Source organism: Candidatus Syntrophosphaera thermopropionivorans (assembly GCF_004353895.1).
GTDB lineage: Bacteria > Cloacimonadota > Cloacimonadia > Cloacimonadales > Cloacimonadaceae > Syntrophosphaera > Syntrophosphaera thermopropionivorans.
Genome location: NZ_SMOG01000008.1, coordinates 1 through 56,354, shown reverse-complemented (window position 1 = coordinate 56,354; position 56,354 = coordinate 1). Strand labels below are relative to the sequence as shown.

The 56,354-nt window shown below is 37.0% G+C and carries 57 protein-coding genes; 16 read left to right on the top strand and 41 right to left on the bottom strand.

What is annotated here, in order from left to right; all coding sequences use genetic code 11:
• Positions 1–134: 134 nt before the first annotated feature.
• From waaF to E0946_RS03935, 5 genes are read left to right on the top strand one after another with little or no spacing between them, the layout of a single operon-like run.
• The gene (waaF, locus tag E0946_RS03955) at positions 135–1,169 is read left to right on the top strand and encodes a lipopolysaccharide heptosyltransferase II (RefSeq protein ID WP_133201177.1); all 1,035 of its coding nucleotides are present in this window, start codon (positions 135–137) and stop codon (positions 1,167–1,169) included.
• Positions 1,166–2,206 carry an ATP-grasp domain-containing protein gene (locus E0946_RS03950; protein WP_133201176.1) on the top strand — a complete coding sequence of 347 codons (1,041 nt, stop codon included), beginning with the start codon at positions 1,166–1,168 and terminating at the stop codon, positions 2,204–2,206. Before waaF ends, E0946_RS03950 begins: the two co-directional genes overlap by 4 nt.
• 3 nt (positions 2,207–2,209) lie before the next feature.
• Positions 2,210–3,223, top strand: coding sequence for a CDP-glycerol glycerophosphotransferase family protein (locus E0946_RS03945; protein WP_133201175.1), 1,014 nt, complete (start codon positions 2,210–2,212; stop codon positions 3,221–3,223).
• Complete coding sequence (locus tag E0946_RS03940; RefSeq protein WP_133201174.1) at positions 3,220–3,954, top strand: TatD family hydrolase; 735 nt, start codon at positions 3,220–3,222, stop codon at positions 3,952–3,954. Before E0946_RS03945 ends, E0946_RS03940 begins: the two co-directional genes overlap by 4 nt.
• Positions 3,951–4,682, top strand: coding sequence for a tRNA threonylcarbamoyladenosine dehydratase (locus E0946_RS03935; protein ID WP_133201173.1), 732 nt, complete (start codon positions 3,951–3,953; stop codon positions 4,680–4,682). The genes E0946_RS03940 and E0946_RS03935 overlap by 4 nt, the downstream gene beginning before the upstream one ends.
• A gap of 349 nt (positions 4,683–5,031) precedes the next feature.
• Here the strand turns inward: E0946_RS03935 and ffh are convergent, their stop codons facing one another.
• From ffh to E0946_RS07235, 22 genes are all read right to left on the bottom strand, one after another.
• Complete coding sequence (gene ffh, locus E0946_RS03930) at positions 5,032–6,363, bottom strand: signal recognition particle protein (RefSeq protein WP_133201172.1); 1,332 nt, start codon at positions 6,361–6,363, stop codon at positions 5,032–5,034.
• Between the two features lie 87 nt (positions 6,364–6,450).
• Complete coding sequence (rpe, locus tag E0946_RS03925; protein WP_133201171.1) at positions 6,451–7,098, bottom strand: ribulose-phosphate 3-epimerase; 648 nt, start codon at positions 7,096–7,098, stop codon at positions 6,451–6,453.
• 4 nt (positions 7,099–7,102) lie between these two features.
• Positions 7,103–7,390 carry a DciA family protein gene (locus E0946_RS03920; RefSeq protein ID WP_133201170.1) on the bottom strand — a complete coding sequence of 96 codons (288 nt, stop codon included), beginning with the start codon at positions 7,388–7,390 and terminating at the stop codon, positions 7,103–7,105.
• 38 nt (positions 7,391–7,428) lie between these two features.
• Positions 7,429–8,181, bottom strand: coding sequence for a hypothetical protein (locus tag E0946_RS03915; protein ID WP_133201169.1), 753 nt, complete (start codon positions 8,179–8,181; stop codon positions 7,429–7,431).
• A gap of 19 nt (positions 8,182–8,200) precedes the next feature.
• Entirely contained in the window at positions 8,201–8,731 is a 531-nt protein-coding gene (gene rplI / locus E0946_RS03910; RefSeq protein ID WP_133201168.1) for a 50S ribosomal protein L9, read from the bottom strand.
• Entirely contained in the window at positions 8,728–9,564 is an 837-nt protein-coding gene (locus E0946_RS03905; RefSeq protein ID WP_133201167.1) for a YybS family protein, read from the bottom strand. The genes rplI and E0946_RS03905 overlap by 4 nt, the downstream gene beginning before the upstream one ends.
• Positions 9,564–9,800: a 30S ribosomal protein S18 gene (gene rpsR, locus E0946_RS03900; protein ID WP_133201166.1), complete on the bottom strand. Its 237-nt coding sequence runs from the start codon at positions 9,798–9,800 to the stop codon at positions 9,564–9,566. The genes E0946_RS03905 and rpsR overlap by 1 nt, the downstream gene beginning before the upstream one ends.
• Before the next feature lie 15 nt (positions 9,801–9,815).
• Entirely contained in the window at positions 9,816–10,262 is a 447-nt protein-coding gene (locus tag E0946_RS03895) for a single-stranded DNA-binding protein (RefSeq protein ID WP_133201165.1), read from the bottom strand.
• Positions 10,263–10,270: 8 nt separating this feature from the next.
• The gene (gene rpsF / locus E0946_RS03890) at positions 10,271–10,561 is read right to left on the bottom strand and encodes a 30S ribosomal protein S6 (RefSeq protein ID WP_133201164.1); all 291 of its coding nucleotides are present in this window, start codon (positions 10,559–10,561) and stop codon (positions 10,271–10,273) included.
• A complete protein-coding gene (gene pth / locus E0946_RS03885) occupies positions 10,562–11,152 on the bottom strand; it encodes an aminoacyl-tRNA hydrolase (protein WP_133201163.1) in 591 nt (196 codons plus the stop codon). It abuts the gene before it with no gap.
• Positions 11,152–11,760, bottom strand: a complete 609-nt coding sequence (locus E0946_RS03880; protein ID WP_133201162.1) for a 50S ribosomal protein L25 — start codon at positions 11,758–11,760, stop codon at positions 11,152–11,154. Before E0946_RS03880 ends, pth begins: the two co-directional genes overlap by 1 nt.
• Before the next feature lie 23 nt (positions 11,761–11,783).
• A complete protein-coding gene (locus tag E0946_RS03875) occupies positions 11,784–12,728 on the bottom strand; it encodes a ribose-phosphate diphosphokinase (RefSeq protein ID WP_133201161.1) in 945 nt (314 codons plus the stop codon).
• Positions 12,712–13,590: a 4-(cytidine 5'-diphospho)-2-C-methyl-D-erythritol kinase gene (gene ispE / locus E0946_RS03870; RefSeq protein WP_207930821.1), complete on the bottom strand. Its 879-nt coding sequence runs from the start codon at positions 13,588–13,590 to the stop codon at positions 12,712–12,714. The genes E0946_RS03875 and ispE overlap by 17 nt, the downstream gene beginning before the upstream one ends.
• The gene (locus E0946_RS03865) at positions 13,517–15,811 is read right to left on the bottom strand and encodes a GumC family protein (protein WP_133201159.1); all 2,295 of its coding nucleotides are present in this window, start codon (positions 15,809–15,811) and stop codon (positions 13,517–13,519) included. The genes ispE and E0946_RS03865 overlap by 74 nt, the downstream gene beginning before the upstream one ends.
• Before the next feature lie 8 nt (positions 15,812–15,819).
• Complete coding sequence (locus E0946_RS03860; RefSeq protein WP_133201158.1) at positions 15,820–16,395, bottom strand: SLBB domain-containing protein; 576 nt, start codon at positions 16,393–16,395, stop codon at positions 15,820–15,822.
• Positions 16,396–16,521: 126 nt separating this feature from the next.
• Entirely contained in the window at positions 16,522–17,298 is a 777-nt protein-coding gene (locus tag E0946_RS03855) for a hypothetical protein (RefSeq protein WP_133201157.1), read from the bottom strand.
• A 10-nt stretch (positions 17,299–17,308) separates the two neighbouring features.
• Positions 17,309–18,325, bottom strand: coding sequence for a PorV/PorQ family protein (locus tag E0946_RS03850; RefSeq protein ID WP_133201156.1), 1,017 nt, complete (start codon positions 18,323–18,325; stop codon positions 17,309–17,311).
• Between the two features lie 8 nt (positions 18,326–18,333).
• Positions 18,334–23,352 carry a C25 family cysteine peptidase gene (locus tag E0946_RS03845; protein ID WP_133201155.1) on the bottom strand — a complete coding sequence of 1,673 codons (5,019 nt, stop codon included), beginning with the start codon at positions 23,350–23,352 and terminating at the stop codon, positions 18,334–18,336.
• A gap of 15 nt (positions 23,353–23,367) precedes the next feature.
• The gene (gene purD / locus E0946_RS03840) at positions 23,368–24,594 is read right to left on the bottom strand and encodes a phosphoribosylamine--glycine ligase (protein ID WP_133201154.1); all 1,227 of its coding nucleotides are present in this window, start codon (positions 24,592–24,594) and stop codon (positions 23,368–23,370) included.
• Positions 24,591–25,820 (bottom strand): competence/damage-inducible protein A, encoded by a 1,230-nt coding sequence (locus tag E0946_RS03835; RefSeq protein ID WP_133201153.1) that lies wholly within the window; start codon positions 25,818–25,820, stop codon positions 24,591–24,593. The genes purD and E0946_RS03835 overlap by 4 nt, the downstream gene beginning before the upstream one ends.
• A 1-nt stretch (position 25,821) precedes the next feature.
• Positions 25,822–27,345 carry a proline--tRNA ligase gene (gene proS, locus E0946_RS03830; RefSeq protein WP_133201152.1) on the bottom strand — a complete coding sequence of 508 codons (1,524 nt, stop codon included), beginning with the start codon at positions 27,343–27,345 and terminating at the stop codon, positions 25,822–25,824.
• A 377-nt stretch (positions 27,346–27,722) separates the two neighbouring features.
• The gene (locus E0946_RS07235; protein WP_165942077.1) at positions 27,723–27,866 is read right to left on the bottom strand and encodes a hypothetical protein; all 144 of its coding nucleotides are present in this window, start codon (positions 27,864–27,866) and stop codon (positions 27,723–27,725) included.
• A gap of 249 nt (positions 27,867–28,115) precedes the next feature.
• Between E0946_RS07235 and E0946_RS03825 the strand changes: the two genes are divergently transcribed.
• Together E0946_RS03825 and E0946_RS03820 are read left to right on the top strand one after the other, a co-directional pair.
• Positions 28,116–29,120 carry an ABC transporter substrate-binding protein gene (locus tag E0946_RS03825; protein WP_133201151.1) on the top strand — a complete coding sequence of 335 codons (1,005 nt, stop codon included), beginning with the start codon at positions 28,116–28,118 and terminating at the stop codon, positions 29,118–29,120.
• Positions 29,098–29,844 carry an ABC transporter ATP-binding protein gene (locus E0946_RS03820; protein WP_133201150.1) on the top strand — a complete coding sequence of 249 codons (747 nt, stop codon included), beginning with the start codon at positions 29,098–29,100 and terminating at the stop codon, positions 29,842–29,844. Before E0946_RS03825 ends, E0946_RS03820 begins: the two co-directional genes overlap by 23 nt.
• 3 nt (positions 29,845–29,847) lie before the next feature.
• Here E0946_RS03820 and E0946_RS03815 read toward each other — a convergent pair whose 3' ends face one another.
• The 5 genes from E0946_RS03815 to E0946_RS03795 are packed head-to-tail and all read right to left on the bottom strand — an operon-like array spanning position 29,848 to position 35,164.
• Positions 29,848–30,450 carry a peptidylprolyl isomerase gene (locus tag E0946_RS03815; protein WP_133201149.1) on the bottom strand — a complete coding sequence of 201 codons (603 nt, stop codon included), beginning with the start codon at positions 30,448–30,450 and terminating at the stop codon, positions 29,848–29,850.
• A 23-nt stretch (positions 30,451–30,473) separates the two neighbouring features.
• Positions 30,474–30,674, bottom strand: a complete 201-nt coding sequence (locus E0946_RS03810) for a SurA N-terminal domain-containing protein (protein WP_133201148.1) — start codon at positions 30,672–30,674, stop codon at positions 30,474–30,476.
• A gap of 10 nt (positions 30,675–30,684) precedes the next feature.
• Entirely contained in the window at positions 30,685–31,605 is a 921-nt protein-coding gene (gene miaA / locus E0946_RS03805) for a tRNA (adenosine(37)-N6)-dimethylallyltransferase MiaA (RefSeq protein ID WP_133201147.1), read from the bottom strand.
• The gene (gene mutL / locus E0946_RS03800) at positions 31,602–33,500 is read right to left on the bottom strand and encodes a DNA mismatch repair endonuclease MutL (RefSeq protein WP_133201146.1); all 1,899 of its coding nucleotides are present in this window, start codon (positions 33,498–33,500) and stop codon (positions 31,602–31,604) included. The genes miaA and mutL overlap by 4 nt, the downstream gene beginning before the upstream one ends.
• A 2-nt stretch (positions 33,501–33,502) precedes the next feature.
• Positions 33,503–35,164, bottom strand: a complete 1,662-nt coding sequence (locus E0946_RS03795) for a nucleoside kinase (protein ID WP_133201145.1) — start codon at positions 35,162–35,164, stop codon at positions 33,503–33,505.
• Between the two features lie 125 nt (positions 35,165–35,289).
• On the opposite strand from E0946_RS03795, the gene E0946_RS03790 reads away from it, so the two are divergent.
• From E0946_RS03790 to E0946_RS03780, 3 genes are all read left to right on the top strand, one after another.
• Positions 35,290–36,240, top strand: a complete 951-nt coding sequence (locus E0946_RS03790; RefSeq protein WP_133201144.1) for a YitT family protein — start codon at positions 35,290–35,292, stop codon at positions 36,238–36,240.
• 521 nt (positions 36,241–36,761) lie between these two features.
• On the top strand, positions 36,762–37,604 hold the full coding sequence (locus E0946_RS03785; RefSeq protein WP_133201143.1) for a hypothetical protein: 843 nt from the start codon (positions 36,762–36,764) through the stop codon (positions 37,602–37,604).
• Between the two features lie 33 nt (positions 37,605–37,637).
• The gene (locus E0946_RS03780) at positions 37,638–38,381 is read left to right on the top strand and encodes a hypothetical protein (RefSeq protein ID WP_207930820.1); all 744 of its coding nucleotides are present in this window, start codon (positions 37,638–37,640) and stop codon (positions 38,379–38,381) included.
• A 49-nt stretch (positions 38,382–38,430) separates the two neighbouring features.
• Here the strand turns inward: E0946_RS03780 and E0946_RS03775 are convergent, their stop codons facing one another.
• The 3 genes from E0946_RS03775 to E0946_RS03765 are packed head-to-tail and all read right to left on the bottom strand — an operon-like array spanning position 38,431 to position 40,761.
• Positions 38,431–39,042: a lysophospholipid acyltransferase family protein gene (locus E0946_RS03775; protein WP_133201141.1), complete on the bottom strand. Its 612-nt coding sequence runs from the start codon at positions 39,040–39,042 to the stop codon at positions 38,431–38,433.
• Positions 39,035–40,192 carry a lipid-A-disaccharide synthase gene (lpxB, locus tag E0946_RS03770; RefSeq protein ID WP_133201140.1) on the bottom strand — a complete coding sequence of 386 codons (1,158 nt, stop codon included), beginning with the start codon at positions 40,190–40,192 and terminating at the stop codon, positions 39,035–39,037. Before lpxB ends, E0946_RS03775 begins: the two co-directional genes overlap by 8 nt.
• A 2-nt stretch (positions 40,193–40,194) precedes the next feature.
• Positions 40,195–40,761: a COG2426 family protein gene (locus E0946_RS03765; RefSeq protein WP_133201139.1), complete on the bottom strand. Its 567-nt coding sequence runs from the start codon at positions 40,759–40,761 to the stop codon at positions 40,195–40,197.
• A gap of 488 nt (positions 40,762–41,249) precedes the next feature.
• Here E0946_RS03765 and fusA point away from each other — a divergent pair, with 488 nt between their 5' ends.
• From fusA to E0946_RS03735, 6 genes are all read left to right on the top strand, one after another.
• Complete coding sequence (fusA, locus tag E0946_RS03760) at positions 41,250–43,304, top strand: elongation factor G (RefSeq protein ID WP_133201138.1); 2,055 nt, start codon at positions 41,250–41,252, stop codon at positions 43,302–43,304.
• A gap of 147 nt (positions 43,305–43,451) precedes the next feature.
• Positions 43,452–44,204 carry a YebC/PmpR family DNA-binding transcriptional regulator gene (locus E0946_RS03755; protein WP_133201137.1) on the top strand — a complete coding sequence of 251 codons (753 nt, stop codon included), beginning with the start codon at positions 43,452–43,454 and terminating at the stop codon, positions 44,202–44,204.
• On the top strand, positions 44,201–44,677 hold the full coding sequence (ruvC, locus tag E0946_RS03750; RefSeq protein WP_133201136.1) for a crossover junction endodeoxyribonuclease RuvC: 477 nt from the start codon (positions 44,201–44,203) through the stop codon (positions 44,675–44,677). Before E0946_RS03755 ends, ruvC begins: the two co-directional genes overlap by 4 nt.
• Positions 44,677–45,282 carry a Holliday junction branch migration protein RuvA gene (gene ruvA, locus E0946_RS03745; protein WP_133201135.1) on the top strand — a complete coding sequence of 202 codons (606 nt, stop codon included), beginning with the start codon at positions 44,677–44,679 and terminating at the stop codon, positions 45,280–45,282. The genes ruvC and ruvA overlap by 1 nt, the downstream gene beginning before the upstream one ends.
• Complete coding sequence (gene rsmB / locus E0946_RS03740) at positions 45,283–46,596, top strand: 16S rRNA (cytosine(967)-C(5))-methyltransferase RsmB (RefSeq protein ID WP_133201134.1); 1,314 nt, start codon at positions 45,283–45,285, stop codon at positions 46,594–46,596.
• Positions 46,597–46,602: 6 nt separating this feature from the next.
• The gene (locus E0946_RS03735; RefSeq protein ID WP_133201133.1) at positions 46,603–47,175 is read left to right on the top strand and encodes a PASTA domain-containing protein; all 573 of its coding nucleotides are present in this window, start codon (positions 46,603–46,605) and stop codon (positions 47,173–47,175) included.
• Positions 47,176–47,186: 11 nt separating this feature from the next.
• On the opposite strand, the gene E0946_RS03730 is transcribed toward E0946_RS03735, so the two are convergent.
• From E0946_RS03730 to E0946_RS03680, 11 genes are all read right to left on the bottom strand, one after another.
• Positions 47,187–47,957: a prepilin peptidase gene (locus E0946_RS03730; RefSeq protein ID WP_243713743.1), complete on the bottom strand. Its 771-nt coding sequence runs from the start codon at positions 47,955–47,957 to the stop codon at positions 47,187–47,189.
• A gap of 6 nt (positions 47,958–47,963) precedes the next feature.
• Positions 47,964–48,401 carry a hypothetical protein gene (locus E0946_RS03725; protein WP_133201132.1) on the bottom strand — a complete coding sequence of 146 codons (438 nt, stop codon included), beginning with the start codon at positions 48,399–48,401 and terminating at the stop codon, positions 47,964–47,966.
• Between the two features lie 88 nt (positions 48,402–48,489).
• Positions 48,490–49,158 (bottom strand): phosphate signaling complex protein PhoU, encoded by a 669-nt coding sequence (gene phoU, locus E0946_RS03720; RefSeq protein WP_133201131.1) that lies wholly within the window; start codon positions 49,156–49,158, stop codon positions 48,490–48,492.
• Between the two features lie 9 nt (positions 49,159–49,167).
• Positions 49,168–49,926 (bottom strand): phosphate ABC transporter ATP-binding protein PstB, encoded by a 759-nt coding sequence (pstB, locus tag E0946_RS03715; protein WP_133201130.1) that lies wholly within the window; start codon positions 49,924–49,926, stop codon positions 49,168–49,170.
• On the bottom strand, positions 49,920–50,774 hold the full coding sequence (pstA, locus tag E0946_RS03710; protein WP_133201129.1) for a phosphate ABC transporter permease PstA: 855 nt from the start codon (positions 50,772–50,774) through the stop codon (positions 49,920–49,922). Before pstA ends, pstB begins: the two co-directional genes overlap by 7 nt.
• Positions 50,771–51,640 carry a phosphate ABC transporter permease subunit PstC gene (pstC, locus tag E0946_RS03705; protein WP_133201128.1) on the bottom strand — a complete coding sequence of 290 codons (870 nt, stop codon included), beginning with the start codon at positions 51,638–51,640 and terminating at the stop codon, positions 50,771–50,773. Before pstC ends, pstA begins: the two co-directional genes overlap by 4 nt.
• A gap of 69 nt (positions 51,641–51,709) precedes the next feature.
• The gene (locus tag E0946_RS03700; RefSeq protein WP_133201127.1) at positions 51,710–52,519 is read right to left on the bottom strand and encodes a PstS family phosphate ABC transporter substrate-binding protein; all 810 of its coding nucleotides are present in this window, start codon (positions 52,517–52,519) and stop codon (positions 51,710–51,712) included.
• 10 nt (positions 52,520–52,529) lie between these two features.
• Complete coding sequence (locus E0946_RS03695) at positions 52,530–53,642, bottom strand: hypothetical protein (protein ID WP_133201126.1); 1,113 nt, start codon at positions 53,640–53,642, stop codon at positions 52,530–52,532.
• An 88-nt stretch (positions 53,643–53,730) separates the two neighbouring features.
• Positions 53,731–54,279, bottom strand: coding sequence for a sigma-70 family RNA polymerase sigma factor (locus E0946_RS03690; protein ID WP_133201125.1), 549 nt, complete (start codon positions 54,277–54,279; stop codon positions 53,731–53,733).
• Entirely contained in the window at positions 54,269–55,603 is a 1,335-nt protein-coding gene (locus E0946_RS03685) for a sensor histidine kinase (RefSeq protein ID WP_133201124.1), read from the bottom strand. The genes E0946_RS03690 and E0946_RS03685 overlap by 11 nt, the downstream gene beginning before the upstream one ends.
• Positions 55,600–56,301: a response regulator gene (locus tag E0946_RS03680; RefSeq protein WP_133201123.1), complete on the bottom strand. Its 702-nt coding sequence runs from the start codon at positions 56,299–56,301 to the stop codon at positions 55,600–55,602. Before E0946_RS03680 ends, E0946_RS03685 begins: the two co-directional genes overlap by 4 nt.
• Between the last annotated feature and the right edge of the window lie 53 nt (positions 56,302–56,354).

Below are 56,354 nucleotides of genomic sequence, written 5' to 3'. Positions count from 1 at the left end.
TTAAAAGATGCTATCTTAAAACTTGCCAATTCACCAGAATTGAGGTTCCGAATGGCAGAAAGAGGTAAATCTGAAGCACAGAAATTTGATAAAGAGATTATGATTTCTAAATATATTGAGCTTATACAGGAATTATGAAAGAGATTAAGAGGATTTTCTTTATTCAGACAGCCTTTTTTGGCGATGTGATTATGAGCACTCCCATTCCGAGAGCTTTGAAACAATTATATCCTGAAGCAAAAGTGGATATCATTCTAATTCCGGAGACCCGAATTATCTATCAGGATAATCCGTATGTGGACAATATCTACCTCTTTGATAAACGAAATCTATTAAAGAGGATTCCTTCTTTTATAAAATTGGTGCATACTTTAAGAAAGAATAATTATGATTTAGCTATATCCGTGCATATATCTTTTTCTTCTTCGTTGCTTATGCTTTTTAGTGGAGCAAAGATTCGTCTTGGTTATCCCAGACAGAAATTTAAAAACTTAACCATTGATCTACCTAAAGGTGTGCCCGTAGTCAAAAGAGGATTGTTATTACTAAAAGCTTTAAGCGATCAGGAATTTGATTATCAAACAGAACTCTTTATCCGTCCTGAAATTCAAAAAAAGGTGCAGGAGTATATCCATAGTAATAAACTCACACCAGAAAAGATGATAGCTATAGCACCAGGTTCGGTTTGGCCAACAAAACGCTGGTTGCCTGATTATTATGCAGAAATTGTGAAAGCCTTAACTGTAGAAGGATATCAATGCGTGATGATAGGAAGTGGTGAGGAAAGTCAGCTTTGCCAGGAAATCATAGAAAAAGCAGGAGTGCAGGCATTTAATAGTGCAGGCAATTTTAATATCCTCGGTTCTGCTGAACTTATAAGCAATTGTCGTTTGATTATAACTAATGATAGTGCTCCTATGCATCTGGCAAACGCAGTTAAAACTCCTGTTCTGGCTATTTTTGGTCCTACAGTTCAAAGATTTGGTTGCTTTCCTTATAGAGAGGGCGATAGAGTAGTGCAGGTAGATTTAAAATGTCGCCCCTGTGGTAAACACGGACATAAAAGATGTCCTGAAGGTCATTTCCGCTGTATGAAGGACATTACTCCGGAAATGGTGTTACAATATGCGAAAGAAATGTTACAAAGCGAGGTTAAAGAAATACAATGAAAGAGATAAATTTACTCGTTGGATATGACGGTTTCTTTGGACAAACCAGAAAACCCTGGGTTAGCATTGATACCCTGTCTTTAGTTAGAGAACTGGAGAGGTTAGGGTATGCCGTGCAAATGAATGAATTTCACGAAGTAGTGAATGATAAAGTAAAGATTGAGAATAAAATCGTTTTCTACACTTTTAGTCATCGCCTTAATTTGCAACAATACATAAGAGATTGTCTTTTATATCTCTTAGCTTGTGGTGACACTCTCATTCCTTCGTATGAACTTTTTTGTTGTCACGAGAATAAGGGCTGGCAGGTTCTCCTGAGACGAGAGCTGAATATTGAAGGGTTATGGAATGCCTATTTCAGCTCTAAAAGAGAGCTAAAAAATTACGAAATAAAATATCCCGTCGTCTTGAAAACTCTCACTGGCTCCAATGCCAAAGGTGTATTTCTCGCTAAAGATGAGGAGGATTTGTTAAAAAAGATTAAAAGCCTGGAGAAGCAACCGAGTATAGCGCAGAAACTTGATTTTTTCCGCCGAAAATATTTTCGGAAATATAAAAAACTACCAGGTTATCCAGATTATGATTTATTCAAAGATGCCCTACTTTATCAAGATTATATGACACCAGAGATACCTTTTGTGTTGCAGGAATTTGTTCCAGATTTAACTTATGACTATAGAGTTGTTGCCATTGGAGAGAAATACTTTGTTAGTAAAAGATTGACCCGGAAGAACGATTTTCGTGCCAGTGGAGCAAAGAAATTTTCCTTTGATTTTCCCCTTCCGGTGAAACTTCTTGATTTCGCCAGCGAATTGCATCATAAGATTCATTCTCCTTATCTTTCTATTGATGTGGGGGAAGATAAGGAAGGGAAGCTATATCTGTTTGAGTTCCAAGCGGAACATTTTGGGATATATACCATAATAATGGGAAAAGGGTATTATGTTCAGGAAGCGGGGACCTGGAAATTTGTGGAAGAAAAGAAGTCCTTTGAAGAATACTTAGCTTATGGTTTAGACCTTTTTCTAAGTAGCTAAAAAATGGTATTATCAGGCATTTTACTTAAACCTTTTTATTCTTTTACCTGGTCTTTATTAAATATCTTCAAGCCCAGAGAGAATACAGTTTTTTATTGTCATACACCAGTGGATATGGAGATGTGGTTACCCGTGCAAAAGTATCTCCAGGAGCTGACTATAGTTACGGATAAAGCTAAAACAGCTAAAGCGCTAAAGAAGCAGGGATTTAACTGTAAAAGGATGCCAGTCTTTCCTAAAGCAGTGATAATGTGCCGGGTGGCAGCGCATAAATTTCCCTCTGATAAGGTTATAAAGATTGGAATGAATCACGGTGCTTACCATTTTAAAAAGATGACCTCTCCCTCTAATTATAGACCCTTCACTCTTTTCTTTTTTTCCAGTAAATCCGATTTAGCCAATGCAGAAGCAGCAGGAGTAACCTGTGGCAAAGCCGTTGGTTACCCTAAGCTGGATCCCTATATAAATAAATCAGTTAAGTCGTTACATAATAAACCTATCATAGTTTTCACTGCTACCTATGATAAAAGCAAAATGAGTGCCATTCATCTCTGGGCAGATAAGCTGGGACTTTTATCCACGAAATATGATATTTATGTCACATTGCATCCGTGGATGTCCAGAAAATATGTTAAAATTATTAAGAACACGGAAGGAGTGAAGCTCATAGAAGAAGAGAGTCCCTTAAAATATATTGCAGAAAGCGATGTCTGTATCGGTGATACTTCCTCTATTCTGGCAGAGTGTTGTGCCTTAGATAAACCCATTATAACCTGGAAAGTACCTGCATGCGAGAGAACTGTACCCGAGATAGAAGAGATATTAGCTAAATGTACCTGGCAAATCTCTACCTTTGAAGAACTGGAACCCGCCATAGAACGCTGTTTAGCTCATCCAGAAGAATTGAGAGAAGAAAGAAGAAAAGCGAGTTCCATTTTCTTTGATGAACTGGATGGACAGGCAGGATTACGGGTAGCAAATGAAATTTTAAAGATACTTCCGGAGCTGAAAAAATGAGATTAGTTGATGCACATTGTCATCTGGCAAGCTTGAATCAGATAATACCAGTAGAAGTTTTGCTGAAAGAGGCAAAGGAAGCAGGAATTACTCATTTCCTTTCTTCTGCCTTATCTAAAGAGGAGATTGCCTTTCATCGTCAGCATTCTTTGCCAGGAGTGCTTTTTAGTGCTGGAATTCATCCTCATTATGCTGGATGTGATTTAGAGTTAGAAGATATAGAAGGGGTCTGTGCAGAACATTGTGTCTGGGCAGTAGGAGAGATAGGTCTGGATCGCTATGGCAAGGATATAGAAAAGCAAATAAAACTTTTCTCTCAGCAATTGGAGCTGGCAAAACATTATCAGCTTCCTGTGGTGCTGCATATAGTTGGTTATCAGCAACAAGCTTATGAATTGCTGAAGCATTACCCTTTGAAATATCTGGTGCATGGGTATGCTGGAAGCCTGGAAGGCTATCGTTTACTTTCTCGTCTTAATAGCTATTTTACTATCGGTGAAAGAATTTTGCGACCAGATAAGCATAACCTCTTGCAGGAAATGATAAATGATAAAAGATATCTTTTGGAGACCGATATAACCAGAGATTATGTCCTGCCAGGAGAACATAACCCACTATTAAGATTAGTGGATGTATTTGAGCAGGTGCAAAAGCAATGCAGAGTAGACGCTGAAGAAATACTTACTACTCAGTATGAAAACTTTATAGAGTTGACGCAGGGAAAATTATGAGTGAAGTAAGATTCAGTAGAACTGCACTTTTAGTCGGGTCAGAAGCAATGGCAAGGTTAAATAATTCCCGAGTGGCAGTAATAGGTTTAGGTGGGGTGGGTTCCTATGCTGTGGAAGCATTAGCTCGTGCAGGAATCGGTCATTTCACTTTGGTAGATTTTGATGTAGTAGGAGAGAGCAATTTTAATAGGCAATTGCATGCTTTGAATCATACTTTAGGAGAACCCAAGACTGAGGTAATGAAAAAGCATATAGAGGACATCAATCCCGCAGCAGAAGTCATCACCTATCCTGTTTTTCTGGATTCTACCAATAGGGAAGAGATTCTTAAGGAGCAGGATTTTTATCTTGATGCCATTGATAGTTTAGGTCCTAAATGTGGTCTGCTGGAATATGCTGTCAAAAATAATTTTAAAATTATCTCTGTAATGGGCTCAGGAAACAGACTTAATCCGGAACAGATTCACCTTGCACCTTTAAATGAGACCGTTAATTGTCCTCTGGCAAGAAGAGTGAGAAAGTATTTAAAAAGGTGGGGAGTGGATTGTAATTTTCCTTGTGTCTATTCTTCTGAAATTCCCAAAAAGATTTTTAAGGATATTTCAAGTCCAGATGAAGACCTTATTCATAGAGGCAGAGAGCGTGGTAAAGTGGGAACGATAAGCTATATGCCAGCTATAATGGGGATGATGGCAGCAAGCTGGATTATTAGACAGATAGTAGAGTAGGAATAATCATCAATTATATCATCAGCTATATGAAAACCCACATATAATTATTATAAATATCCTAATATATTAACATTTTCACTGCTCTTTCTTATCACATTCTTACCTCTTTCTTGTTTCCCGCCTTAGTTTGGAGAAAAGAGGTAGCCAAGGAAGAGCTAAGGGAGAATATAGAAAACTTTAACAAATAATAATTAAAATAAATAATATTTGATATGAGTTCAGTGGTATTCTATAATAAAGATAATAAGTATTGAGTATCTAAGGGTTAACTTATTGGTGGATAATATATTGTCTAAGCTTGAGCGATATTTATTTAATAAAGAAAATAGAGTGGTAAGACTAATCCTTATCCTGACCTTTTCATCATATTTTCTAAGTCTCTTTTTCCCTGTGGGGATGAAAAGCGTTTCATCATTTTCTTCATTTCATCAAATTGGCGAAGTAAGCGATTAACCTCTGTAACTGATTGACCACTTCCTTTAGCAATACGGAGCCGGCGACTGCCATTAATGATTTCGGGATGTTCTCTTTCTTTTTCGGTCATAGATTGGATGATAGCTTCAATATGTTTAAATGCTTTATCATCAATCTTTAAATCGGCAGGGAGTTTGTGTCCCATTCCCGGAATCATACGGATAATAGATTCCAGAGACCCCATCTTTTTGATGTTTTGCAACTGTTTCAGGAAATCATTTAAAGTGAACTGGTTTTTCAACATCTTTTTGGCAAGTTTTTCACTTTCCTTTTCGTCAATAGCCTGTTCCGCTTTCTCAATTAGAGTGAGAACATCACCCATACCGAGAATTCGTGATGCCATTCTATCTGGATAGAATACTTCCAGGTCACTAATTTTTTCACCTATTCCCACAAAGGCAATAGGTCTATCCGTCACTGCTTTAATAGATAAAGCTGCGCCACCGCGTGCATCTCCATCCAGTTTGGTAAGGATAACGGCATCAAAAGTGAGCTTATCGTAAAATTCTTTAGCGACATTCACTGCTTCCTGTCCTGTAGTTGCATCTGCGACAAAAAGGATATAATCAGGTTTAATCTGGGCTTTCAGGCGAACCAGTTCATCCATCATAGGTTCATCAATCTGTAAACGACCTGCAGTATCAAAAATAAGAAGATTAATCAATTGTTGTGAAGCGAGATTTAAAGCTTTTTCGGCGATTTTATATACATCTTTGGTATCTTCCGAAACGACAGGAATATCAATCTGTTTACCGAGAATTTTGAGTTGTTCAATAGCGGCAGGACGATAAACATCACAAGCCACCATCATAGGTTTAATTCCCTTTTTCCGATAATAAAGGGCTAATTTAGCACAAGCAGTAGTTTTACCTGATCCCTGCAAACCTACCAGCATCACTTTAGTAAGTTTATTGTTGTAGACTTTAAGTTCAAATCCCTCCGTGTCCATTAAAGCTACCAGCTGGTCATAAACTATCTTTACAACTTGCTGTCCGGGAGTAAGAGATTTCATCACTTCTTCTCCGATAGCTCTTTTTTCCACTTCAGAGATGAAGTTTTTGACAATGCGATAGTTTACATCAGCTTCCAGAAGGGCAATACGAATTTCCCGCAAAGCATCTTTTATGTTTTGTTCGGTGAGATATCCTTTGCCTCTTAGGTTACGGAAAACTTTATCTAATCTATCAGTTAATGAATCAAACATAATTTACCTTTATAATAATCTTTCCCTCCGGGTTAATATCTGAACCAGCTATTATGGATGGGGAAAAAATTTAAAAAATTAGATTAATTAACTACCTCTCAAGGAACGAATAGCGGCAGAATAATCAGTGCTGCCAAATATATAGGAAGCAGAAACCAGGATATCTGCTCCTGCGGCAATCACTAAGGAGGCATTAGTTTCATTGATTCCGCCATCCACCTCTATTAAGGTGTTCAAAGAATTCTTGGTTATAATATCTTTTAGTTGAATGATTTTTTCCAGAACAGAAGGAATAAATTCCTGTCCGGAAAAACCTGGATTTACACTCATCAAAAGAACAAAATCTAAATCGGGCAAAATACAATCCAAAGTAGAAAGAGGTGTGGCAGGATTGAGTGCTATTCCAGCTTTCATTCCCAGACTTTTAATTTGTTGCACTACCCTATGAGAGTGATATACACATTCTTGATGGAAACTGAACCAGTTAACTCCTATACTGGCAAAAGGTGCAACATAATTTTCGGGATTAGTAACCATCAGATGAGCGTCCAATGGAATTTTGGTTAATTGACGGATTTTTAATACAATAGGTTGTCCAAAAGTTAGATTAGGAACATAATGTCCATCCATTATATCCAGATGAAACATATTAGCATCACTGGCACGAGACAGTTCCTTATCCAAATGAGCAAAATCACAGGATAGCACAGAAGCAGCAATTTGAATAGGTTTCATAGTCTTAAGTCTTGATTAAAAATATAATATCTTTAATCTCTTCTCCGGTTTTATCATTAAGTTGTTTTAAAATATCCATTTTACGTAGGACAAGTTCCTGTAGCCAGGAGTTATTTTCTACAGCTACATATAAGATAGAATCCTTTAAATGAAAAGGATGAGACCTGGCAGCTAAGAGAGGTCCCACAATATCTTTCCAGTGCTGATACAGGTTAACAAAGGATTTATATTTTTCTCCTGCTATTCTATCAATTACCTCTTTCTTGATATTAGAAAGAGAGGTAAAAGCCATAATATTCCTTCTCGGGTCTAAACAAAGTTCCCTTAGAGCTATTTATTTGTGACCAGCTGATTAAAGGCAAAATAAGCCAGCAGCGCTGTAATAATGGCAATAATATAAATTACGGCACAAGCCGTAGTAGTGGCAGAAGTAAATAGTAAAATTATACCAGGTAATAATGCTGCCAGAATTATAGACAGATAACCGAGAATAAGATTGGAGGTCTTATTTCCAATAATATTTATTAAATATAATCCCAGACAAATCAGAACCACAAATGCCAGAGTGCCGATGAGAGAAAGAACGATAGATAAGGCGAGAGCTGCTTTAGCTATAGGGACAATGTTAGTAAAAGAAATGACTATAACAGGCAAGAGAATAGATATAATAGCAAGAATTATGCCTGTAACTTTTGTGTTCTTAGGAGTGGAAGTGATAATTTCAAAATGGCGTTGATGCTGACGAACACTAAGATAGATAAGGGAAAAGATGCCACCAATAACTAAGAACCATCCGATAAAACCAAGTATTCCGTGCCTTAATAAACCTAAAATGGAGATGAGAGCAACGAAAAGGACTACGGTTAATAATTGAGTGATAGGTTTGGTTCCTGTTCCAGCTTTTCCTAAGCGTTGGTTTTCCTCTGAACGCTTGGTTAAATAATAAACTAAGGCAAAAATAGCAGCAAAGAGCAGGATGAAAAAGGGTATATTTTTCGGATTACCAATACTTAACATAGAAACAGCCACGAGCATAGCAACAAAGGCTAAGATGCGTGAGATTTGATACATATATTTTTTCATAGGTAACACCCCGTATATATTAATCTGTGGTTATTTCACTTTCTGCTTCATCAGAAGTTTCCGGAGCGGAATTATCAATCTTGGGTTCTATATTCTTCTGACCACTACCTTCTTTATCGACCACGACCTTCAATTCTGAAAATATATCTTTGTATAGATGAATTTTAACCAAACTTTCTCCCAGGGACTTAATATGTCTGTCCATTTTGACCATTGCACATTTAATATTAATTCCATGTTTAGCGAGTTCATTACAGATATCCATTTCCGAAACCGAACCATAAAGATTATTTTGTTCGTCCGTTTTACGTTCAAAATGCAGAGTCATATTTCTTAGCTGCTCGTCAAGTTTTTTCATTGCATCAATCATTTTTTCTTCTTCTTCAGCAGCTTTAGTTTGGATAGAATTCCAGTTTTTTAGATTTTTTGGGGTAGCATAAATAGCCAGTTTTCTTGGGATAAGGTAATTACGAGCATAGCCTCGTTTAACATTAACCACATCCCCCTTGTTTCCTAACTTTTCTATGGGGTTTAAAAGAATAACTTTCATGATAAATTTCCTTTAATATTTAATTTTCTAAAATCAAGCCAGATATCGGCAAAACCTATTAGAGCCATTATGGGTAAATTTAAAAGTACTAAGATAGTAACCAGGATATTAATCAGAATATTCGGTTTTCGCTTTGAGATTAAATTAATAATCACGCCAATTCCTTCTACCATAGGTAACACACATAAGGCTAATAATACATTAATAAAAACATTATGCAACTGAGGGAAAAAATATAGGGGCAGGACAGCTATTATAAATAGATTGTAATACGCTGGAAGTTTAAAATCTCTTAGCTCGGAATGAGTTCCGCCTAAATGGAGAAATATTAGATGTCCCGCACTTAAGGCTAAAACTTGAGATACAGTCCAGCTTGCAGGTAACAGGATTTGCAGCATAGGTTTCATCTGAGTTATATTCCCATTTTGCATAGCTTGAGGCATAATTTTTTCCATTTCCGCAAAAGACTGTTCCAGTGTGTTGAGTAAAAAACTTCCAAAGAGATAATATCTAATCACTCCATAAACGGTAATCAATAAAGCAGCATTGATTAATGCAGTAACAGGATTACCTCGTTTGATAAGAGCATACAGATATAGAATTACAACTAACCCTGCACCAAATATGGCATCAACGGGATAAATAAGAGTTGAGGGATTATTAAAGGTGAAAATAGCCACAATTACTGGGAAAACGAGAAACATTAGGGCACGATTAACTGGTTTTCCGGTCAACAAACGAAAGAAGCTATGGCTATAAATCATCATCACTAATAATCCGATAAAAGGATTTAATGTGGCTAAAGCACCTAACAGTAAAGCGATAAACGGCACTATTCAATAACATATGGCAATAATGCCATTTGACGAGCTCGTTTAATCTCTTGACTCAGTTTTCTCTGGTGTTTGGCACAGGTTCCAGTTAAACGAGATGATTCAATCTTGCCTACATCAGAGATAAACTGACTTAGCAGTTCCACATTTTTATAATCAATAACGAGGTCTTTATTCGCACAGAAGCGGCAGTATTTTTTGTGAGCAGGTTTCTTTTTTCTATCCATAGTATTCATATTAAAACTCCAGTATTAAAATGGGACATCGTCGTCCGTAACGGGTTCTGCGACATAGTTAGGTTCTTCTTGGGGAAGGGGTACTTCTTCTTCTACACCTTCACCCTCTGCTTTGGGAGTCCATTCTAAAGATTGGATATGATCTGCAATGATTTCAAATACTTTACGATTATTGTTATTTGAATCCACATAGCTTCTTGTATCAATCTTTCCTTCTACCAAAACAGCAGTTCCCTTATGCGCAATTTTACAAATATTTTCAGCTTGATTGCTCCAGGCTATGACATCAATGTACATAGGCATGGATTGCCACTGGTCCATTTCATCTTTGTACCTACGATCCGTTGCAACAGTAAATCTTACAACAGGAGTTCCCTTAGGAGTATATCTTAACTCCGGTTCCTGGGTAATTCTTCCAGCAATAAATACCTTATTCAGGCGCGGTAACCTTAAGTCTGCCATTGTTCCTCCTATTTATCTCTAACAATAAACATATGACGGAGCACATGCTCATTAATGTTGAGTTGATTTTTAATGGGTTTTACCGCACTAGGTTCCATAGAGAAGTAATTAACGAAATAATAAGCTTCTTGCATCTTGTTAATGGGATAGGCAAGTTTTCGTAAACCCCAGGGGTCAGTTTTAATGATTTCTCCATTTCCCTGTTCTTTGACCATATTAAGGATACTTTCATTCAACTTATTTGCTTCTTCTTCGGTTAGTTTTGGTGAAATTATCACCATTAGTTCATAGTTTTTCATTCATTTCTCCTTTGGACTATCGTTTCCGTGAACATTATTAACGGAAAAGGTTTTTTTCCAGATGCTATATGCATCTAAGACTGCATAAAAATCTTTATCAATATAAATGTCAATGAAATCACAGGCTAATTCAATAACAGGCATTAAAGCACTTAATTCTTCCTGGGTAAATTTATCCAGGACATAATCTCGTGGATTTTCTTCACTCCTCCCAATACCTATACGGATACGCTTAAGATTTTCAGGCGGGAATATTTCCAGCAGAGATTTTATTCCATTATGACCACCATCACCCCCTCCAGTTCTTACTCTAAGAGAGGCTAAAGGGAGTTCTATATCATCATAAATAATTAGAGCTTCAGAGCAATTCCACTTTAAAGATGCTTCTTTCAAAGCAAGACCCGAGCGATTCATAAAGGTTTTAGGTTTGATGAGAGAAGCATTTTTATATTGAATGAAGTAGTATAACTGGTTTGATCTAAAAGTTAGATTATGTTTTTTAGCCCAGGTATCCAGGCACATAAAACCGATATTATGTCTGGTTCCTTCATAATCTTTACCTATATTTCCCAAACCAAGAACGAGTTTCATTACTCGGTTTTTTCTTCAGTACTAACTTCCTCAGCTTCTTTTGGAGCTTCAGCTTCCTCAACTCTCTGAGCAAGAACTACTAATAATGCTGTATCTGGATTATCCTTATATTGCCAATTACCTTGAGGAAGGTCTTTAATATGAAGAGAATCACCAATTTGCATTCCAGAGATATCAATGGTTATTTCTTCAGGAGCATCCTCAGCTTTGCAGGAAATCTTAACGGTTCTTTGCAAGGTTTCCAGGAAACCTCCAGTTTTAACACCTATGGGCTCACCCACAAATTGCAAAGGTATTTCAAATTCCATCATAGCAGTAGCTTCTACCAGCATAAAATCCAGATGTAGAAAATCTCTGGAAACAGGATGAATCTGCTTATCCTTCAAGATAGTATGGTATTTTTGTCCATCTAAGATAATTTCATAGAAGGATAGTTCCTGAAAACTTTTCTTATAGCATTTTAGAAACTCATTTCTTTTTACTGCAATTGGTGTGCTTTCTAAAGCTTTACCGTAAATAACTGCTGGAATAAGACCTTGCTCTCGTAGAGCAGTCAATTCACTATGTTTAGTGTTAGTTCTTTTTTGGGCTTCAATGGTAAATATCACTTTTCTACCTCCAATCTCAAATCCTAAGTAAATAGAACACTAAGAGATTCTTCTGTATGTATTTTTTTTATTGCCATAGCCAGCATCTCAGCTATGGATAACTGAATAATTTTGGGACAAGCAGCAGCTTCTTCAGAAAGAGGAATGGTATTTGTAATGAATAGTTTCTCAATATTAGAATTGTTTATATTCTGAACTGCAGAACAGGAAAGAACTCCATGTGTGCAAGCTGCATAAATATTTTTAACATTTTTCGTACTCAGCACATTTGCGATCTTTATCAAACTGCTTCCTGTATCTATTATATCATCATATAAAATCGCTGTTTTATCTTCTACATCACCGATAATATTTAATAATTCCGTCTTATCGTCATTAGCCTGTCGTCTTTTATCTCCTATGGCTAAACCGCAATTTAACCTTTTTGCCAGAGCACGAGCTCTATTAGCACCCCCAGAATCAGGAGATATTACAACCGGATTATCCAGATTCATCTCATTAAAATATCTAGCAAAAATGGGGATAGTATATAAATGGTCAACGGGTATACTAAAAAACCCTTGAATTTGCTCCGCATGCAAATCAACTGCAACAACCCTATTTGCACCAGTTACAGTCAATAAATCAGCCACTAATTTGGCAGTTATCGGCACCCGGGGTTGATCTTTTTTGTCTGAACGAGCATAAGCATAATAAGGAATAACGCAATTGATACGTTGAGCAGAAGCTCGTTTGAGAGCATCTATCATTATTAAAAGGTCAATTAAATTATCATTTACCGGCCTGCAGGTCGGCTGTATAATGAATACATCTGTGCCACGAACACTTTCATTAATTTTAACGAAAGATTCGTCATTAGAGAACTTAAAAAGGTCTATATCGGATAACGGTACACCTACATAATTAGCAACTTCTTCAGCCAGAGGTTTATTTGCGTGACCACTAATTAATTTAAGCTTGGAATACATTTTGATATTCTTCCCTTGTTATCGTTCTTACGAGTTTTGTCCAGTATCCTTTTTCTTTAAAATATGCTTCGCATTTATGCATTTTAAACTTATCTTCAAAAACACCAAAACAGGTGGGACCACTACCACTCATAAGGGCAGTGCTCGCACCCAATTTTATTAAATCATTCAATATTTCATTCACTAAAGGATAATCAATTCGCACCTGAGCTTCCAGTCGGTTAAAAAACCATTTTACATCCTGCGAGATTCTACAATGTCGTCTTTCATTTTCCGTTGGAATAGAAGCTATTTGATAAGCTTCAGAGCTGGAAATCATTATATTGGGGTTAACCAATAAAATGTTATCCAGATTGAAATCCTCTAATGGTTGAATAACCTCGCCACGATTAGTAGCAAAAGCTGTGCCTCCATAGAGAAAATAGGGAATATCGCTTCCAAAAATGCTTGCAATTGATGTAAGGTCATCAATGCTCAATCCGAGCTCCCACAAATAGTTAAGAGCTAATAAGGTGGTTGCTGCATTGCTGCTACCTCCACCTAATCCGGCTGCTATAGGTATCCTTTTTATCAATTGAATCTCAATTCCCCAATCAGGTTTATATTGATTATATAAGTAATCAGCGACTTTATATATAAGATTATTTTCGCTTATATTATCATTTAAGTAAATCCATTTTTTCAAATCTTTCTTTTTTGTCAAAGTATATTTTATAGTGTCAAAAAGTGAGACACTGCAGAGCAGTGTCTCAATCTGATGGAAATTATCAGGTAAGTGACCTAATATTTCAAGGAATAGATTTATTTTTGCGTATGAAGGATAGATTAGCCTTCTTTTGTTTTTTAGGTTGCTGTTCACCATAATAGTAATAATAATAGTAATAATAATAGTAGTAGTTAGATTTACTATAATACTTTTGGACATAAACGCCGTTCACAATAATACCATCTATTGTGGCATTAACATTTTCCATCATATCCCTTGCACGCTTAACAATGCCCTTTTCTGTAGTTCCACAACGAACAACTAAGAAAGTAAGATCGACCTTTTTAGTCAGAATTAAAGCATCTGTCACGGCAATAATAGGTGGTGTATCAAAGAGAATATAATCATATTGAGATTTTAATTCTTCAATTATTTTATCCATCCTGGGAGATGAAATTAACTCAGAAGGATTTGGAGGAATAAAACCACTGGTAATGATATCCAGATTGGGTATACCTGAAGCCTTAATTATTTGTTTTAACGGAACATCCTGGTCAATTAGATAGTCACTGATACCATTTTCTTTTTCCAAGGCGAATTTATTATGAAGCATAGGACGTCGCATATCCATATCAACTAAGATAACTTTAGCGTTCATCTGGGAAAAAGTTATAGCAAGATTGGAAATAGTAGTAGATTTACCTTCTTTAGGACCTGCAGAAGTAATTAACATTGAGGTGCTACCTTCGGTTTTTTTAGAAAGTATATTCGTTCTTAAGGTTCTATAAGCTTCTGAGATAGGTGATTTTGGAGCATAATGAGAGACCAATTGCATCATAACATAATGTAAAGATTTACTCAGTTGCTCTTTATTTTCTCCCTCACTTTGTTCTATCATCCGATTGAATTCCATAATCCGGGATTCAGATTCTTGAATTAGGGGGATAGTACCCAAAATAGGTAAACGGACATAGCTTTCAATATCTTCAAGAGTACGCAACTTAGTATCCATAGAATGTACAATTAATGCTGTAGCAATACCTAATCCTAAACCAAGCAGGATACCAACTAATAAATTCATAGAGATATTAGGTTTGATGGGTTTATCTGGTCTAGTGGCATAATCAATGACTCTTATATTACCTATTTTTGCTTGTTCTGCAATCCGGGCATCTTCATACTTTTCCATCATTATGCCGTAAATTTTTTCATCCAGAGCCATACTTCTGGTCAAACGTGCCAGCTGAAGTTCCTTATCTGGCAAAGTGATAATTCTATCTTCAAAGATAGCTTTTGTTTGTTCCAGTCCATGAACTTGAGTACGAGCCATTTCAAGGTCTACTTCTGCTTGAACTATCTTAGTAAGGATTTGATTTCTGAAAGAGAGAGGGTCATAATTTAAATTTTTACTGATATATTTTTTTATTTCAGCATCCAGAGTAGCCTTAGTTTTAGAAAGTTCTTCTTGAAGGAGTTTTATTTGGGGATGGTCGGAAGAATAATTTTCGTTAGTGCGTAATTTTGCTATAGTGGCTTGAGTGTTAGTTATATCTTTACGTAACTGCTCTATGTAAGGTGCTCTTAAGACATTATCAACTTCTACCATTAAAGAATCCTGGTCTTTTAACTGTCTCTTTAACACTTCCAGAGTCCTTGCTTTAACTGCCTGGTCTGTTAATGCCGATTCATATTGAGATTCAACATCTGCAGATTGCTCAATCCATTTTTTGGTAGTTTCCGTGAGTTCTACTATCTTATTTTCATTTTTAAAAGCTCTTAAATCCTCTTCTGAAGCCTGTAATCTACGAGAAATCAGGTCAAGTTGCTCTCCCAGAAATTCTCTAACTGTAGTATATTCTAATCTTGCTATTTGAGTATTTTGCTGAACCACAGCATCAGCTATAGCATTAACAGTTGCCATAGCTTCTCCTGGATTAGTAGATTCAAAAGAAAGATTTAAAACATCAGTTTCCCTTAATGCTTCTATTTTAACTTCACCTAAATGATCAATAGGATTTTCGGTTGAACTAATTGGATAAGCTTCCCATTCCGGATTCTTTTTCATAATTTCCCAGGCTGCAGATAAAAGAGGTTTACTCTTGATAAGTTGTATCTGATTATTGATGTAGTTTTTTCCACTACCCTGACCGGTTAGCATTAAAATATCTGCACCTGTAGATTTATTTTCCATTAAAATTTTAGAAGTGGCAGAGTAAATACGAGGTTGCTGGTAAGTATAAAGAATAGTGCCGATTATAACGACGACAAATATAATAACTACTAAATAGCGGAATTGATAAATAATGCGTAAATATTCTTTGAGATTTATCTCTTCAACTTGAGGTGTTTGAGGATTTTGCATAGGTTGTTGTTCCATCTTATCACCTACTTAATATTGGCTATTAAATTATAAACACTGAGTGCGATAGCAACTTTGGAGAGAAAGTCCGCTATTCTATCAAAAGCATAAAAGATAGTGCCAGAGATCACAACTGTATCTCCAGGTTGAAGACGCAGGTCATAAACAGTATGTTCTATTTCTTCTCCTGTAAATTCATCAATAACTTTCGTTTTTATGGTCTTTGTGGCAAGATATTTATTATCAGCTGTATCCATATATTTTTTGAAATCCAGCCAGATAACTTCTGGTTCCGATTCTGCATCTAAAGTAGGATTAACTGGTCTAATAATACGGATTTTAGAAAGTTTTGCATCTTCTGCTGGACCTCCAGCTAAAGCTAACAAAGTAGGAAAATCTGTATCATCGGGGACTAGATATAAACCTGGTTTATTGACCCTACCGAGAATATAAACATTCATTTTCAATTTTTGTGCTCCTGCTCCAGTTCCCTCATAGGAATAAGCAGAGGTGCTGGTTGAAGTAACCACTACATTTCCTGCTTGAGCAAAAGCTAATACTGTAAAGCTGGTGATTATGATAAAAAGCAGTATTTTCTTCAATTTAGCCTCATTTATTAGAATTTATTTTTATTTTCTTCATTTATAGATTTATGTCAAGATAAAACATTAATTTCATTGTAGACCTAATCATATTCTTTGAAATTAGAATAGTACAGTTCATATCTGTTATATCTGACCAATATGGATAATTCTTTCATTTGATTCTGAACCCATATATTCTTCTTTGTCTGCATCATATTCAAATGAATCTACTCGCCATCTCAAACTTTGTCCTGCATATTGCTGAGCAGTATTGACGGGGAAATCTATAACTTCAAACTCCTCATTTTCTAAGTTTGTAGTGATGTCCTTATGCCAGACATAATTGTAATTCTCGTCAAAGAAAATAATTCTAAATTTGCCCACACTACCAATACGATGCCATTTGAAACTCATATTTAAAGGAGATATTACAGAATTATCTGCTGGAGAAATAAGGATGCTTTTAGGTAATAGAGCATAAGAAGTGGTATCAGAACGAGATGTATTCCCAGCTAAATCTACCAGGTCAATAAAGTAGGAATACCAAACTCGTTCCATTATATTGGTGTCTGTATCCAGATAGTAATGTGCGGAAGCAGATATTGAATCCATAAATACAGGTTCAGGGTTAAAATCATTAAAACGATAAATCCTTACATGGCTTAAATCAGTATCTTTGAAAGGATCCCAGAGCACTCTTATCCAATCTCCATCGGGAACTGCGTCAATTCCATTGTTGTCCTCATTAAGAACAATCAATTGTCCTCCATATTCTACAGGTGGATCTCCAGTGTCGCCTAAATGAGGAGTTAAAACTGGCGGGATAGGAGGGATTTTATCTTTTTCATTTTCATCTCTACCCGAACATCCGGTTAAGATGATAGCCAACGCTATAATAAATAAAAACATATATTTTTTCATTTTATCTCCACTAAAAGCTAACTCTCAAACCAATTCTATTGGTTATACCTACTGGATTTGTGACTAATGCATAGTCAAGATTAACGCCATAGACATTAATGGTTGCACCACAGGTGAAATTGGTATCATAGTAACCCAATCTTAAGCTTCCCAAATTTTTATAAGAAAATTGGGCACCATAATGGTTGCATCCATTGTAGACATAATCATAATCATATGCCAGAATAACCTCTGAATCAATCTTAGGGATAGGCTGAGTTATGGCAAGTCCTAATTTAGTATTGAATAAAACTTCATCGCTATGTCCAGTTTGTGAAGGGGTATCCCAGCTGATTTGAGTTCCAGCAATATCCTGGAAATTAACTCCTATATCTAAAGTTCCTAAGGCGTCCCAATCAAAGAGTATTGCCATATCGGTTTTAAGTTTCATACCAAAATCAATTCCCGTACCTGAACCAACATTATCCATTATTTTTCTATTTATGAACTTAATGTTTCCACCCGCACAGAAATCAATAGGAATAGCGAAAAAGAGCCATCCCATATTTAAATCATAATGAATATGTTTGGCAAAGGCAAATTGGTAGAGGTCATCAGTACTTTTAAATTTTCCATCAGGAATTCCGGTTAATTGATAGGCACTATTATTTATCCTCTGGTCTACATTAGTCCCGATTAAATAAGATTCTTTGAAAAGGGGTATATCATTTATGGTTAAGCGGGTGATATTTATTCCAATAGTCACATCACTTGGCAAGGGTTGGCAAAAAGTAATATGGTCATAAGAGGCTAAACCATTATACAAGAAAGCATGCATAGCAGTAACCTCAGATTTTTTTATTTGTGATATACCCGAAGGATTCCAGTAGATAGCAGAGCCATCATCTGCCAAAGAGACAAAAGCACCTCCCATTCCTAAGGGACGCACACCCGAACCTATCATCATAAAATCACCAGCATAGCGACCAGCGTTTAAAGGTAAAGCAAAAGCGAGAGTAAAAATTAATATCCAGAAAGTCTTTCTCATATCTGCACCTATTTCAAAATAGCCATTTTCATAGTTTTTTCAATCTTTTTGTTTCCCTTTTTGGCTATAACCTTGTAGAAATAGACTCCATTAGCCAGATAATAGCCAAACTCATCTTTACAATCCCATCCATAAACCGTTCTTGGATATTCATGATATCCAACTCCAGTGGGGAGATTTTTAAAGGTCTTAACCAGACGACCTGCTACAGTATAAACTTTTATCGTCACTTCATCTGCATCATCGGTTAACACATAGGTAAAACGTGTTCTACCCTGATTTTTAGGGTCTTCTGTAACACCCAGAACTGGATTAGGATAGTTGCCAATATTTTTAATATCAAAGGTGTTATTTACATAGAATTGTGTTTCCCGAGTATTGAAATTGCCATTTACATCCTTACAATCTATAACCAGTGAATAGGTCCCTTTACTTAAATTAAGCTGATATTTTACGGGGATTCTATTTAAATACTCGGAGTTGATGGTGACGGTGTAATCTTCTTCTGGAACTTTAGTTCCATTAAGATAAAGCTGGATTGAATTGTCAAAAACATCAATTCCATTAGCATCACTTAGTAATAGTGACATAGTCCCTGTTCCGGATATATAACCTCCGACGGTAAATTCCTGTTCTTGCACATTGATATCAATTGAGGGTCTTATTCGGTCACAATTACGATAAATGGTATAGATACCGGGTTTAGATACTTCAAAATTGACCTTGTCCTCAGAAGCTGAAATATTTCCACCTTGTAGTATCCATTTTTTTCCAGAATCTTCCCAGCGATAAATTTTATAGGAATTTTCCGTTTCCAGATTCTGTGTTTCCTGGTCATTTGTGCTATAGAAAAAGGTAAGCTTTATCTTCTTATTATTTATAAATGTTCCGGTGGAATCTACCAGGGCAGTATCCAGGGTTCTAATTTCATATGCATTGGAAGCAGGAATAGAAGGTGAATTGTCATAACTTTTCAATTTTATTGGATATATATCTGGCTGAGCATTAGCTGTATAAGTTCCAACACTATTAATATAGAATACAGAATTTCTCCCGCTTGGAACCAGATTTGGTGGTATTTCACAGGTAACATTATTATCCACACTCTGTATCAAAGAGCCAGTATTAGTGACAGTATAATAGTTGAAGCAAGTAGTTAATGAGATTACATTGCTTGCATTATAGTTGGAGTGTGATTCTGGAAAAGCTCCAGAAACATTAACTTTTACTTTTAAGGTTATTGTTCCTATATTTGCTTGCGGAAGGTCATCTAAGGAAAAATTAACCCATATTTCTTCATTCACTGCCAGTGGTGGCATATCCAGAGTTTTTACAAGTGTTTCTGTGCTATTAGGAATCTGGGTATAGAGTTTGATATCGGTAATCAAAGAAGCAGAGTTGCCTATATTTTGTACCAGAACTTTAAGTATTTGCTCAGAATTTGATGTTTCTAACTTAATATCTTTTAAATACAAGTCTGGTAATCGGGTTAAATAACTATACAACACGGACTCGTAGTTACCGCTATTGGTAGTCATTATATATTTAAAGAAATACTCTTTTCCAGGAGAAAGAGGTGGTAATTTGTTTATGGTAATATAACCATTTTCTATATCTGGATAGGCTTGCATTGGTAAGTCTAACCAGGTAGCACCCGCAAAAGTGCTATCCACACAAACAGTAGCCTTTAGGGAAAGCAGCTCCTCATTGCTGAAAAGTTTTGCAATAAAAGAAAGAGAATCATTCCAGGCAGGATTTTCCGGTATAGTTTTAATATGAGTTAATGCAGAACGACCCACTCCAAAAACAGACCTGCCTATATACTCATCAGTCACAGAATATCCAGCCAGGAAAATCTTCCGGGTATAAGGAGGCTGAATATTGGCTGGAATGATATAGTTGGCACTATAGTTCCCATTTATTACTGGTAAATCATAGGGTATATTTAATATAATTTCATCGTTATTCTGAATATATAGTCTTGCTGCAAGAACATCCTGAGGGAATTGTGCTCTCACGACCAGGGTGTCACCTGGCATTAAAATGGCTTCATCTGTATTAACTGAGATATCAGTTATAGGTTTTTTCAATCTAATTAAGGGGTCTCCTAAAAGAGTAGCTCCATAGGTTAGGGCATAGGTTATACCTAAAATTCCACTATTACTGGTAAATTTAGCTAAAGTGTATTGATAAGCTTGACCAAGAGTTGGGAAATCGTGTTTATAAATTGCTTCAGTTAAGGCTAAAGCCCAATCCTCATCAGAGCGTTCATAGCTTAATCCCGTAAAACCAAAGGTAGCAATAGCTCCCTTATTTGGTTGCATAGTAAAGGCTTCACTGATACTTCCTAATCCATTGGTATCAAAAGCAGAGCAATAGCAAGCCAGGCTAACTACAATAGGATAAGTTTGATTATTTAATGTGGCTATATCGCTTAAGTTTAGCAGATTGTAATCTGCCCAAATACCAGAACCACCATGTCCCATAAATTGTAAATACTGAGTTCCGGTATTAATTGCCTCTTTTAATTGAGGTGAACTGCCATAATAACCAGAATTTACACCCTGAGAAGAGCCATAGACTCTGGTCACTCTGTAATCTTGTGGAATGCTCTTTCTTCTTATGCGTTCCGATTGCAAGGCAAAAATATTTTGAGCCGAACCAGGTGTACCTCCAGCACTTAATGTGATATGATTATTCCACAACCTATTAGTGAGAAGATTATTTCTGTAATTATAAGCTTTTTGAGCATAGGCAAGAACCTGTTCTGGTTTCCAGGCATTTATCCGAGTTATTACAATGTCTGGAATGGGGTCATCTCCTACAATTGTTCCATACCAGGTATCACTGGCAGTAGCACCATGATTTATGGTCCATACTTTTTTAACTGGAACTAAAGCATATTGACGAGAGGGACTATTATCTCGCTCATCATTTATACCTTCACCTAATAAGACAACATAATTTAGCTGGGGAGGAGACCAATTATTATAAGCGTAGGTGAAAAACTCTTTTAAACTTTCCGCAGACCTTATCCCGTGATTAAATTCATCGAAGATGTCCTGATAATCAACTTTTCTGACAACATAGCTATCTGCTTCCCAGATATTAACTAAGAGATCTGCTCCTTCTGATTCCAGCAATTCTCTATTACCTACCATTATAACATTTGCCGCATTAGCCGGATTCTTTAAATCCGACGGTAGATTTAACCTGAACCCCAAAGGGGATAGTTTTTTACTTTCTGTAACAGCGTAATAAACCACATCTGTAGAATAAACACTATCTTGTAGTGAGACAGTCCAGGGAGCACCTCCATTAACCGCAAAAGGTTCTATTTGCAGGCTATTAAAAATACTTGAGCCTATTTTATAAACTGAGACATCGTTAGTATTAAAACCACTTATTTCAAACTGATATAAACCTGCTGGACGGTCTGATGGTTTAGTGAACTTTATTTTATCTTCACTGGTCTTATATTCACGCCAGTAAGTGAGTTCTAAATAGTCCAGGAGAACTTGTTCTAAGGTTCCAGATGCTGTATTACCAGAAAGACTGATATACATATTATTTGTTCCGTGATAAAGGTAAGAATTGGCAAAAGGCACATCATTCTCAAAGATTTGTTCGGTTTGCCCAATCCAGTTATGAGTATTAATCATAGCTTGATTTATTCTCACCGTAGCGTTATGGTCATATTGTCCTGGTGCAAGAGAAGTGGAATAAGTTAGACCATACAGAGAAACCTTTGCACGAGCACGCCTTATAACGCTATCTTTGGGATACTGCAGCTGGAAGGGAATGATATCCAAATCTGGAGCTTTAATTCTTCTCCAGAACCAGATGTCCTCTTTATAAAAATCAGGATTGCTATCTGACCAGCTATGTCCTAATTTATCCATTAATAATTGTTGTTCAAAATGGACAGTTTGCTCATAGGCATCAGGAACTATATATTGAGCAGGATTGGAGTTGACTAAACCTCCATTTTCTACCGCCATTCTGGCACCTAATCCAGATTTCAGATAAAGAGTGTACACATTTTCGGCTGTATAGTCATCATTATAGCAGGTATCACCATAATGACGATCTCCGAAGAATTCAAAGTAATCTCCTCTATTGAAATGTCCATCCGCTTCACCATAAAAGTGGATGGGGACAGGACCTTTTTCATCGGTTAATTCTAAATGACGAGGGTCAATTGTATCAATATCCCATGCCATTGCCACTTCTAAAGAATCAGTCATAATCTGGATAAAGTCATTCAATTGCTGATAGGTGACTTTATAAATTCCTTCCTGATTGACAATAATCTGGATTTCATTAACTGCACTTGTTCCACCTTTAGGAGATTGATAACTATTATCTTTAGTTTTAGCTAAACGCCAGCTTTTGGATGAAGCATTATTCAGGAAAAAGGAATCGCCAACCTGGTCAATAGGGTTTTCACTCAATTGCCAGTTAGGTGAGGCAGATTTACTTCCCAGAATCCGAACTTCCACTTTAAATTTGCTATTAACAATCAATTCCTTCGTTGTAGCTCTATACTGAAAAGGGAAGATATGTAGCGGAACAAATCTGCGGTCTCCTATGAAAGCACTTTTACCAGCTTGAACTATCTCCAGAGGATATAGCTGATTATTTCTGTAAGCTTTAGTATCCTGATAAAATTGGTAATCAACCTTATTATCTTGAACCACCAACTTTTCTATAGGCTTCAAATTTATATTTTTTAAGGTAGTGCTGGAGACACTGCTAACTTTAACCGAGATATCTCCATCCACGGGTATAGCTATATTTTCGCAGAAAAATAATAATTCGGGATAACCTTCTTTTTCTAAAATAATTCCTTCATCAGAGACTATTTGTTGCCAGGTGATTCCATTTATCTTCAAATAATCTATCTGATATTCAGGAAGGGTAAATTCAAAAGTTACCTCATTTGGACTTTGGCTGATAACTCGTGATTGAGCACTAATAAATATTGCTGGGATAAGTAAAAACAAGGACAAAACTATTTTCTTCATAAATATCTTTTAACCTTAACACTTATTTTTTCGTAAAGAGATATCTCTTCGGAAGTATTTTCCGGTAAAATTAACTTTATTTATATCTTGATAGACTTTTCTCCGTGCTTCTGAGAGGTTTTTGCCCAGAGCTACCAGAGAAAGAACTCTTCCTCCAGAAGTAATCAGTTGTCCATCTTTATTTTCTACTCCAGCAAAGAAAATCTTACTGGTGATAGGAGAATTAATAATAACTGGAAAACCGGTAGGGAAAGTACCAGGATAGCCTTGAGAAGCGAGTACTACACAAACACTGCTTTGAGGGCTCCATTCCAGTTTTAAATCTGAGACCTTATTATTCAGAATAGCATAACAGACCTCGGTGAAAGATGTTTGTAATAAAGGAAGAATTGCTTGAGTTTCAGGATCTCCCAGACGACAATTGAATTCCAGAACCTTAGGTCCTTCTTCAGTTATCATCAAACCACAATAAAGAAAACCTTTGTAGGGACATCCTTCAGCTTTTAATCCTTCCAGAATAGGTGCAACAATTTGCTCTTCTATTTGTTTACGATAGGATTCAGCTTCTTTGACTGGAGCGAAAGCTCCCATTCCACCTGTATTAGGTCCCGTATCATTTTCACCCAATTGTTTATGGTCTTGAGAGAAGATTGTAGTCTTAAAATCTTTACCATCTGTTATCACGAATAAAGAGACTTCCCATCCTTTTAAGTATTCTTCAACCACTACTTTATTTTCCAGTGCCTGGATAGCATATTCTGCTTGTTTTTGATTTTCAGCAATGATAACACCTTTTCCAGCGGCAAGTCCATTTGCCTTTATCACCAGAGGATATTTGCCCATATAACGCACATATGCTAAAGCCTGGTCTTTATCTTCAAATGCCACATAAGAAGCGGTAGGAATGTGGTATTTAGTCATCAAGGTTTTAGCAAAAATCTTACTGCTTTCAATTTTTGCTGCCTCTTGAGAAGGACCCACACAGGGGATTCCTTCGGCATTCAGGCTATTAGATAATCCTTCTGCCAGATATTGTTCTGGTCCTACCATTACCAGGTCAGGACGATTGTCTTTGCACCAGCTAATGATTTCTTCTTTATTACGCAGAGGCAAACATTTATAATCTAAGGCAATTCCGCCATTACCAGGAGCAACATAGATGTCCGATTTTTTTATATCCTTGGCAAAAGCTTCTGCTAAGGAATGTTCACGCCCTCCACTGCCTACAATCAAAACCTTCAAAATTTGTGACCTTGTAAGTATTTGATTAAATTCAGAAGAGCAAACTCAGCTGCTTGTTGACGAATGATTTCTCTATCTCCATTGAAAATATGAGTTATACTCCAGATGTCATTATGAACGGAAAAACCGAAACAGACCATTCCCACAGGCTTTTCTGCAGTACCACCCTCAGGTCCGGCAATTCCTGTGGTAGAAATGGCTATATCCGAATCCGTTAAGTCTCTTACACCAGTGACCATTTCCCGTGCACATTCTTCACTTACAGCACCGTATTTGTTAAGTGTTCCAGGTTTAACCTTTAATATCTTCACTTTGATTTCATTGGCATAGCTAACTACTCCACCTAAAAATACATCGGAAGAGCCAGCTAAGTCAGTGACCATTTTTTGAACGAGACCTCCAGTGCAGGATTCTGCTACGGAAAGGTATAATTTTTTCTCTCTTAAAATACGGTGTAAAACGCTTACGGGAGTGTCATCATCAAATCCCCAGGCATATGTTTGAACTCGCGAATAGCATTCGTTGAAAACTTTTTCAATAGCCTGAGCGTCAGTACCATAAAATCTCAAATCTACTCTTCCTGGTTGAGGAAGCCAAGCAAAGTTAACATTTTCAGGTGGTTGGAAATCGGATAACAGTTCCGCTAAGGCAGATTCTGCTATGCCAAAGGTGTGAATAGTTCTTTGAATAACTTTATCCTGAGTGCCATATTTCTTTTCTAAGATTGGTTTTGCTTGAGTTAAGAAGATATGTTTCATCTCTACAGGGACGCCAGCAAAAGCGAAGAAACTCTTTTCTCCTTCTTCATAGAATAAGCCAGGAGCAGTGCCTCGTTCATTTTTTAAAGCTATAAAATCTTCCGGAACCATAGCTTGACTACGATTTATTTCAGGAGTAGGCATATTTCTTGCGGCAAAAATCTTCTGCACCTGTTCCCAGACTTCTTCATTAAAGACCAATTTTTTCCCGAAGAAGGAAGCTATCTCTTGTTTAGTTATGTCGTCTGTAGTAGGTCCTAAACCTCCAGTGGTGATGACAACATCATATTTTTCCCAGCATTGTCTCAAAGCTTGATGAATGGCTGTAGCTTCGTCTTTAATGGTTACTGAATAATCTACTGGAAGACCTAAATTAGCCAGTTCCTGAGCCAGGAAAGTGAGATTGGTATTAACAGTCTTACCCAGTAAAATCTCATTACCGATGGTTATTACAGCACTTTTTCTCATCTTAATATGCCTTAGCAAAAATTACTCGCTGAGATGATGGTTGACCACAATAAATGCATTTCCCTTCTTCTTTTTCTGATTCAAGAGGAATGCAACGGATAGTTACCTTCAAATCTTCCTTTATTTTTTCTTCACAGAGAGGATTGCCACACCAATGAGAATGGGCAAATCCACCATGAATTTCTGGTTCTTCTTCATTTTTAGGAGTGAAATAGCGATAGAATTCTTCCTTACTATCTATCTTGACTGTGTTTTGTTCACGGAAATCTTTTGCTTTCAGAAAGATATTCTTTTGCATTTCGGGAAGGGTGGTCTTGCAATAATCCACTACCTCTTCAATCATAATACGATGTTTATCTTTGGGATTTTCGTCTCTTCTGGATATCATCACGCTATTAGAGGAAATGTCTCGGGGACCAATTTCTATCCTTAAGGGCATCCCCTTTTTAATCCAGTACCAGTTTCGTTCACTGGAGGTAAGGTCACGGTTATCCAGTTCAGTTAGAATAGGTATTCCATCAAAATTAACTTGTCTCAGTTCATTACTTAGTTTATGAGCAAGTGTCATCACCTTATCTTTTTCTTCATCATTGCGATAGATAGGTATGATGGCGATATGAGCAGGAGCAATTTTGGGAGGAAGCACTAGTCCATTATCATCGCTATGAGTCATAATTAAAGCACCTATAAGACGAGTAGAAACACCCCAAGAGGTTGTCCAGGCATATTGAAATTCACCCTCTCTATTCTGGAAACGGATATTGGAAGCACGGGCAAAGTTCTGTCCTAAAAAGTGAGAAGTACCACATTGTAACGCTTTTTTATCTTGCATCATAGCTTCAATGCAATAGGTATCAACTGCTCCAGGAAATTTTTCGCTTTCCGTCTTGGCACCTTTAATCACGGGAATAGCAAGATATTCTTCCGCAAATTTAGCATAAACATCCAGCATTCGTAAAGTTTCTAACCTTGCATCTTCTTCCGTTTCGTGGACAGTATGTCCTTCCTGCCAGAGAAATTCCGTAGTGCGAAGGAACAATCGGGTTCGCATTTCCCATCTGACAATATTTGCCCATTGATTTATGAGGAGAGGAAGGTCTCTATAGGAATTGACCCAGCGAGCAAAGGAAGCTCCAATAATTGTTTCACTGGTAGGACGAACTATGTAGGGTTCAGTTAATTCACCTGCTGGCTTAAGTTTTCCCTGCTCATCTGCTTCCAATCTGCTATGTGTCACAACGGCACATTCTTTGGCGAAACCTTCAATATGTTCTGCTTCTTTTTCAAAGTAATGTAAGGGAATAAAGATTGGGAAATAGGCATTTTGATGACCTGTCTCTTTGAACATACGATCAAGGTAGGTTTTTATATTTTCCCAAATAGCAAAACCCCAGGGCTTAATGACCATACAACCACGCACTTCACTATTTTCTGCTAAATCAGCAGCTTTAATCACTTGCTGATACCATTCTGAATAATTTTCTTCTCTTTTAGGCTCTATTGCCGTCCGTTCTGCTTTGTTCATTGAACATCCCTTACTTTTTATATTAGCACAATTCCTTTAATACTCACATATTGTCAATAAGAAAACTTTTGCATAGCGTTAAAATTATATTTTAGGAGAGATAAAAATGCGGTTAGGGAAGTAGAAAAAGATTTCCTTTTATGGGAGAAGAGATACCCACATCTTTTCTACTACAGTTATATTAGAAAGCTCCTTCGGAGCTTCATAAACGAGGACGTTTATGACCCCCAATGGTGTGCAGATGTCCCCATCTGCACAAAGCCGTCAGGCTTTTATGGTGGTGAGATGTCCTCATCTCGTTAAATGGTGGTGAGATGTCCTCATCTCGCCAAGCCTTTAGGCTTTTATTTATACTTTAAGAAAGCTCCTGCGGAGCTTCATAAACGAGGACGTTTATGACCCCGTGTAAGAGGACGTTTACGACCCCAAAAAAGAAAGCTTCTGCGAAGCTTGAAACGAGGAGGACCTCGTTCCACCATACTTGTTCCACCATATTCGTTCCACCATACTCGTTTCACCATATTTCACCATACTATCTCCTAACTCCCACTTATCTCCAGAGCCAAGTGAGAGCTAAGGGAGAGCTAAGGGAGAGCTAAGATAGAATTTGTAAGAAGCGAAAAAATAAGTAGTAAGAAAACTGAAAGGATTTGACATAAAGTAAGAGCTAAAAACATAGTAAATAAAATTAACAGCTTTTAGGACCTAAAAAGGTGAGAGCCAAAATAAATAAGTAATTAATTATAAAATATGAAGATACAGGAGCAAAAATGAAAAGGCAATTGATGATTCTGACAGTAATTACGGCAATATTATTGTTTGGAGTTATAGCATGTAAGAAAAAGGCAAAGCCAGAAACTACTTTACGCAAAGTGCGAGTAGTTCTGGACTGGACACCCAATACCAATCATAGTGGACTCTATGTTGCACAGGGACTTGGCTATTATAAAGAGAAAGGTCTGGAAGTAGAAATTCTTCAACCGGGAGAGAATACTGTAGAAAAAATTATTGCTTCTGACCAGGCAGAATTTGGAGTTAGCTACCAAGAAAGCGTCACTATTGCTCGTTCGGAGAATATTCCAGTGAAATCTATTGCGGCAATTATCCAGCATAATACCTCTGGTTTTGCCTCATTAAAAAGTGCCAATATTATCAGTCCTAAAGATTTTGAAGGAAAGAGATATGGCAGTTCTGGCTGGCCTTCTGAACTGGAAATTTTGAGACAGGTGATGGAATCTTATGATGCAGATTATAAAAAAGTTCAAATTGTTTATGGAATAACGGATTTCTTTTCCACTATTGGTAGAGATGCAGATTTTGAATGGATTTATTATGGCTGGGATGGTGTTCAAGCTAAGCTTAGAGGAATAGAATTGAATTATATTCCAGTTAGGGATTTAGACCCAGTTTTTGATTTTTATACACCCGTTTTAATTGCCAATGACCAATTACTTAATTCTGACCCTGAATTGGTTCGTGATTTTCTTGAAGCTACCAGTAAAGGCTATGAATACTGCGTTCAAAATCCTGAATCGGCAGCGGAAATTTTTTGGAAAGCAGTGCCTGAACTGGATAAAAATCTGGTAAAAGCCAGTCTAAACTATTTAAAGACTGAATTTATTTCAGACGCATCGCAATGGGGACTGCAAGATTTCTCGGTCTGGCAGCGTTTTGCAGATTGGATGTATCAAAAACATATAATTCAAAAAAGTCTGAAAGCACAGGAACTTTTCACTAACGAATTTTTACCCGATGCAACCCATACTAAGAGCTGAACACCTTTATAAATCATTCTTACTGGCAGGTAAACCGCAACTCATCCTGGAAGATGTAAACTTTACTATGGAAGAGGAGGGATTTGTGAGTGTCGTAGGAAGCAGTGGTTGCGGTAAAACTACCTTTCTGGAACTTTTAGCTGGAATCACTAAACCTGATAAAGGTGAAATTTACTATCAGGGTGAACGAATTACCGGAAAGACTGGTCTCTTAGGGTATATGCCACAAGATGACCTGCTTTTTCCCTGGTTGAATGTTCAGGAAAATGTTCTTATTCCAGTGAGAGTGCGTAATGGTGATATCAAAGCGGCTAAAGCCAGAATTCAGGAACTATTACCTGTCTTTGGATTGGAAGGTCATATCAAGCATATGCCTTATCAGTTATCAGGAGGATTGCGTCAAAGAGCAGCCTTCTTACGCACCTGTATGATGGAGGCAAAACTTCTCTTGCTGGATGAACCTTTTGCCAGTCTGGATGCTATCACTCGTATCCAGTTGCAGAACTGGCTGGGTTATATAGCGAGAGAATTAAAATTGAGCATAATACTGGTCACGCATGACATTGAGGAAGCGATTAATCTATCAGATACCATTATGGTGATGAGAAAGCAACCCGGGAAATTTGTATGTTCTTTTAAATTAGACCGTTCCAATAAAATGAATGAAATGGAAGTGCTTAAATTGAAAAAAGAAATATTGGAACTGGTAGCTAATGGAGTGTGATACTTAGAGATAATTTTCGTCCAGGATTTCTATCTGGTCTTTATAGGTATTGCGTAGCTCTTGAATATGACGAGCCAGGACGAATTCCTTTCTAAATTCATTGAGAGAAGTTTCTAAGCTTTCCCGGATATCTTCAAAGGGTATAGGATGAGGTTCACGACGATCTGTAACCATCAAAATATGATAACCATATTTAGTAGGGAAGACCTCACTGATTTCATTGGGCTGTAAAGAAAAAGCCACATCTTCAATCTCTTTTATCATTTTGCCACGAGGAAACCAACCTAAGTCTCCACCATAAACTCCTGATGGACATTGGGAATACTGGACACAGAAATTTTTAAAGTCTGCTGGAGTATTGATTTTTTCTCGTAATTTCTTTGCTTTCTCTTCTGCATTTTCTTCTTCTTTGCGAATAAGGATATGAGAAGCTCGCACCATTTCCTGAGAGGAAAAGTTTTCCTCTTGTTCTTCATAAAAAGCCAGAAGCTCACTTTCAGGGATTTCTCTATCAGATGGATAAATCTGCTGCATATACTTACGAATCAGTATACATTGTTTAATCTGTTCTTCAATTTGGGAAGGTGTATGTTCGTTATTAGCCACTGAATCATCAAAATCCAGTGCTTCTAAAAGGCATTATCAAATTCTTCCTCCGAGACCTCAAAACCATTTAACAGGGCTTGATGATAGAGCAGATAACGATTTATCAGCATGTCTAAAGCGCGTTTTAATCCGTTCAAGGAATCCTGCCCATAAAGGGTAACACTTTCCTGGAGAAGTTCTTCTTCTGTAATCTCCACATCAAATACTCTGGCGATCAGATGCATTTTATCCTCATTATTTTTTCTTAAAATATGTTTTAATTATTGTGATTATCTCTGATATAATATAATCATTTGAGGTAAATGTCAAATCAAACTTGTATTTACGATACCAGGTATATTGTCTTTTGGCATAATTACGAGTATGTTGTGCAGCCAGAGAAATACATTGGTTCAGAGGTGCATTTTCCAGAAAATAGGGTAGAAATTCTTTATAACCTAAGGTATTTAACCCAGGTGAAAGAGGAGTATATCCGAGCTTAAATAGATGCTCTATCTCATTTAATAAGCCACTATCTATCATTTGTTGAATGCGGTTATTGATTCTGGGATAAAGAATTTCACGAGGAGGTTGAAGCAAAATACGAAAAGTATGATAGCGATTATGACTGGTCTGATTTTTCCAGTGTTTGGTAATAGGAATGCCGGTAGCGTAATAAACTTCTAACCCACGGAGTATGCGTTGCTTATCATTAGAGCTAATTCTAAAGGCAAAATCAGGGTCTATCTTTTTAAGTTCTTCATAAAGGGGGGCTAAACCTTCCTGATTCATCCGTTTTATTAAATTGGCTCGGATATCTTTATCCATCTTAATTTCAGGGAACAATCCAGTTAATAGAGAAGACACATAAAGACCAGTTCCACCACAAACAATGGGTATAATGCCCCGAGAATGCAAATCTTCAATGATGTTTCCTGCATCAGCACAAAATCTGCCGGCATTATAGCTTTCTGAAGGGTCAATTATACTGATTAGATGATGTTTTACCTGCTGTAATTGTTCAACTGAAGGTTTAGCCGTTCCGATATCTAAATAGCGATAAACTTGACGAGAATCAGCGGAGATAATTTCAGAACCAAGTTCTTTAGCTAAAAGGATAGCCAGTTCTGTCTTGCCCGAAGCAGTTGGTCCCTCCAGAGTGATAAGAGGAATCATAACTGGCGTTTAAATTTCTTTTCTAAATCGTTAAGAGTAACTTTTACGATTAAGGGTCTACCATGAGGACAGAAATAGGGCATATTACAGGCAAAAAGTTGATTAATGAGGTTCAACATCTCTTTGCGAGTAAGCTTTTTTCCTGCTTTTATAGCTGCTTTACAGGCAATAGATTTAGCCAGAGAATCACGGAAATCAGAGTTAGTTTCCAGCTCATCCTGAAGCTGTTTCAATATATCTATGAAGACTTTTCCACCTTGCCAGTCATCCAGTTCCGCTGGAATTTCTTCTATTACGAGTGAGTCTCCACTGAATTTCTTGAGGACAAAACCGGTTTTTTCCAGTAATTCCAGATTTTGCTCTATCAATTCACGAATTTCTGTAGCTATAATGGGAGGTATATCAATGACTAAAGGAATAAGGAGTTTTTGACGAACAGCAGGAGCTCCTTGAGTTCTTTGCAATAACTTTTCATAGATAATTCTCTCATGAGCTGCATGCTGGTCTATGATTACAAATCCGTCTTCAACCTGGATGAATATATAAGTATTATGTAATTGCCAGGGATTGATGTAGTCTTCTTCGTTACTAAGCAGCAAGCGATAGTGAAAAGAATCATTAGGCAAATCAGGTAAGATTTCCAGCTGTTCTTCTTCCTGTTTTTTATCCAGATTAACCAAAGGGATTTCTTTGGTTTCAGCAGGCTTTTCGTCGTTTTGTGGGAATATCTCAGGTTGAAAGAGTTTGCCATACTCTTTTTTATATTCGGAAAAACGAGGGATGTGAGTATTACTGGTAAAAATAGCTCTTTCTGTGCTGGTAACAGGTTGGCTGGAAGATAAATCCTGAAATTTTGCCCTGGCAGTGGCAAATTTTTCGTATTCATAGTTATTCAAAGCTTCGGTCAGAGTGGTAAAGATTAAAGAGTGCACCTTTTGTTGTTCGCGGAAACGCACTTCCATCTTAGCTGGATGGACATTAACATCAATCTGGTCAGCAGGAACAACTAAGAAAAGAATATAGGGAGGAATGTTTCCTTTTTGCCAGGCTCTGGTCTTAAGAATGAAGGGTTCATAGGCAGATTTAATGGCATGTTTGACGGTCTTATCGGGAATAAAGCGTCCATTGATAAAGATATATTGCATATCAATAAGTTTATCGCTTCTATCTTCCAATCCAAAGATATAACCTTCCAGTTTATAGCCTTCATTCTCAATATTTATAGGGATAATATCATCGTTGAAGAAACCTGAGCCAAACACTTCACCCATTCTTTCCTCTCTGTTTTGAGCAGGGACAAAGGAAAGTCTTTGATTGCCATCCACATAGAGCTTAATTCCTAAAGCAGGATTCAGAATTGCCTGATAATGCAAATAACGCAGGATATGATGTAACTCGGTTTGAGAACTACGGAGGAACTTTCTTCTGGCTGGGAGCTCCTTAAATAATGCTTTAACCGAAACTGTAGTTCCTTGATTGGCTGAAATTTGATTTATACCTACCAGTCTCCCAAACTGATATTCTATCTGAGTTGCCACTTCTGAATCAGCATCTTTGGTAATAAGAGTAAGATTACTAACACTGGCAATACTGGGAAGTGCTTCTCCTCTAAAACCTAAGGTTTCAATATGAGTGATGTCATCAACGGTCTTTATCTTGCTGGTGGAATGTCGTTCAAAAGCGAGAAGGGCATCATCAGCACTCATACCAGAGCCATTATCACTAACCTGAATCAGTTCTTTTCCTCCGTTTTCTATACTAACTGTAATTAATGTAGCACCAGCATCTATAGAATTTTCTACCAGTTCTTTTACTACAGAAACAGGTCGTTCTATCACTTCTCCTGCAGCAATCTTGTTGCTCACATCTTCGGATAATATATGGATTCTATTCATAATTAATAGCGGAAAATTGAGCCATTGGTAAATTCTCTAATGATAGAGTTATAAGGAACCAGGCTATCAGGAATATCTTTAATATTGGAAAGAAGAGCCAGTAATCTTTGTGCTTCCGTGTAGCCAGCAGAACTTTTTGGTACAGAAAGCAGTAGCTTCCAGGCATACTTACGTAAAACTCCCAGCTCATAAGTGAGGCTGCTGTTGAACATAAAATCAGCATTTTCCTGATAGGGAAAGATATTTTTTTCTTCACCTTCACGCACACTGGGCCAGCGCTGAATGGTTTCTATAGCAGTATAGCCTCGGTATTGATAATCCCTAATAATACGACGGATCAAACGACAATCTGTGGTGGCTATCCTATTGTGATTATCTATATTGAGCTGATTCAGTGCACTTACATAGATTTTAACCTTATTTTCTGCTTTGATAGAAGAGGTCAGAAGCTCATTTAAACCATGTATTCCTTCAATAACTATGACATCATTTTCCCTCAGTTTAACGATAACATTGCTTCTTCTTCGGATACCCCGGGTGAAATCATAATGAGGCAATTCTATCTCCTGACCAGCAAGTAGTTGAGTTAGTTGAAGATTTAAAAAATCAAGGTCCAAAGCATAGATGCTTTCAAAATCATATTCGCCATTTTCTTTCCGGACGGTCTTCTCTCTATCTATGAAATAATCATCCAGACTTATCATTACTGGTTTCGTTTTACAGGCAAGAAGCTGAATGGAAAGTCTTTTAGCGAAGGTTGTTTTACCAGAAGAAGAAGGTCCTGCAATAAGGATAAGTTTGATTTTAGGTTCACTTACGATAGCAGCAGCAATTTCAGCTATTTTCTTCTCATGCAGAGCTTCTTCCACCAGAATGAATTCTGAGATATCATAGTTATCTGTGAGCTTATTAACATCAATGATATTATGCACCCCAAGAATATCCAACCACTTGTCATGTTCCTGGTGTAATTGGAATAGTTTTTTGGGAAAGACAAAAGGCTGGGCTAATTTACATTCTTTACCCGTAGGAAAGCGAAGAATGAAACCAGGTTCCTGATAAACTATATCAAATTCCTTAACCCTACCTGTGCGATCAGCCAGAGGTCTTAAAAATATATCATAATACTTCCCACAACGATAGATAGAGACTTCATCCCGATAGTTATATTTAAGGTTTTTTATCACATCTTTTCGTCCCATAGTGCTGAATATTTCTAATGCTTCAGAGATGGGGACAGTAATTTTATCAATGGGAAGATCGGATTCCACTATCTTAATCATCTCTTCTTTCACTCTATTACAATCCTGTTCTGTCCAGCGTTGAGCGCCAAAAACTTCACAGAATACTCCATCTCCAATAGAATGTTCCACTACCAATGAATGTTGAATTCCAAGTAGTGAATTTACTGCTTTAGCCAGTATAAATATAGCTGAATCCTGATAGATACGACTTCCCTCAGGATGATTAAAAGTGATACAATCAATCATCATACTGTGTTGTGGAATAAATTCTTCATTAACATATTGAGTATGATCAATTTTGAACGATAGAATTTTATCTGCCGGAATATCAGTGTCTTTTAAGATATCACGAATAGATTTTGCAGATTCAAGTTCTATCTGCCGGTATTTATTGCCATCTAATCTCAAATCTATGATCATTGTCAGTGTCCTTTTTTCTTTTATAGCTTATTCGGCTTTATAAGATATTATATAATCATAAAGCATTAGTTTATTTCATACAATAAAAAGCGGTTTTTTTAGTCAAGAATTTAAGAGGTAATAAAATGAAGAAACTTAGCAAAAAACAGTATATCTTGCGAGAAACAAAGAATCTGGTAGGTATAACTTTTGGAGCTCTTTTAGTCGCTATCGGATATGCCTGGTTCCTGATGCCTTACAATATGTCTCCTGGTGGCGTTGCAGGTGTGGCACAGGTAATGAATTATTATTTCAAAATACCCTATGGATTGTCTATGATTTTGCTGAATGTTCCTTTATTTATAATAAGTTTTATCTTTATTGGAAAAGCTTTTGGGACAAAGTCTATCTATGGAATGGTGATATCTTCAGTATTTACCGATTTCGTTAGTATCAAAAATCTGGCAAGGTTAGGTTTAATGGAGCTATCTAACCATACTTTTATATATAACGGGAGAACAATCTATGCTTATCTTTCACCCAATGATTTGCTACTTTCAGCGATTACGGGTTCTGTTATTTTAGGTCTCGGATTGGGTTTAATCTTCCGTTTCCGTGGCTCTACTGGTGGAACAGATATTCCAGTGGCTCTAATTAAGCAGAAGGCTGGACTTTCTATCGGAACAGGTTATTATCTGGTAGAAAGTGGTATTATACTTTTTGTTTCTATTATGTTAAAAGACCCTAAAATTCTTATCTGGGGATTTATTAACCTCTTTATTACTACCAAGATAACAGACTTAACCTCCGAAGGATTGCCCTATGTGAAGGGTGTGTATGTAATCTCTCCGGAGGTGGAATCTATTAAAGAGGAAATATTTAGACAACTGGATAGAGGAGTGACTTTCTTAAAAGCCAGAAGTGGATATGAGAATAAGGATATTGAGGTCTTATTCTGTGTATTGAATCGTCGGCAGGTAGGTCAATTAACCGATATTGTCAAAGATACTGATCCTGACGCTTTTATGATTGTAACTGATGTCTATGATGTTATGGGTTATGGATTTCGTTCTCGTAATCTGGACCTCAGCGAGTGAAAATAGAAAAAGGTCATCCTTCTGACTAATTTAGATTGTATAACCCTATATTTCAATGCTAAGAGCAGAATCTGTTGTTTGTCTGAACTTTTTAAAAATAAACTCTTGTTTCATAACGAGAGATAAAGATAAGGAATGGCATTAGATGCAGTTTTTTATAAGTGCACAATCTTCTCATTTGAAGCTATTGAATGACAAGGGGATAAAATAGATCCTTGCTTAGTAAATAACCTACCCTCTCAAAATGATGAATTTATTAACACAGATTTATCTGCGTTATCTGCGTGAGATTTTTAAACACTCATACCTTTCATTTGCTAAAAAAAGATTTGAAAACGACTGAATAAAAGAAAAAAACATTGACAGAATTGAAGATATAGTACTTGGGTTTAAATATATACTTGCTTGGATTTTTTAGAAAGTTATTATAATATAAAAGGGAGGTATGTTTTGAAAATAAATTTTCTAAAAGAAGCTAAGCAAATAATAATGTCCAAAACTAAAGGAAAAAGGAGAAAAAGATGAAGACTAAATCGGTACTGATTATTATGGCTGTGGCAGTACTAATTATTATGACTGCCTGCAGCGGTGTTCCAAAAGAGAAAAAACTTACCGTTAGTAATGTTAATGTTATTGGTGATGCCAAGGATTTAATTAAAGTTGCTGATGGAACTTACACTCTTCAAAATGCCAACAACGAACTTTCCTTGACTATTAACCTTCAACTGTTACAAAATAGGGATTTGGAGATGGAAGGGTTAAAATTAGGTCAATGGACCTTGAATCTTCTGGATAAAGATGGTAATTCCATTCCCGGTGCTATGCTTCAGTTCAAACCAGAAAGTGGCGCTGAATTACAGATTATTGAATTTCTCAAAAATGGTATGATTGATGATACACTCTCAGTTACTTTCAGTCAGATGGTTACTTCCCAAGATGAACTTAAGAAGATTATGAAACAAACTACTTCTTTTGAACTTACCACTGTGATTGAAAGTATTATGCCTGGTCCTTTGGCGGAAGTAACTCCAGAAGAGACAAAACCAACAAAACCTTCCACAACTCAACCAGCTCAAAAACCACAAGCAGGTCAAACTACTCCCACAAGTTCTCCAACTGCCACTCCAGTGCAACCTTCGGAAGATTGGGATAAAGAACTTGATGCTTATAGCGCTGCTATTGATCTTTATATCTCTATGAAAAAGTCTATTAAGCCAAACGACCCTAATTCAATTAGAAGACTTAACGAACAGAAAGTAAGGGTTGATGAGATGACAAAGAGATTCCAGACCGCTTCTGGTATGACTGCCGCTCAATCTACCAGATTTAAACAACTCAAAGCTAAATTTGACAATGCTGGTTAAATTAATTAAAAATTTTAAAAAAAGGAGATTATGATGCGTAAATACCTTATTCTACTTATCATTACAATGATGGCAGCAGGTTTGTTCTTAACTGCCTGTGAAGAGAGTGAAAATATTACTGAGCCAGAAAACGCTAAGTGGTCAGTGTTTGTGACAGCCAATCCTGTTGAAAGTGAGCATACTCATTTTATTACGGTTATGTGGATTGGCTCTGAAGAAGATTATGAGGAGCCCACTTCTCTGGAATTGGAAATCGGTGACGATGAAGTTGATCTGGAAAAATGGCAAGATATCTGGATTGGCGAGAAAAACTTAACTCCCGGTGAAAAATACAACTTCAAATTAGAAGTTAATGGTGAAACGGTGGTCAGCACCAGTCAAACTATTGTCTATAACGCAGATGCTGACTTCCCGGAAGATTATAATCCTGAAGAAACTGCATATGTAGAGTGGACTCTGGAGAAAGATAATGAGCATCAGTATGCTTCTGTTTATGCTTATGATCTCTTGGATCCGGAAGAAGATGAAGAAGTTACCGAAGAAATTGACTCTTCAGCCCGTTCTTATCAATATCCTGCCGATGTAGTTAGTTATCATGGAATAGGCACTCAATATACTTTAGAGATAAGTGAGATGAATGATAAGTATGTGGATGATGTTTTAGTAGCTTCTGCTCAAGCAGATTATCAGGATTATGGTAATATTAAAAGAGATCGCGGTTCTCGGGAAGAAATGGTTAAATATGTAAAGCATATGCTCAATCTCATTATGAAATAAACATTTAACGAACAAAAAGAAAGCCGGAGCAAAATTAGTTCCGGCTTTTTTAGTTTACGAAAGAAAGTGATGATTCTAATTGTTTCCAGGCTTCACGAAGTTGTTTTTCAGCTAAAGGAAATTCTTCTTTATTATTAACCCAGATAGGTTTTCCATAGTTAACTGCCACTCTTGAAAAAGGTTTGGGTATGCGGAAACGGTCCCAGGATTTGACTAACCATTCTTTACTGGAATTAGCAGATACAGGAATTATGGGTATTTTAGCTAAATAAGCAAGTTGAAACAGACCAGGATGAATGGTTCCGAGTGGACCCTTAGGTCCATCAGGTGTAATTGCTAAGCTGTGTGTTCTTGATAGACGAACCATTTCTTTTAGTGCTTGAGAACCTTGATGTGTGGAAGAACCTCTAATAGGAATGTAGCCTAAATATTTAAGTGGACCAGCAATAAGTTCTCCATCCTTTGAAGAAGAGACCATTACTGCTATCTGTGAATTGATTCTGTGTAAGGTGAGGAGCAAAAGATTGCGATGGATGAAAGCATAAACACAACGATAATCATCCGAAGGTTGATTGTGAACAGCTATCCTTAATGTAGCTCTTAAAAGTTTTAATAATCCAGCACCAAGGACTGCTTCTACCTTCATAAGGAATTCAGGCATAAGTTTCTAACATTTTTTTAACCAGATTGAGCATCTCAATGCTGGTCTTGCGGTCTCCCAGTAGTGCTTTTAATTGAGAAAGTTCCTTTTTAATAAGGGTTATTTTATCAGGATTATCAAGAGTCTCTAACACGGTTTTAACAATATTTCTGGGATTACAATCTTTCTGGATTAATTCGGGCAAAAGGTCTTTATCCAAGACAATGTTTGGCAAGCCTATTCTTTTAATTCGCACTAATTTACGACCTATTAGATAGGAAATGGGAACTGCTTTATAGCAGATAGTTAAAGGAGTGCCAATGAATGCTGCTTCCAGTGTTGCTGTTCCAGAAGTGCTAACCAGATAATCTGCATATTTCATCATTTCATAACGATAGCCATCTACAATATGTAGCCGGGGCAATCCTGAACTTTCACATATATGCATAAAAAGTGAATGAGAAACCGTTGAAGCTTTGGATATCATAACTTCAAAGCGATTTTCATCCAGGATCTTTGCTGCTTCCAGGAAAGCAGGAAGCATCCTTTTAACTTCATTATCTCTACTACCAGGAAGAAAACCAATCCATTGTTTTTCTGGATTTATACCATAGAAACGGGCAAAACCCTCTCTATCAAGTTCAAACTTTATTTCTTCAGCTATGGGATGTCCCACATAAGTTGCAGATATATTGTGCATTTCCAGCAATTCTTTTTCAAAAGGTAAAATACAGGCTACTTGGCGAACATTTTCTTTCAATTTATAGACCCGATTATGTTTCCAAGCCCAAAACTGAGGACAGATATAAAATAGCACAGGGATATGTAGGTCATCAGCCATCTTGGCAATCCGAAGATTAAATCCTGGATAATCAACCAGGATAGCAAGATCAGGCTTTTCTTCCTGGAAAAACTTTTTTAACTGTCGCTCTACCTTCCAGAAAAAACCCAGATGTCCAGCCACTTCTACAAATCCCATAACATTAAAGGGAGCAAAGGGAAAGAGAGGTTTTAAACCTTCTGCTTGCATACGAGGTCCACCTATTCCTATATGCCGGACGCCTGGAATGCCAGAATTGAGACTTTTCATCACAATGCTGGAATGAAGGTCGCCAGAGTTTTCTCCAGCCAGCCAGAAAATAGTGTAGGAATCCTTAGTTAAGTTTGACATAGTTAAAAAATAGCTACTCCTAAAAGAGTTAATAATGTCACCAGGGTAGCAGCGATTAGCACTCCAATAAAAATCCAGAGTAGCGATTTAGCAAAGGGAAGACCAAAGATTTTAGCTGCCAGAGAACCTGTCCATCCTCCCGTTCCGGGCAAAGGTATTCCCACATATATTGCCAAACCAATTTCCTCATATCGCTCTACTACTTTACCTTTGTTCCGCGTACGATTATACATCCAATCGGTAAATTTTTTACCCCATTTATATCTTGAAATCATCTTGAAAAACCATTCTAATAAAAGAAGTAAAAAAGGAATAGGAAGCATATTGCCCAGAATGGAAAGAGCCACTGCCTTTTGCCAGGGCATCCCTAAAACCGCAATTGCCACAGGTATGGAACCTCTTAGCTCCACTAGTGGCAAAGTTGAAATGAGTATCACAATTAGTGAAGGATTCCAACCCTTTGCCTTAAGGTTAGCAGCTGTTTTTTCACCATAACTTTCTCCCCAGAGCATACTTCCACAAAAAATAAGTATCATTAAACTTATCAATATCTTAGTTCTGGAATTCACCGCTTCTCCATTTTATCTTTTATGAAAAAACAAATTCTAACCAATAATTATTTTGACAAGAGAAATCTATATGTAACGATGCATATCCAAATACTAAAATTTATTAATGCTCTTGAATAACCCAGAAAAATATCTAACAATTCCATAATTTAAATTATCCAAAAATAAGCGAATTGCAATCCAAATGATGAGTAGCTTATGTCCAGCTTATGTCCAACTGATGTCCAGCTTATGTCCGAAAACGGACATAACTTACACATAACTAAGATATCAACTCTTTTTTAAGAATTAAGAGATAAATATTAAAATAATAGCAATATTCGGAACAGGGAAGACTTCTCTTTATTAATCCTTTTTGTTTCAAATAATTAAAAAAGGGTTTGACAATATAACTTGATAAAAAACAGAGTTTTTAAAATAAGATTTTATTTTACAAATCTGTCTAACTCTTTGAAAATCAAAGTAATGTAGAAATAGATGAGGAACAAATGAAAGAATATGAACTGAAAAAAATGCGAAATCTGCTTTTTATGGGTGCAAGTGGTTCAGGAAAGACCAGTCTTGCGGAGCAAATCTTTTTCCTGACGCATACTACTAACCGTCTGGGTAAGATTGATGAAGGCAATACGGTGATGGATTTTGACCCGGAAGAGATAAGTAAAAAAATGTCCTTAGGATTATCAGTAGGATATGCTCATCATAAAGATTGCAAAATCAATATAATAGATGTTCCGGGCTCTCCTGATTTTATAGGTGAAACCATAGTTTCTATTCCTGCTGTTGAAAATGTAGTGTTAGTGGTTAATGGAACGGCAGGATATGAAGTTGGCTTGGAATTAGCTATAGAACAGCTGGAAAATGAGAAGGCGGCAAAGATAGTTCTGGTCAATAGAATGGATAATGAACATGCAGATTTTCAAAAGACACTGGACACTATATATGAGAATGCAGGGTTCAATCCTATTCCTGTGCATATTCCTATTGGTAAAGAAAGCACCTTTGAAGGAGTGGTAGATGTTATTCGTCAGAAAGCCATTCTTCCTGGTGGTGAAAAAGATATTCCTGCAGATATGCAATCTACTATTGCTGAAGCTCATCAGAAATTAATGGAAGCAATAGCAGAAACGGATGAAGAATTATTAAATGATTTTTTAGAGAAAGGTGAACTCAGCGAAGAGCAGCTGATTAATGGAATGCGCAAAGCTTTGGCAAATGGTGAGATATGTGTAGCTTTTGCCTGTTCTGCTTTAACTGGAGTTGGAGTTATGGCATTTTTAGATGCCGTTGATCGGTATTTACCTTCTCCAGAGGATGTTAATCCTATATCAGTGCTAAGAAAAGGTGAACCTGCTGAGTTTATTGCTTCTCCAGATGGAGAGCTTTTAGGCTATGTTTTCAAGCTATATGCAGACCCCACTATGGGTGATTATGCCTATCTTCGTCTCTTTTCAGGTTCTCTGAAAACCGGTATGGATTTTTCTATTCCTGAAAAAGGTGTAAAAGAGCGAGCAGGCAATATCTATTATATGTTAGGTAAGAATCGTGAAGATGCTCAAGAACTTAAAGCTGGAGAAATTGGTGCTTTAGTTAAATTGAAAAATACCAGAGCCTTAAACACTATTACTGCTCCCGGTTCTGACCTTTCTTTGAAGATGCCTGAATTACCTACTCCAACCTACTGGCAAGCAATTAAAGCATTGAATCAGAGTGATGAAGAAAAAATTAGTAATGCCCTGCAGAAAGTGATTGCAGAAGATCCTACCATCCGTTTTGAAGTTAATCAAGAAACCCACGAGAATATCCTTTCTGGTCTGGGAGAACAGCAATTGCAGCTCGTTCTTCGCAAATTAAAGAATCGTTATAAAGTTGATGCTTTCCTTCAAGATCCTCGTATTCCTTATAAAGAAACCATAACTACCAGTGGAGAAGCTCAATATCGTCATAAGAAACAGACTGGTGGAAGAGGACAATATGCCGAGGTTTACTTCCGAATCAAACCTCTTGAACGAGGTGAAGGTTTTAAGTTCATCAATTCCATTGTGGGAGGTGTGATTCCCTCTAATTTTATTCCTGCTATAGAAAAAGGTGTAGTAGAGACGATGGAAAAGGGTATTATAGCAGGATATCCCGTAGTTGATGTCTCAGTGGAAGTATATTATGGCAGTTATCATGAAGTAGATAGTTCAGAAATGGCTTTCAAGATTGCTGCTTCTATGTGTTTCAAAGAGGGATTTAAAAAATGCAAACCTATCTTGCTGGAACCCATTCATGAGCTGACCGTAATTGTTCCAACTGAATATATGGGTGATGTGATGGGCGATATAAGCACGCGTAGAGGTAGAATTATGGGAATGGAACAACATGGTAAAAAACAACACCTAATAGTCCAAATGCCCGTAGCTGAGATGTATTCTTACTATCCTGCTTTAAAATCGCTCACTCAAGGAAGAGGTCGCTTTACTCAGAAATTCTCGCATTATGAGAAAGTTCCTGACGATATAGCAGCAAAAGTGATTGCTGCCTGGCAAGAATCCGAAAGCTAATATTTGCTATAAAAATTGAACATAAAAGAAAGGGGAAAGCCAGGAAATGCTTTCCCTTTTTTCTTACTTGACATTTTATAGCCTTAGGGACAATAAGGTTATGCATCAATCTTTAATAAAGATAAGTTAGATAAAAAAGAGGTTTATATGTCTGGACACAATAAATGGAGCTCTATCAAGCATAAAAAGGGTGCAGCTGATGCCAAAAGAGGTCAGCTTTTTACTCGCTTAGTTAAAGAAATTATCCTTGCGGCAAGAAATGGAGGAGGAGATCCCGAAGCTAATCCTCGTCTACGTACAGCAATTTTAAATGCTAAAGCAGCAAATATGCCACGAGAAAACATTGAGAGAGCAATTAAACGAGGAACGGGAGAAATTGAAGGGGCAAACTATGAAGAAGTGGTATACGAAGGTTATGGACCCAATGGGATTGGTTTAGTCATTGAAGTTATGACGGATAATAAAAATCGCACTATTGCTGATCTCCGTCATACCTTGACTAAATATGGTGGAACTATGGCAGAAAGTGGTGCTGTAGCTTGGAATTTTGAGCAGAAAGGCTTTTTTAATGTTCCTGCAGCTGGATTGGATGAGGATGAATTTATGCTTCAGGCTCTGGAAGCAGGAGCTGAAGATATAGAATTAAATGGTGATTATTTTGATGTTTATACTGCTCCTCAAGATTTTCATACTGTTCTTGCTAATATGGAAAAATTAGGCTATCCCATTGAAAATGCGGAATTAACACGTGTCCCCAAAACCACTATCAATGCTGATGATGTTGCACCTAAGATATTTAAACTGATTGAAATGCTGGAAGAGCTGGATGATGTCCAGAAAGTCTATGCCAATTTTGAAGTCTCTGATGAAGTAATGGAAGCTCTCAGTCAAGAAGCGTGATAATTATTGGTATTGATCCCGGTAGTCGTTTTTGTGGATATGGTCTTTTAGAAATAAATGAGAGAAGGATCCTTGCAGCTGGTTGTGATGTGATTAATTTGCTAAAAGGTAAGGACTTACCTCAAAGATTGGAAATCCTTTTTGATGCTATCAACGATATCTTAAGGGAATATAAACCTGATATAGCCGTGGTTGAAAGTATATTTTATCATAAACAGATACGCAGTGTTTTCACTCTGGGACAGGCTCGTGGAGTGATTCTTTTGGCTCTGGCTCAAAATGATATTCCCATAGTTGAATACAGTCCCCGGGAAGTTAAAAAAGCTGTGGTAGGTAATGGAAATGCGAGTAAGCAACAGGTGCGTTATATGGTTAATCAGATAGTTAATCTGCACCATAAACCAGCACAAGACGATGCTTATGATGCGTTAGGTCTGGCTTTATGTCATTATCATAGGATAAGATTTGCCTGATGCTGAACTATATACATGGAATTTTGATACATAAAAATCCAATGAAAGCAGTAGTAGAGACAGCTTCCGGTATCGCTTTTGAATTAATGATTCCAATTAGCACCTACGAAGTTCTTCCCGAGACTGGTAAAGATTGTCTGCTCTACACTCATCTTCAAATCTCTCAGGATGATATACGTCTTTATGGTTTTGCCACTCAAGCTGAATGTGAACTTTATAAAAATTTGAATCGTATCTCTGGAGTAGGACCAAAGATTGCACTTTCCATCATTTCTACTTTACCCATTCCCACCTTCGTTAGAGCCATAGAAAAGGGTGAAGAAGCTTTACTGACAAAGATTCCCGGGATTGGCTCTAAGAGTGCACAACGATTGATTATTGAACTGAAAGGTAAGCTGCTTCATCTTCTGGAATATGAAGTTTCCGAAGGAAAAATGCTGAAAGAAGATATTATAATGGAAGTAGAAAGTGCACTTCAAGCTCTCGGATTTAATCCCAAGGAAGTGCGTAGAGAGTTAAGTCTGTTAGGTGAAGAAGCAGGCAAGATGCCAACCGAACAATTAATAAAAGAAATAATCCGAAGAATATATCAGAGAAGTAGATAAATGGTTAGAGAAGAAGCCTATTACACTATCCTTAAAGTATTTAAAGATACAGAATTCTCCGATACCCTCTTGCATCAACGAGCTAAAAAGCTTAAGGGAAGCAAAGAAAATGTAGCCCTCTTCTATAATATGGTGAAAGGTGTGATAAAGATGCGCCTTAAACTGGATTACATCCTTTCACAATATACGGATAAAGATAAATTTGCTCAGACGGATATCAAGATTAAGACCTGGTTATATCTTGGGTTGTATCAAATGATGTATCTTGATTCTATCCCTGACCATGCAGCAATTAATGAGACGGTTGAACTAGCGAAAAAAAATATGGGTGAGAAAGTTGGTGATTTTGTTAATGCTATTCTAAGAGCTTATCAACGCAATCCAGAAGTTAAATATCCAGAAGATCCCGTTATACGCATAGCTTATGAGCATTCTTATCCTCCAGAATTAATTGCTAAATGGATTGAACTCTGGGGTGAAGAGGATACGGAATATCTTGCCCTTTTTTACAATGAAAATCCCAGATTGCACATAAGAGTGAATACCACTGCCACCACCAGAGATAAACTCATCCAGTATTTTACCAAACGTGATATTCCTGTAACACCTTCTCCCGTTAGTAAAGTAACTATCTTGACTGATGCTGCGGATGAGGTTTTAGAAGATGTGGCTTTTTCGGAAGGATATTTTTCCATTCAGGACACCTCTTCCACTTTAATTGTTGATTTATTAGACCCTCATCCTGAGGAAAATATTCTGGACCTTTTTGCTGCTCCAGGTGGTAAATGCACCTATATTGCAGAAAAAATGGTTAATACAGGTGAAGTTGTAGCTGTGGATAAGATTCCCAATAAAATGAAACTTCTCAAACAAGCAGCAGACCGTTTACAGCTTACCAATATTAAACAGGTGGTAACGGATGCTTTTCGTTATGGACCCGTAGCACCTGCTTATGATAGAGTTTTAGCGGATGTTCCTTGTTCTGGCTGGGGAGTTTTTGGGCGTAAAGCAGATTTGAGATGGCAAGCTAATAAAAATATTGAGGAACTGGTTAAACTGCAGGAAAAAGCTCTTGATTATGCTGCAAATTTCGTTCGTGCTGGAGGAATATTGGTCTATTCTACTTGCACTCTTAATCCAGCAGAAAATGAAGAGCAGATAAAGAAATTTTTGCAGAGAAATCCTAAGTTCACATTAGTTAATGCCAAAGAAATATTACCATCTGATTTTGTAGTGGAAGGAATGTTTAAGACTTTACCTTTCAAGCATGATATGGATGGTGCTTTTGCTGCTAAGATGAGAAAAACAAGGTAAGAAGTTATGGCAAGTGAAAAGACGAAAAAAATCTGGATGACCATCGGAATTGGTTTAGGCATTATCTTTATTACTGCTTTTCTGACCAGTCAAATCATTTTCCCGCTTATCTTCCGTACCCCCAAAAATGTTGAAGTTCCTAATGTGGTCGGACTTAGTTTACCAATGGCAAAGCTCCGACTTACTCAACTGGGATTGCATATTGTGGTAAGGGATTCCGTATGGTCAGAAACAGGACAACCAAACACTATTTTAGACCAGGACCCCCAACCTGGAAAAAAGATAAAACCAGAGAGCACCGTCTATGTTAAAGTAAATAGAGGTCCTATGAAGGTGGGTGTCCCTTATCTTGTAGGATTAAATTACAGCGATGCTTATTATACCCTTAAATCTGCAGGATTAGAAGCAGTGATAGCAGATTCTCTATATTCAGATAATTATCCTCGCAATACCATTGTGCGTAGTTCTCCTCCGCAAGGAACTAAGGTAGAGAAAGGTGCGAAGGTTAGGTTATATATAAGTAAGGGTCCCAAGCCCTTTATAGAAGAGACCGTTATCTGGGATAGTTTATTAATGTGATAGTGAATGTATTATAAATTAAACCAACCGATAGACTGGAGAAATTTGTCTCCTATCAGTGTCCATACAACAGCAGCCAGAGCAACGATATTACCAAAGGCAAAGCCTTGATTGGGCTTGCGAACAAAGATAAGAAAATATAGTAATCCTAATATACAGGCTAAAAGTATAACCCAGGGGATGTGAATAACGCCAAAAAATGCTCCTACTGCTGGAATTAAAATTACATCACCACCACCTAATCCTTCACGATGAAATAACTTTAACCACAGCAGGGCAAGCAAATAGAGAAAGACAAAAAGAATCACAACCGGGAGCAGAAAAACCATAGCAAAACTGTAAAAATTGAACTCACTTTGGATTAATCCCATCAATAATCCTATGATTACCATAGGAATAGATATTACCAGCGGTATGATTTTATAGAAAGCATCAATAAAGAAAATAGGAATGAGAAAACCAGTCATAATAGCAAACTTGAAGAAGCTAAAACTCAATCCATAGACCAGATACAGAGCAATAAACAATACGGGAGTAATTATTTCTACCACCAAATGATGCCAATGTATCTTCGCTCCACAAGCCTTACATCTTCCCTTCAGGACTATATAACTGATTATAGGAATATTCTGCGAAAAGGGGATGGGTTTTCCGCAATTGGTGCAATGAGAACCAGGTTTAACTATGGATTGGTGACGAGGAATTCTATCAATCAGGACATTGAAAAAGCTACCTAAGCAAGCGCCAATAACCAATAAGAGTAAGATAATCAATGCACTCAAGGCTGTTTACCACCTATCATACCAGTTATTATAATAATTGGGGAAATAGTTTCCCTGGTGGAATTCTATCTGGAAATGCATCTTATCCGAAGGTTGATAACTCAACCTAAAATCAGGAACTATTCTGGTATTGTTATCATCGTTAAGCTTAAAAGAAGAAGCTGTTGAACCGTAATTTATCACATTGAGGTCCAGTTCCATTTTCAATTTTTGAGAAAAGGCATAGCTTAAGTGATTAGTATAGCGGGAAAGATAATAACCATATCCAACAGAGGAAGTGCCAGCCATAAATCCCATAGAATGACTCATATTAAGTCTGTTTGGATTTAGCAACGAAATAGTTTCCGTATCATTGGAAAAAAGAGCTGGATTTATCATATTTACTTGTGCTATAACAGGCAAGACCATCATTAAGGCTGCAAGAATTATAAATACTTTCGTCATTTTCCCATCTCCTTCTTTATTCTAAATTCCACTAAAATACAAAATAAATTAATTCCTTTTCCTGTCAAGAAAAGTTGAACATTGGTCTTTAACTGGAGATAGGTGGGATATCTTCAGAGCGATGTCTAACTACTTTACCTATAGCAAGATAGATGGTATTTTCAGCAATATTGGTGGAGAGGTCTGCTATCCTTTCCAAGTTCTTTGCTATGCGTAATAAATGCAAATATTGGGAAGTCAGAATAGGATTTGCTTGTATAAGCTCCACCAGATGATGGTAAATCTGGCGATTCAGGTTATCCACAGTATTATCTTCGCTACAGACTTGATGAGATAGTGCCACATCTTCTTTAACCAGGGCATCCAGACTATTTTTTAGCATAGTTAAAGTATTGCTTTTCATCTGCTCCAGTTCTGGAAGCTCATAAACCACAGGATTATCCATTAGATGAGCAGTGCTTTCAGAAATATTAACCGCCTGGTCAGCCAATCTTTCCAGGTCATTATTAATTCTATAAATCATCAGGATAAGTCTTAAATCTCTGGCTTCCGGTTGATATAAGGCAATGGTAGTTATGCACTTATCATCAATCTCCAGTTCGGTTTGATTAACCTGGTCTTCCAGTGCGAGGACATTTTCCAGCAAAGAAGGTATGTTCTTATAAAGACCATCCACAGATAGAGATACCATCTTCTCTACCAATCCAGCTTCTGATATCAGCATTTGTTTTAATTCCTGTATTCTCGTTTCTAACATTTTATCTCCTTAACCGAACACTCCGGTTAAATATTCTTCTGTCCTTTTATCCTTAGGAACCGTGAAAATATGTTCAGTTTTTCCAAATTCCACTAATTCTCCTAAATATAGAAAGGCGGTGTAATCAGAAATTCTTCCTGCTTGTGCTACATTATGGGTAACCATCAAGATTGTCACGCTATTTTTAAGAGACAGGCATAACTCTTCTATCTTTGCAGTAGATTGAGGATCCAGAGCTGAAGTAGGTTCATCCAGAAGTAAAACTTGGGGTTTATTTGCCAGAGCCCGAGCAATGCAAAGTCGTTGTTGTTGACCACCGGATAAACTCATAGCTGAATGATGTAAACGGTCTTTCACTTCATCCCATAACCAAGCAGCTTTAAGACTTTCTTCCACTCTTTCTTTTATCTCGCTTTTCGTATATTTCGCCTGAATCTGAAGTCCATATGCCACATTATGATATATGGATTTAGGAAAAGGATTAGGTTTTTGAAACACCATTCCCACAGAGGCTCTAACAGCATAAACATCTGTTTTAGGAGCATATATATCTTTATTTCCAAGATAGACTTTTCCAGTGAGCTCCATATCAGGGATAAGGTCATTCATACGGTTAAAACATCGTAGTAAAGTGGATTTTCCACAGCCAGAAGGACCTATGATGGCGGTAATATTATTTTTATAAGCTTCCAGATTGATATTATGTAAAATATGATTTTTCCCAAACCAGAGGTTGAGATTGGAGGTCCAGATTTGTTTTTCTACCATTGTCTTTTCTTCCTCATATAAGAACGTATTATTATAGCGGTGGCATCTATTAATAGAACCAAGATAAGAAGCACTAAGGCAGTCCCATACGCAATAGGCACCTGTGCTTCAGGATGAGTTCCTTCTGTCATTAAAGCATAGATATGATAGGGTAATGCCATAACTTCATCTTGCAGACTGTGTGGTAATCTGCGAGAGTAGAAGGTTGCTGCGGTAAACATAATAGGAGCAGTTTCACCAGCCACTCTTCCCACACTGATAATTGCTCCAGTTAAGATATTAGGTAAGGCAGCAGGGAAGACTACTCGTGATATAGTTTGTCTGGTTGTCGCTCCTAAAGCTAAAGAAGCTTCAGAAAAATCTGCAGGAACACTTCGTATTGCTTGCTCTGTATTATTAATAAGCACCGGCAAGGCAAGAATCGCCAGAGTCAAACTTCCAGATAAAAGAGATACCTTAAAACCCATTAAGTTAACGAATATAGCCATTCCAAACAAGCCAAAGATGATTGAAGGTATTCCTGCCATAGTATTGATGACAATATGTAGGATATTAACTAACCAAGCTGGTTTTCCATAATGAGTTAGCCAGATAGCAGTGAAAATACCAGATGGTAAAGCAAAAATCATTGCTAAAGCAGTAAGTAAAAATGTTCCCATTAGAGCGGGAAAAATACCTCCTTCCGTCATTGCCTCTCTTGGTGGTTCAACTATAAATTTCCAGCTCAAGACGGGAGCACCAAGTGATATTATACGGACAATAAATACCACGAGAAATCCAGCGGTAAATATTAACATTAATGTCATCATCATTATCCAGAAAGTGTTTTTTCCTTTACGACGGTTCATTTTTGCCTCTTAGGTCTAAATACAATCTCAGTTATAAGATTGGAAAAAAAGGTGATTATCAATAGCACTATAGCCAGAGCAAATAGAGCATTATAATGTAAATCTCCCATAATAGTTTCTCCCATTTCTGCTGCTATGGTAGAAGTCAATGGACGCACAGGCTCAAAGATAGATTTAGGAATCTGAGCTGCACCTCCTGAAACCATTAAGACTACCATTGTTTCTCCTATAGCTCTGCCAAAACCCAATAAAATACTTCCTATTATCCCTTTTTTTGCTGCTGGTATTACAGCTTTGAAGATGGTCTCACTTTTTGTTGCTCCCAGTGCCAGAGAAGCTTCTCTAATACTATGTGGCACGCTGTTCATTGCATCTTCACTTATGCTACAGATAATAGGAATCACCATAATACCAAGTATTAAAGAGGAAGTGAAGAGATTCAGACCTGTATCCAGAGAAAACCACTGACGAATTAGGGGTGCTAAAAATGCCATTCCAAAGAGTCCATATACCACGGAAGGTATTCCAGCCAATAATTCTATTATCGGTTTAACTATTTCTCTTAAGCGAGGACTGGCTATTTCCGCAATAAAGATAGCAGAACCAAGGCTTAAAGGTAGAGCAATGATTAAAGCTCCCAGGGTAACAGTTAATGAACCTATAATTAGAGCCCAGGCTCCAAAACTTGGAGGATAATGCGTGGGATACCAATTATTGGTAAATAGGAAGTCTTTCCAGCTAACTACCTTAAAAAGTGAAAGTCCATCGTGAAATATCCCATAAATGATTGCTAATAAGCATATGACAGTTAATAAAGCTGCTAAATAAGCGATTGTCTGAAAAATCTTTTCTTTTATGTCTTTCATATTTTAACCTTAAAGACGGGAGTAATAACTCCCGTCATAATGGAGGATTTAGGGTTTATAGTCATAGCTTTATTGCAAAGGAATAAAACCTTGTTCTTTAACTATCTTTTGACCTTGAGGAGATTGAATAAAAGCAATATAGCTACTGACAGCTCCAGTTGCTTTGCCATTGGTATACATATACAATTTCCGAGATAATATATAAGTACCGTCTTGCACTGTTTTCTCGCTGGGCAAAACCTTTTCCACAACTAAGGCTTTTACTTTATTGCTTACAAAACCAACTCCCGCATAACCAATAGCTCCAGGTGTATCTGCTACAGTATTGGTGACTGCATTATTAGAAGCTAAAAGTTGAGCAGAAGAACTGACCTTAGCTCCAGCCATAACCTTTTCATTGAACACTTCAAAAGTTCCCGATGAAACATCACGAGAGATAACCACAATAGGAAGATTAGGACCGCCCAGTTCTTTCCAATTCTTTATCTTACCAGTATAGATATCCCTTATTTGAGAGATAGTGATATTGCTTATGGTATTGGAGGGATGGACGATAACAGCAATTCCATCCAGAGCTATAGCATAGGGAACAGGGTTAATCCCTTTAGCCTTAGCTTGAGAGATTTCTTTAGATTTCATAGGACGACTGGAGAGGGCAATATCCACAGAATTATTAATCAAAGCAGCGATTCCTACTCCAGAACCTCCACCACGAATAGAGATATTGATATCTGGATGTGCATCCATAAAAGCTTCTGCCGTCGCTTGGGCTATGGGAAGGACAGTTGTTGAGCCCGCACAGGTTACTTTGCTTTTAGCATTAACAGTAATAGTTGTCAGGGTTAAGATTGCCACAAGTAATAATAGTTTATTTTTCATTTTTTACATCCTATAGTGTTATTGTATTATTAAAACGCCATTTAAGTTGAAGAAGAAGAGTAGAGCTATCTTTTAGCTTATTAGCATAAGAAGCTGAAGATTCTTCTTCATCATAAGATTTGTAAGTATAATTAATTTGAAATTGCATGGCTGGATTAGCACTTTCATTGTGCATAAACTTGTAATTCAAGCCAGCTGTTATTGCATTAAGTAAATTTTGATTAGAGGGATTATCAGTTTCATCCCATCTATCATATCTTCCTATTAAATCTAAATCATATCCTATAAGCTTTTGTAATTTAATGGTAGGGATAACACTTAGACAATTAGCTGTATAGTCCTTATTGGAGAATTCATCTGCATGCATAACTTTTTTAGAAATGTATTCCAGACATAAGTTTATTGGACCATAAGTAATACTGCCCAATCCATCCAATAATAGCTGCTGATTAAACTTTGGATTAATTGTATTATCTGTGAGAAGTTTTTTTCTTTCATTACTATTTATCATAATAGAGCCACCAACCATAATACCACTTACGGGGGTTATACGTAAGTTACCCACAAAAGCGGGTTCAATATTATCCTTCAAATTAGCACCATAGTTCTTATATCCTTCTCCATTATAAATACCCACTGCATATTCACCCCAACCTTCTGGAAAATATCCATTGAAAGTGATACCGTAATCGGAAGAATTAGTTATGCTATATTCATCCGCAGGAGCTTTTCCAATAAGGTCATAAGTCCAATCATAGATAGAACCAAAATATACTTTCTGTAATCCAACGGTTGTGGTTAAATCCGGTATAGGGATAAGATTGGAAAAATCCAGATAAGCATATTTCAGTTTTAATCCAGCGCCATTCTTATTATCATCAGAGCTAAAGATGTCTACAGTAAAGCGGCCCTTTACGGTTTCACTGAATTTGGGTTCCAATCCGAAGTATCCCCTTTCCAAAGAAAAATAGTTTTTCAGGATAGCATTACTACTGTCTGCTGGTACTTTTCCATTTACTATAGTCCAGCGATTCCACATTTCTCCACTAATTTTTAGTTCCTGGCTACATAATGTTCCTGTCAGAAGTAGCCCAAGTAGGGTCAACCAAATCAATTTTTTCATATCTTCTTTTTCCTCCTTTGAAGATCTACTGTATTATAGGTATCAAATGTTAGGATTTGATTAGCTGGAGGTTAAGAATTGTTAACTATTAAGGTAACTTATTATTGTTAGTTGAGATAGAGGAGGTTAGTGATTCTTGCTCTCTTTTTATTCTTCGGATGGCTTTATTTCTTATTTGTTTCACTCTTTCCACTGTGAGGTCTAAGTTCTTAGCTATCTCTTTCAGAGTTAAACCTTCTTGATAGGACAAGTGAATAATCTTTGCTTCTAAGGGTGGCATATCGGAAGGAATAATTTTTTCCCAGTCGGAGCTTTTTATATGCACTTCTTCATTATTAACGGTTATTTGATTATCTTCAAAGGTTTCTGCCTGTAAAGAATGTGCCATTTCTTTTTTAAGGGCAGAAAGGATTCTCTTTTTAATATGCCAGACTGCATAGGTAGAAAATTTCGCTCCTTTTGTGGCATCATAGCTATTTGCTGCTTCTAATAACCCCAATAATGCTTCCTGCTGCAAATCCTCCAGAGGAAGACCTGCATTTTTATATTGATTGCAGATGCTATATGCCAGAGGTGAATATTCCTCCAGCAACGCATCATAGTCTAAATTAAAAATAGGATTCTCTTCAGACTTCATTGCCAGATTCTAAGGTTTTTTGAGGAAGGGTAATCTTGAAAGTGGTTCCTTCTCCTAATTTACTGGAGACGGTAATATCTCCATGATGTAATAGGATGATGTGTTTTACTATTGCCAATCCTAACCCTGTCCCATTACGACTTCTGGTGCGAGAAGGGTCTGCTACATAGAAACGTTCAAAGATTCTATCCAGATGTTCAGGAGCTATGCCTGTTCCGGTATCAGAAACTTCAAATATGACCTTATTCCCTTCTTTTCTACTTTTTATGCTTATTGTTCCTTTATCCGTGTAGCGAAGTGAGTTTTGCACTAAGTTTATAAAAACCTGTTCCAAACGGAAGGGGTCACACACCAATCTCGGGATAGCAGGGTCCAGTTCAATTTCCAGATTCAATTCTTTCTCCTGGATTTCAGGTTCCAGAATCAATTTTATATTGTCAAAGAAGGTGGAAAGATTAATGTCCTGCAATTCCAGTTGAGCAGTACTTTCCAGTTGGATAAGTTGTTCCAGGTCTCCGATAAGATGATTCAGCCGCTGACTGTGATTTAAGATTATCTTCAGATAGCGAGTGTTATCTTTTTCAGGAGCGGTTAACATTGCTTCCGCAAAACCTTGGATTGCGGTCATAGGAGTTCTCAATTCGTGAGCCAGATTGACGATGAAGTCCTTCTTTATCTGTTCCGTTTTTTGAATAGCATCAATATTATGGAGGATAAATATATTGCGTTTAGCTTCCTGATTCAGACTATAGGAAAGAATATAGCTGTGATTCTGGATAGTGATTTCCTCTATTTTCTTGTCTGGTGAAGTTTTCCTATTTTCCAGATAAGCTAATAATTCAGGATGACGGATTATTTCCTGATAATGAGGTTTTTGTGCTGGATTATAGGCAGGAAAGAGTTTCTGGAATGGTTCGTTTGCCCAGATTATTCTACCTTCATCATCCTGAGCCCAGAGAACATCCTCTATAGAATTTAGCAGTAATCTCAGTTCCTGTCTATGAATGGTTAAATGCGTAATCACTTCTTCCAGTCTTTCCAACATCTGATTAAATTCATTGGCTACTGCATCCACTTCCTTTATGCCAAACTCTTGTAGACGCTGGGAATAGTCTCCTTGAACAACGGTTCTGGCTGTATGTATCCAGCTATCTTTTATCTTTCGGAAAGAAGAGCAAAGAAACCAGATAGCAAAAAGCGAGACTGCTGCTGCAACTAAGATGGTTAGCCCAAGAGATGCTTTAAGAATTAAACATAACCCCACACTTAACAAGGGAAGAAGGACAGCAATAAGCAATAGAGTGCTAAGATGATTTTTCCTCATTGTCCTGAATCTTCCTCATAGGGAGAAAATTTATAACCCATTCCCCGGATATTTTTAATCGTCCAAGCATAATCCCCTAATTTTTCTCTCAAATTGCGGATATGGACATCCACGGTCCTTTCTATCACTATCTTATCATTTCCCCAGAGATAATCCAGAATCTGATTTCTGCTATAGACCCAGCCAGGTCTTTGCGTGAGAAGTTGCAATATCTTGAATTCAGTTAAGGTTAAATCTACCCTCTTATCCCTTATATAAACCTCAAATTTATTGAAATCTATGCGAAAATCCGATGTGATGGTAAGAACATTTTTAGAGGTTTCCCAGCCTCTTCTACGTAACACTGCTTTTACCCGTGCTACTAATTCAGAACTGGCAAAGGGCTTTGTTATATAGTCATCTGCTCCATATTCCAGACCTCTAACTCTATCTTCAACATCTGTTCTGGCGGTTAACATTATAATAGGAATTGTTTCCCATTCTGGTCTATTCTTAATAATTCGGCAAGCTTCCATTCCATCCAAATCAGGAAGCATTAAGTCCAGGATAATTAAATCGGGAATTTGCTCAGTTAGACGATTCAGCATCAACTTTGCTCCATTAAATCCTTCCGTCTGATATCCTGCATTTTTTAATACCAATTTTACCAACTCCAGAATGTCCGATTCATCTTCTACGATAAATATCTTATTATTCATATCTTATATCCCCTATTTAAGACTCTCTTCTTTAAATATTATTATCTGACAAG

Excerpts from the sequence above, each read along its gene's own strand:
- E0946_RS03810 (WP_133201148.1), bottom strand. The coding sequence starts at position 30,674 with ATGCATCTGATCGCCAGAGTATTTGATGTGGAGATTACAGAAGAAGAA.
- E0946_RS03950 (WP_133201176.1), top strand. The coding sequence starts at position 1,166 with ATGAAAGAGATAAATTTACTCGTTGGATATGACGGTTTCTTTGGACAA.
- E0946_RS03680 (WP_133201123.1), bottom strand. The coding sequence starts at position 56,301 with ATGAATAATAAGATATTTATCGTAGAAGATGAATCGGACATTCTGGAG.
- pth (WP_133201163.1), bottom strand. The coding sequence starts at position 11,152 with ATGAAACTCGTTCTTGGTTTGGGAAATATAGGTAAAGATTATGAAGGA.
- ispE (WP_207930821.1), bottom strand. The coding sequence starts at position 13,590 with ATGGTGAACAGCAACCTAAAAAACAAAAGAAGGCTAATCTATCCTTCA.
- E0946_RS07235 (WP_165942077.1), bottom strand. The coding sequence starts at position 27,866 with ATGGTGAAACGAGTATGGTGGAACGAATATGGTGGAACAAGTATGGTG.
- ffh (WP_133201172.1), bottom strand. The coding sequence starts at position 6,363 with ATGTTTGATTCATTAACTGATAGATTAGATAAAGTTTTCCGTAACCTA.
- fusA (WP_133201138.1), top strand. The coding sequence starts at position 41,250 with ATGAAAGAATATGAACTGAAAAAAATGCGAAATCTGCTTTTTATGGGT.
- E0946_RS03785 (WP_133201143.1), top strand. The coding sequence starts at position 36,762 with ATGAAGACTAAATCGGTACTGATTATTATGGCTGTGGCAGTACTAATT.
- E0946_RS03835 (WP_133201153.1), bottom strand. The coding sequence starts at position 25,820 with ATGAGAAAAAGTGCTGTAATAACCATCGGTAATGAGATTTTACTGGGT.
- rpe (WP_133201171.1), bottom strand. The coding sequence starts at position 7,098 with ATGAAACCTATTCAAATTGCTGCTTCTGTGCTATCCTGTGATTTTGCT.
- phoU (WP_133201131.1), bottom strand. The coding sequence starts at position 49,158 with ATGTTAGAAACGAGAATACAGGAATTAAAACAAATGCTGATATCAGAA.
- E0946_RS03920 (WP_133201170.1), bottom strand. The coding sequence starts at position 7,390 with ATGGCTTTTACCTCTCTTTCTAATATCAAGAAAGAGGTAATTGATAGA.
- E0946_RS03725 (WP_133201132.1), bottom strand. The coding sequence starts at position 48,401 with ATGACGAAAGTATTTATAATTCTTGCAGCCTTAATGATGGTCTTGCCT.
- E0946_RS03695 (WP_133201126.1), bottom strand. The coding sequence starts at position 53,642 with ATGAAAAAATTGATTTGGTTGACCCTACTTGGGCTACTTCTGACAGGA.
- E0946_RS03940 (WP_133201174.1), top strand. The coding sequence starts at position 3,220 with ATGAGATTAGTTGATGCACATTGTCATCTGGCAAGCTTGAATCAGATA.
- E0946_RS03700 (WP_133201127.1), bottom strand. The coding sequence starts at position 52,519 with ATGAAAAATAAACTATTATTACTTGTGGCAATCTTAACCCTGACAACT.
- E0946_RS03865 (WP_133201159.1), bottom strand. The coding sequence starts at position 15,811 with ATGGAACAACAACCTATGCAAAATCCTCAAACACCTCAAGTTGAAGAG.
- E0946_RS03775 (WP_133201141.1), bottom strand. The coding sequence starts at position 39,042 with ATGCCTGAATTCCTTATGAAGGTAGAAGCAGTCCTTGGTGCTGGATTA.
- proS (WP_133201152.1), bottom strand. The coding sequence starts at position 27,345 with ATGAACAAAGCAGAACGGACGGCAATAGAGCCTAAAAGAGAAGAAAAT.
- pstC (WP_133201128.1), bottom strand. The coding sequence starts at position 51,640 with ATGAAAGACATAAAAGAAAAGATTTTTCAGACAATCGCTTATTTAGCA.
- E0946_RS03895 (WP_133201165.1), bottom strand. The coding sequence starts at position 10,262 with ATGGCAGACTTAAGGTTACCGCGCCTGAATAAGGTATTTATTGCTGGA.
- miaA (WP_133201147.1), bottom strand. The coding sequence starts at position 31,605 with ATGATTCCTCTTATCACTCTGGAGGGACCAACTGCTTCGGGCAAGACA.
- pstA (WP_133201129.1), bottom strand. The coding sequence starts at position 50,774 with ATGAACCGTCGTAAAGGAAAAAACACTTTCTGGATAATGATGATGACA.
- E0946_RS03850 (WP_133201156.1), bottom strand. The coding sequence starts at position 18,325 with ATGAGAAAGACTTTCTGGATATTAATTTTTACTCTCGCTTTTGCTTTA.
- lpxB (WP_133201140.1), bottom strand. The coding sequence starts at position 40,192 with ATGTCAAACTTAACTAAGGATTCCTACACTATTTTCTGGCTGGCTGGA.
- E0946_RS03685 (WP_133201124.1), bottom strand. The coding sequence starts at position 55,603 with ATGAGGAAAAATCATCTTAGCACTCTATTGCTTATTGCTGTCCTTCTT.
- waaF (WP_133201177.1), top strand. The coding sequence starts at position 135 with ATGAAAGAGATTAAGAGGATTTTCTTTATTCAGACAGCCTTTTTTGGC.
- E0946_RS03915 (WP_133201169.1), bottom strand. The coding sequence starts at position 8,181 with ATGAAAAAATATATGTATCAAATCTCACGCATCTTAGCCTTTGTTGCT.
- E0946_RS03855 (WP_133201157.1), bottom strand. The coding sequence starts at position 17,298 with ATGAAAAAATATATGTTTTTATTTATTATAGCGTTGGCTATCATCTTA.
- mutL (WP_133201146.1), bottom strand. The coding sequence starts at position 33,500 with ATGAATAGAATCCATATATTATCCGAAGATGTGAGCAACAAGATTGCT.
- E0946_RS03820 (WP_133201150.1), top strand. The coding sequence starts at position 29,098 with ATGCAACCCATACTAAGAGCTGAACACCTTTATAAATCATTCTTACTG.
- rsmB (WP_133201134.1), top strand. The coding sequence starts at position 45,283 with ATGGTTAGAGAAGAAGCCTATTACACTATCCTTAAAGTATTTAAAGAT.
- rpsR (WP_133201166.1), bottom strand. The coding sequence starts at position 9,800 with ATGAATACTATGGATAGAAAAAAGAAACCTGCTCACAAAAAATACTGC.
- E0946_RS03780 (WP_207930820.1), top strand. The coding sequence starts at position 37,638 with ATGCGTAAATACCTTATTCTACTTATCATTACAATGATGGCAGCAGGT.
- E0946_RS03795 (WP_133201145.1), bottom strand. The coding sequence starts at position 35,164 with ATGATCATAGATTTGAGATTAGATGGCAATAAATACCGGCAGATAGAA.
- E0946_RS03945 (WP_133201175.1), top strand. The coding sequence starts at position 2,210 with ATGGTATTATCAGGCATTTTACTTAAACCTTTTTATTCTTTTACCTGG.
- pstB (WP_133201130.1), bottom strand. The coding sequence starts at position 49,926 with ATGGTAGAAAAACAAATCTGGACCTCCAATCTCAACCTCTGGTTTGGG.
- E0946_RS03825 (WP_133201151.1), top strand. The coding sequence starts at position 28,116 with ATGAAAAGGCAATTGATGATTCTGACAGTAATTACGGCAATATTATTG.
- E0946_RS03690 (WP_133201125.1), bottom strand. The coding sequence starts at position 54,279 with ATGAAGTCTGAAGAGAATCCTATTTTTAATTTAGACTATGATGCGTTG.
- E0946_RS03935 (WP_133201173.1), top strand. The coding sequence starts at position 3,951 with ATGAGTGAAGTAAGATTCAGTAGAACTGCACTTTTAGTCGGGTCAGAA.
- ruvA (WP_133201135.1), top strand. The coding sequence starts at position 44,677 with ATGCTGAACTATATACATGGAATTTTGATACATAAAAATCCAATGAAA.
- rplI (WP_133201168.1), bottom strand. The coding sequence starts at position 8,731 with ATGAAAGTTATTCTTTTAAACCCCATAGAAAAGTTAGGAAACAAGGGG.
- E0946_RS03755 (WP_133201137.1), top strand. The coding sequence starts at position 43,452 with ATGTCTGGACACAATAAATGGAGCTCTATCAAGCATAAAAAGGGTGCA.
- E0946_RS03845 (WP_133201155.1), bottom strand. The coding sequence starts at position 23,352 with ATGAAGAAAATAGTTTTGTCCTTGTTTTTACTTATCCCAGCAATATTT.
- E0946_RS03735 (WP_133201133.1), top strand. The coding sequence starts at position 46,603 with ATGGCAAGTGAAAAGACGAAAAAAATCTGGATGACCATCGGAATTGGT.
- E0946_RS03875 (WP_133201161.1), bottom strand. The coding sequence starts at position 12,728 with ATGTATTCCAAGCTTAAATTAATTAGTGGTCACGCAAATAAACCTCTG.
- E0946_RS03790 (WP_133201144.1), top strand. The coding sequence starts at position 35,290 with ATGAAGAAACTTAGCAAAAAACAGTATATCTTGCGAGAAACAAAGAAT.
- rpsF (WP_133201164.1), bottom strand. The coding sequence starts at position 10,561 with ATGAAAAACTATGAACTAATGGTGATAATTTCACCAAAACTAACCGAA.